Origin of the sequence: uncultured Sphingosinicella sp. (assembly GCF_963974575.1) — a bacterium.
GTDB lineage: Bacteria > Pseudomonadota > Alphaproteobacteria > Sphingomonadales > Sphingomonadaceae > Sphingosinicella.
Genome location: NZ_CAXBBQ010000005.1, coordinates 169,843 through 227,513, shown reverse-complemented (window position 1 = coordinate 227,513; position 57,671 = coordinate 169,843). Strand labels below are relative to the sequence as shown.

At 63.9% G+C, this 57,671-nt stretch carries 48 protein-coding genes, 1 tRNA gene and 1 pseudogene (2 of these 50 only partly in view); 21 read left to right on the top strand and 29 right to left on the bottom strand.

Going from position 1 to position 57,671, the window contains the following annotated elements:
* A protein-coding gene (locus AAC014_RS11320) for an alpha/beta hydrolase (protein WP_339708503.1) crosses the window boundary here: on the top strand, nt 1-319 show its end. 329 nt of this gene lie to the left of the window's left edge; 319 of the gene's 648 nt are visible here — the last part of the coding sequence; the start codon falls outside the window, past its left edge; its stop codon occupies nt 317-319.
* 23 nt (nt 320-342) lie between these two features.
* Here AAC014_RS11320 and AAC014_RS11315 read toward each other — a convergent pair whose 3' ends face one another.
* Together AAC014_RS11315 and AAC014_RS11310 are read right to left on the bottom strand one after the other, a co-directional pair.
* Entirely contained in the window at nt 343-1,428 is a 1,086-nt protein-coding gene (locus tag AAC014_RS11315; protein WP_339708501.1) for a branched-chain amino acid aminotransferase, read from the bottom strand.
* 105 nt (nt 1,429-1,533) lie between these two features.
* Nucleotides 1,534-2,619 (bottom strand): anhydro-N-acetylmuramic acid kinase, encoded by a 1,086-nt coding sequence (locus tag AAC014_RS11310; RefSeq protein ID WP_339708499.1) that lies wholly within the window; start codon nt 2,617-2,619, stop codon nt 1,534-1,536.
* A gap of 32 nt (nt 2,620-2,651) precedes the next feature.
* Here AAC014_RS11310 and tyrS point away from each other — a divergent pair, with 32 nt between their 5' ends.
* Nucleotides 2,652-3,875, top strand: a complete 1,224-nt coding sequence (gene tyrS / locus AAC014_RS11305) for a tyrosine--tRNA ligase (RefSeq protein ID WP_339708497.1) — start codon at nt 2,652-2,654, stop codon at nt 3,873-3,875.
* 10 nt (nt 3,876-3,885) lie between these two features.
* On the opposite strand, the gene AAC014_RS11300 is transcribed toward tyrS, so the two are convergent.
* Genes AAC014_RS11300 through recG form a run of 3 tightly spaced genes read right to left on the bottom strand, consistent with a single transcriptional unit; the run spans nt 3,886 to nt 6,895 of the window.
* A complete protein-coding gene (locus AAC014_RS11300; protein WP_339708495.1) occupies nt 3,886-4,284 on the bottom strand; it encodes a GFA family protein in 399 nt (132 codons plus the stop codon).
* Nucleotides 4,285-4,300: 16 nt separating this feature from the next.
* A complete protein-coding gene (locus AAC014_RS11295; protein ID WP_339708493.1) occupies nt 4,301-4,807 on the bottom strand; it encodes a hypothetical protein in 507 nt (168 codons plus the stop codon).
* A gap of 24 nt (nt 4,808-4,831) precedes the next feature.
* A complete protein-coding gene (gene recG, locus AAC014_RS11290) occupies nt 4,832-6,895 on the bottom strand; it encodes an ATP-dependent DNA helicase RecG (protein ID WP_339708491.1) in 2,064 nt (687 codons plus the stop codon).
* A gap of 86 nt (nt 6,896-6,981) precedes the next feature.
* Between recG and AAC014_RS11285 the strand changes: the two genes are divergently transcribed.
* Together AAC014_RS11285 and mfd are read left to right on the top strand one after the other, a co-directional pair.
* The gene (locus tag AAC014_RS11285) at nt 6,982-7,254 is read left to right on the top strand and encodes a succinate dehydrogenase assembly factor 2 (protein ID WP_339708489.1); all 273 of its coding nucleotides are present in this window, start codon (nt 6,982-6,984) and stop codon (nt 7,252-7,254) included.
* Nucleotides 7,251-10,715, top strand: a complete 3,465-nt coding sequence (gene mfd, locus AAC014_RS11280) for a transcription-repair coupling factor (protein ID WP_339708486.1) — start codon at nt 7,251-7,253, stop codon at nt 10,713-10,715. The genes AAC014_RS11285 and mfd overlap by 4 nt, the downstream gene beginning before the upstream one ends.
* A 37-nt stretch (nt 10,716-10,752) precedes the next feature.
* On the opposite strand, the gene AAC014_RS11275 is transcribed toward mfd, so the two are convergent.
* Entirely contained in the window at nt 10,753-12,564 is a 1,812-nt protein-coding gene (locus AAC014_RS11275; protein WP_339708483.1) for a DUF885 domain-containing protein, read from the bottom strand.
* Nucleotides 12,565-12,759: 195 nt separating this feature from the next.
* On the opposite strand from AAC014_RS11275, the gene AAC014_RS11270 reads away from it, so the two are divergent.
* Nucleotides 12,760-13,140 carry a VOC family protein gene (locus AAC014_RS11270; protein ID WP_339708480.1) on the top strand — a complete coding sequence of 127 codons (381 nt, stop codon included), beginning with the start codon at nt 12,760-12,762 and terminating at the stop codon, nt 13,138-13,140.
* A gap of 113 nt (nt 13,141-13,253) precedes the next feature.
* Nucleotides 13,254-14,273, top strand: a complete 1,020-nt coding sequence (locus AAC014_RS11265; protein ID WP_339708477.1) for a chloride channel protein — start codon at nt 13,254-13,256, stop codon at nt 14,271-14,273.
* Nucleotides 14,274-14,305: 32 nt separating this feature from the next.
* Here the strand turns inward: AAC014_RS11265 and AAC014_RS11260 are convergent, their stop codons facing one another.
* The 3 genes from AAC014_RS11260 to AAC014_RS11250 form a co-directional block, all read right to left on the bottom strand.
* Nucleotides 14,306-14,947, bottom strand: coding sequence for a DsbA family oxidoreductase (locus AAC014_RS11260; protein ID WP_339708474.1), 642 nt, complete (start codon nt 14,945-14,947; stop codon nt 14,306-14,308).
* Between the two features lie 26 nt (nt 14,948-14,973).
* Nucleotides 14,974-16,332 carry a diguanylate cyclase gene (locus tag AAC014_RS11255; protein WP_339708471.1) on the bottom strand — a complete coding sequence of 453 codons (1,359 nt, stop codon included), beginning with the start codon at nt 16,330-16,332 and terminating at the stop codon, nt 14,974-14,976.
* A gap of 66 nt (nt 16,333-16,398) precedes the next feature.
* Nucleotides 16,399-18,483: a bifunctional diguanylate cyclase/phosphodiesterase gene (locus AAC014_RS11250; RefSeq protein ID WP_339708468.1), complete on the bottom strand. Its 2,085-nt coding sequence runs from the start codon at nt 18,481-18,483 to the stop codon at nt 16,399-16,401.
* 116 nt (nt 18,484-18,599) lie between these two features.
* Between AAC014_RS11250 and moaA the strand changes: the two genes are divergently transcribed.
* The 3 genes from moaA to AAC014_RS11235 all read left to right on the top strand — a co-directional run bounded on the left by moaA (nt 18,600) and on the right by AAC014_RS11235 (nt 20,563).
* Nucleotides 18,600-19,631, top strand: a complete 1,032-nt coding sequence (moaA, locus tag AAC014_RS11245) for a GTP 3',8-cyclase MoaA (protein WP_339708465.1) — start codon at nt 18,600-18,602, stop codon at nt 19,629-19,631.
* Complete coding sequence (locus AAC014_RS11240; protein ID WP_339708462.1) at nt 19,628-20,410, top strand: NAD kinase; 783 nt, start codon at nt 19,628-19,630, stop codon at nt 20,408-20,410. Before moaA ends, AAC014_RS11240 begins: the two co-directional genes overlap by 4 nt.
* Before the next feature lie 78 nt (nt 20,411-20,488).
* Nucleotides 20,489-20,563: transfer RNA gene (locus AAC014_RS11235), tRNA-Asn, on the top strand.
* Here the strand turns inward: AAC014_RS11235 and AAC014_RS11230 are convergent.
* The 13 genes from AAC014_RS11230 to AAC014_RS11170 form a co-directional block, all read right to left on the bottom strand.
* Nucleotides 20,547-22,235 carry a recombinase family protein gene (locus tag AAC014_RS11230; RefSeq protein WP_339708711.1) on the bottom strand — a complete coding sequence of 563 codons (1,689 nt, stop codon included), beginning with the start codon at nt 22,233-22,235 and terminating at the stop codon, nt 20,547-20,549. The genes AAC014_RS11235 and AAC014_RS11230 overlap by 17 nt on opposite strands.
* A 274-nt stretch (nt 22,236-22,509) precedes the next feature.
* Nucleotides 22,510-22,728, bottom strand: coding sequence for a DUF2274 domain-containing protein (locus tag AAC014_RS11225; RefSeq protein WP_339708459.1), 219 nt, complete (start codon nt 22,726-22,728; stop codon nt 22,510-22,512).
* Entirely contained in the window at nt 22,725-23,930 is a 1,206-nt protein-coding gene (locus AAC014_RS11220; RefSeq protein ID WP_339708456.1) for a TrbI/VirB10 family protein, read from the bottom strand. The genes AAC014_RS11225 and AAC014_RS11220 overlap by 4 nt, the downstream gene beginning before the upstream one ends.
* Nucleotides 23,927-24,733, bottom strand: a complete 807-nt coding sequence (trbG, locus tag AAC014_RS11215; protein WP_339708709.1) for a P-type conjugative transfer protein TrbG — start codon at nt 24,731-24,733, stop codon at nt 23,927-23,929. The genes AAC014_RS11220 and trbG overlap by 4 nt, the downstream gene beginning before the upstream one ends.
* A 131-nt stretch (nt 24,734-24,864) precedes the next feature.
* On the bottom strand, nt 24,865-25,647 hold the full coding sequence (gene trbF / locus AAC014_RS11210) for a conjugal transfer protein TrbF (RefSeq protein WP_339708453.1): 783 nt from the start codon (nt 25,645-25,647) through the stop codon (nt 24,865-24,867).
* A 3-nt stretch (nt 25,648-25,650) separates the two neighbouring features.
* Nucleotides 25,651-26,940, bottom strand: a complete 1,290-nt coding sequence (gene trbL / locus AAC014_RS11205) for a P-type conjugative transfer protein TrbL (RefSeq protein WP_339708707.1) — start codon at nt 26,938-26,940, stop codon at nt 25,651-25,653.
* A 127-nt stretch (nt 26,941-27,067) separates the two neighbouring features.
* Entirely contained in the window at nt 27,068-27,793 is a 726-nt protein-coding gene (gene trbJ / locus AAC014_RS11200; RefSeq protein WP_339708450.1) for a P-type conjugative transfer protein TrbJ, read from the bottom strand.
* The gene (trbE, locus tag AAC014_RS11195; RefSeq protein ID WP_339708447.1) at nt 27,790-30,255 is read right to left on the bottom strand and encodes a conjugal transfer protein TrbE; all 2,466 of its coding nucleotides are present in this window, start codon (nt 30,253-30,255) and stop codon (nt 27,790-27,792) included. Before trbE ends, trbJ begins: the two co-directional genes overlap by 4 nt.
* Nucleotides 30,249-30,524 (bottom strand): VirB3 family type IV secretion system protein, encoded by a 276-nt coding sequence (locus AAC014_RS11190; protein ID WP_339708444.1) that lies wholly within the window; start codon nt 30,522-30,524, stop codon nt 30,249-30,251. Before AAC014_RS11190 ends, trbE begins: the two co-directional genes overlap by 7 nt.
* Nucleotides 30,521-30,850 carry a TrbC/VirB2 family protein gene (locus AAC014_RS11185; RefSeq protein ID WP_339708442.1) on the bottom strand — a complete coding sequence of 110 codons (330 nt, stop codon included), beginning with the start codon at nt 30,848-30,850 and terminating at the stop codon, nt 30,521-30,523. Before AAC014_RS11185 ends, AAC014_RS11190 begins: the two co-directional genes overlap by 4 nt.
* A complete protein-coding gene (trbB, locus tag AAC014_RS11180; protein WP_339708440.1) occupies nt 30,850-31,827 on the bottom strand; it encodes a P-type conjugative transfer ATPase TrbB in 978 nt (325 codons plus the stop codon). Before trbB ends, AAC014_RS11185 begins: the two co-directional genes overlap by 1 nt.
* On the bottom strand, nt 31,824-32,246 hold the full coding sequence (locus AAC014_RS11175) for a CopG family transcriptional regulator (RefSeq protein WP_339708437.1): 423 nt from the start codon (nt 32,244-32,246) through the stop codon (nt 31,824-31,826). The genes trbB and AAC014_RS11175 overlap by 4 nt, the downstream gene beginning before the upstream one ends.
* A gap of 4 nt (nt 32,247-32,250) precedes the next feature.
* Nucleotides 32,251-34,281: a conjugal transfer protein TraG gene (locus AAC014_RS11170; RefSeq protein ID WP_339708434.1), complete on the bottom strand. Its 2,031-nt coding sequence runs from the start codon at nt 34,279-34,281 to the stop codon at nt 32,251-32,253.
* A 370-nt stretch (nt 34,282-34,651) separates the two neighbouring features.
* Between AAC014_RS11170 and AAC014_RS11165 the strand changes: the two genes are divergently transcribed.
* A complete protein-coding gene (locus tag AAC014_RS11165) occupies nt 34,652-37,270 on the top strand; it encodes a zincin-like metallopeptidase domain-containing protein (RefSeq protein ID WP_339708431.1) in 2,619 nt (872 codons plus the stop codon).
* Nucleotides 37,271-38,463: 1,193 nt separating this feature from the next.
* Here the strand turns inward: AAC014_RS11165 and AAC014_RS11160 are convergent.
* The gene (locus tag AAC014_RS11160) at nt 38,464-38,763 is read right to left on the bottom strand and encodes a cupin domain-containing protein (protein ID WP_339708705.1); all 300 of its coding nucleotides are present in this window, start codon (nt 38,761-38,763) and stop codon (nt 38,464-38,466) included.
* Nucleotides 38,764-39,322: 559 nt separating this feature from the next.
* On the opposite strand from AAC014_RS11160, the gene AAC014_RS11155 reads away from it, so the two are divergent.
* The 3 genes from AAC014_RS11155 to AAC014_RS11145 all read left to right on the top strand — a co-directional run bounded on the left by AAC014_RS11155 (nt 39,323) and on the right by AAC014_RS11145 (nt 41,468).
* Complete coding sequence (locus AAC014_RS11155) at nt 39,323-40,243, top strand: HEPN domain-containing protein (protein WP_300533776.1); 921 nt, start codon at nt 39,323-39,325, stop codon at nt 40,241-40,243.
* Nucleotides 40,244-40,467: 224 nt separating this feature from the next.
* Nucleotides 40,468-40,956 carry a hypothetical protein gene (locus tag AAC014_RS11150; protein WP_339708421.1) on the top strand — a complete coding sequence of 163 codons (489 nt, stop codon included), beginning with the start codon at nt 40,468-40,470 and terminating at the stop codon, nt 40,954-40,956.
* Nucleotides 40,953-41,468, top strand: coding sequence for a sigma-70 family RNA polymerase sigma factor (locus AAC014_RS11145; protein ID WP_339708418.1), 516 nt, complete (start codon nt 40,953-40,955; stop codon nt 41,466-41,468). The genes AAC014_RS11150 and AAC014_RS11145 overlap by 4 nt, the downstream gene beginning before the upstream one ends.
* A gap of 153 nt (nt 41,469-41,621) precedes the next feature.
* On the opposite strand, the gene ctaD is transcribed toward AAC014_RS11145, so the two are convergent.
* The 5 genes from ctaD to AAC014_RS11120 form a co-directional block, all read right to left on the bottom strand.
* Nucleotides 41,622-43,253, bottom strand: a complete 1,632-nt coding sequence (gene ctaD, locus AAC014_RS11140) for a cytochrome c oxidase subunit I (protein WP_339708703.1) — start codon at nt 43,251-43,253, stop codon at nt 41,622-41,624.
* Between the two features lie 281 nt (nt 43,254-43,534).
* A complete protein-coding gene (locus AAC014_RS11135; RefSeq protein ID WP_339708415.1) occupies nt 43,535-43,966 on the bottom strand; it encodes a hypothetical protein in 432 nt (143 codons plus the stop codon).
* Between the two features lie 122 nt (nt 43,967-44,088).
* Nucleotides 44,089-44,364: a hypothetical protein gene (locus AAC014_RS11130; RefSeq protein WP_339708412.1), complete on the bottom strand. Its 276-nt coding sequence runs from the start codon at nt 44,362-44,364 to the stop codon at nt 44,089-44,091.
* A gap of 20 nt (nt 44,365-44,384) precedes the next feature.
* Nucleotides 44,385-44,774 carry a SirB2 family protein gene (locus tag AAC014_RS11125; RefSeq protein WP_339708409.1) on the bottom strand — a complete coding sequence of 130 codons (390 nt, stop codon included), beginning with the start codon at nt 44,772-44,774 and terminating at the stop codon, nt 44,385-44,387.
* 9 nt (nt 44,775-44,783) lie between these two features.
* Complete coding sequence (locus tag AAC014_RS11120; RefSeq protein ID WP_339708407.1) at nt 44,784-47,075, bottom strand: nitric-oxide reductase large subunit; 2,292 nt, start codon at nt 47,073-47,075, stop codon at nt 44,784-44,786.
* 159 nt (nt 47,076-47,234) lie between these two features.
* Here AAC014_RS11120 and AAC014_RS11115 point away from each other — a divergent pair, with 159 nt between their 5' ends.
* Both AAC014_RS11115 and AAC014_RS11110 read left to right on the top strand, forming a co-directional pair.
* On the top strand, nt 47,235-48,467 hold the full coding sequence (locus AAC014_RS11115) for an NnrS family protein (RefSeq protein WP_339708404.1): 1,233 nt from the start codon (nt 47,235-47,237) through the stop codon (nt 48,465-48,467).
* A 982-nt stretch (nt 48,468-49,449) separates the two neighbouring features.
* Nucleotides 49,450-50,013: a hypothetical protein gene (locus tag AAC014_RS11110; protein ID WP_339708401.1), complete on the top strand. Its 564-nt coding sequence runs from the start codon at nt 49,450-49,452 to the stop codon at nt 50,011-50,013.
* Nucleotides 50,014-50,526: 513 nt separating this feature from the next.
* Here the strand turns inward: AAC014_RS11110 and AAC014_RS11105 are convergent.
* Nucleotides 50,527-50,829: a rod shape-determining protein gene (locus tag AAC014_RS11105; protein ID WP_339708398.1), complete on the bottom strand. Its 303-nt coding sequence runs from the start codon at nt 50,827-50,829 to the stop codon at nt 50,527-50,529.
* Between the two features lie 1,313 nt (nt 50,830-52,142).
* Here AAC014_RS11105 and AAC014_RS11100 point away from each other — a divergent pair.
* The 6 genes and pseudogenes from AAC014_RS11100 to AAC014_RS11075 form a co-directional block, all read left to right on the top strand.
* A complete protein-coding gene (locus AAC014_RS11100; protein ID WP_339708395.1) occupies nt 52,143-53,939 on the top strand; it encodes an assimilatory sulfite reductase (NADPH) flavoprotein subunit in 1,797 nt (598 codons plus the stop codon).
* 11 nt (nt 53,940-53,950) lie between these two features.
* Complete coding sequence (locus tag AAC014_RS11095; protein ID WP_339708392.1) at nt 53,951-55,669, top strand: NADPH-dependent assimilatory sulfite reductase hemoprotein subunit; 1,719 nt, start codon at nt 53,951-53,953, stop codon at nt 55,667-55,669.
* Nucleotides 55,662-56,834, top strand: coding sequence for a cystathionine gamma-synthase (gene metB, locus AAC014_RS11090; RefSeq protein WP_339708389.1), 1,173 nt, complete (start codon nt 55,662-55,664; stop codon nt 56,832-56,834). The genes AAC014_RS11095 and metB overlap by 8 nt, the downstream gene beginning before the upstream one ends.
* 37 nt (nt 56,835-56,871) lie before the next feature.
* Nucleotides 56,872-57,118: pseudogene (locus tag AAC014_RS11085) on the top strand (hypothetical protein).
* A gap of 29 nt (nt 57,119-57,147) precedes the next feature.
* Nucleotides 57,148-57,642 carry a redoxin domain-containing protein gene (locus tag AAC014_RS11080; RefSeq protein WP_339708386.1) on the top strand — a complete coding sequence of 165 codons (495 nt, stop codon included), beginning with the start codon at nt 57,148-57,150 and terminating at the stop codon, nt 57,640-57,642.
* Nucleotides 57,632-57,671 carry the beginning of a hypothetical protein gene (locus AAC014_RS11075; protein ID WP_339708384.1) on the top strand. The gene runs 290 nt beyond the window's last position, so only the first 40 of its 330 coding nucleotides appear in the window; it begins with the start codon at nt 57,632-57,634; its stop codon lies off the right edge, out of view. The genes AAC014_RS11080 and AAC014_RS11075 overlap by 11 nt, the downstream gene beginning before the upstream one ends.

Sequence of the window (57,671 nt, the reverse complement as noted above, 5' to 3'; positions counted from 1 at the left end):
CGCGTGGATCGGGATGCAGCTGCTGATGCGCCGCCCGGAGATCAAGGGCTTCATTTCGGTGGCGCCGCCCGCGAACATGTACGACTTCGGCTTCCTGGCGCCCTGCCCGTCTTCAGGCCTCATCGTGCAGGGTCTTGCCGACGAGGTGGTCGCGCACGGCGCGGTTCAGAAGCTCGTCGACAAGCTGAAGACGCAGAAGCACATCACGATCACATATGAGACCGTTCCCGGCGCGAACCACTTCTTCGCGAACGAGATGAACGAGCTGATGGGCGTGATTGACGCCTACCTCGACATGCGGCTCGCGACCGACCGTTAAGGTCGGCCGCAAGCTGCAAGGTTTTAGCCGACCTTGCGGATCCAGCCACGCTCGTCGTTCGACTCGCCGCGCTGGATGCCGACGAGCGCCGCGCGCAGCTTCTGCGTGACCGGGCCGGTCGTCGTGCCATCGCCGATGGTAAATTCGCCGCCGCGATAGCGCACCGTGCCGATGGCAGCGACGACAGCCGCGGTACCGCACGCGAACACTTCGCGCAGACGGCCGCTTTCCGCGTCCGCTTTCCACTCATCGAAGCTGTACGGCTTTTCCTCCACCTTCACGCCGTCGGCGCGCGCGAGCTCGATGAGCGAGGCGCGGGTGATACCGGGGAGGATCGTGCCGAGTGGCGGCGTGATGATGCTGCCGTCGTCCATCACGAAGAAGACGTTCATGCCGCCCAACTCCTCGACCCAACGGCGTTCGGCCGCATCGAGGAACACCACCTGATCGCAGCCCTGACGGGTCGCCTCCGCCTGCGCGATGAGGCTGCCCGCATAGTTGCCGCCGCACTTCGCGGCGCCGGTGCCGCCCGTCGCCGCGCGCGTGTAGTTGTCGGACACCCAGATCGTGACCGGCTTGCCGCCGCCCTTGAAATAGGGACCGACCGGGCTTGCGATCACACAGAAGATGTAGTGCGCGGCGGGCTTCACGCCGAGGAACACCTCGTCCGCAAACATGAACGGGCGGAGGTAGAGGCTCCCCTCCCCGTCCGGAATCCAGTCGCGATCGGCGGCGACGAGCTTTTCGACCGCCTCGACAAAGAGCTCTTCGGGAATCCGCGGCATCGCCATGCGGTCCGCCGACTCGTTGAAGCGGCGCGCGTTCTCTTCGGGACGGAACATCGTGATCTCGCCGCCGCGACCGCGATACGCCTTCATGCCTTCGAAGATTTCCTGCGCGTAGTGCAGCACGGCCGCCGCCGGATCGAGCGAGAACGGCGTGCGCGGGCGCACCTCGGCGTTGTGCCAGCCTTTCCCTTCGGTCCATTCGATCGTCACCATGTGATCGGTGAAGAGCTTTCCGAATCCGGGGTCTTCAATCAGTTTCGCACGCTCCGCAGCGGGGACCGGCGTCGCGGGGGTGACGCAGAATTCTAGACCGGATGTCATCATTCTCTCCTTAAAACTTGTTCGGGCCGCGGTCCCAGCGACGACTCGCGCGCTTTGTTAGAAAATTGCGCGGCCCTTTGGCAAGCCATCCGCCGTACAGGAATGTCAGGACCGGAAAATGACACCGCCCACGGTGGGCGACGGCACGCCCGTGGTGCCGGGGAAACTGATCGGCAGATCGCGGAGACGCCGCACCGCCATATAGGCGAAGCCCTCCGCCTCCATCGCATCGCCCCGCCAGCCGACGGCTTCGACGGGATCGGCGGGAATGCCGGCGCGCGTGGCGAGCATCCGCATCAGCGTGGCGTTGTGCCGCCCGCCGCCGGTGACGAGCAGCCGCGCCGGAGGTACAGGAAGATGGGCGAGCGCCAGCCGGACGGTTTCCGCCGTGAACGCGGTGAGGGTCGCCGCTCCGTCCTCGAACGACAAGCCGCTGACGGCATTCAGCGAGAAATCGTGACGATCGAGCGACTTTGGCGGCGGAACGGCGAACCAGTCGAGGTTCGTCATGCGCGCCAGCACCTCCTCGTGGACGAGGCCCGACGCCGCGATGGCACCGCCCGCATCATGGCTGAGCCCTTGCGCGGCAAGCACCCAGTCATCGATGAGCGCGTTGGCAGGGCCGGTATCGAATGCGATCATCTGATCGTCGTCGCCAAGGAAGGTGACATTTCCGACGCCGCCGAGATTGAGAACGGCGATCGGCCCGCCAAGCGCCGAGGCGAGCGCTCGGTGATAGACGGGGAGCAGCGGCGCCCCCTGCCCGCCAGCCGCGACGTCCGCCGAGCGAAGGTCGGCAACCACCGGGATGCCGAGCGCACGGGCGAGCGCGGCACCGTCGCCGATCTGCCATGTCCAGCCGCGTTCCGGCCGATGCGCAATGGTTTGGCCGTGGAAGCCGACGACGTCAGCGGAGGCGCCATCCAGCAGCGCGCGCACCGCTTCGGCGTGCAGCGCGGTGATCTCCGCCGCTGCGGCGTCGATCAACGGATCCGCGCCGGGCGCATCCATGCCAAGCGCACGTTCGATAGAGGTACGGAGCTTTTTGCGCGTGTCTTCACCGTAGGGAACGCTGAGGAAACCGAGCGGACGGACGTGCCCCTCGCCGTCCGTTTCGATGAGCGCGGCGTCGATTCCGTCCATCGACGTGCCAGACATCAGGCCGACCGCGCGATAAAGCCCGCTACTCATACGCTCACCCTCATGCTATGCGCCCGGCCGCTATGACCCAATTCAAGTCCGATCTCCTACGCCTGCTCGATGCGCGCGGCTATATCCATCAGCAGACCGACGCGGCGGCGCTCGATGCGCTTGCGATGAAGCAGGTCGTGCCCGGCTATATCGGCTTCGATCCGACCGCGCCCTCGCTGCATGTCGGCAGTCTTGTGCAGATCATGCTGCTGCGCCGTCTTCAGCAGACCGGCCACAAGCCGATCGTGCTGATGGGCGGCGGCACCGGCAAGATCGGAGACCCGAGCTTCAAGGACGAAGCCCGGCGGCTGATGACGACCGAGACGATCGCGAGCAACGTCGCCTCGATCAAGCGCATCTTCGAGAAGTTCCTGACCTTCGGCGACGGCCCCACCGACGCCGTGATGGTCGACAATGCCGAGTGGCTCGACAAGCTGGAGTACATCCCGTTCCTGCGCGACATCGGCCAGCACTTTTCGGTGAACCGGATGCTGAGCTTCGATTCGGTGAAGCTGCGCCTTGAGCGCGAGCAGTCGCTGAGCTTCCTCGAGTTCAACTACATGATCCTGCAGGCCTACGACTTCCTCGAACTCTCGCGCCGCGCCGCCTGCCGCCTGCAGATGGGCGGATCGGACCAGTGGGGCAACATCGTGAACGGCGTCGAACTCGCACGCCGCGTGGACGGCGCGGAGGTGTTCGGCGTGACGACGCCGCTCATCACCACCGCCGACGGCGGCAAGATGGGCAAGACGATGGCGGGGGCCGTGTGGCTCAACGAGGAGTCGCTTCCCGCCTACGATTACTGGCAATTCTGGCGGAACACGCATGATGCCGATGTGGGGCGCTTCCTGAAGCTGTTCACCGATCTGCCGCTGGATGAGATCGCGCGACTGGAAGCGCTGGAAGGTGCTGAGATCAACGCCGCCAAGGAAACGCTCGCGAACGCGGCGACGGCGATGTGCCGGGGCGAGGACGCCGCGCAGGGCGCAGCGGAAACCGCGCGTGCGACATTTACCGAAGGCGGCGCGGGCGAGGATTTGCCGCACATCGCCGCGGCGGGCGCGATCCCGCTCGTCGATGCGCTCGTCGACCTCGGCCTTTCCGCTTCCAAGGGCGAAGCGCGGCGCCTGATCACGCAGGGCGGTGCGCGCGTGAACGGCGAAGCCGTGACGGATGCCGCCGCGATGGTTTCAGGCGCCGGCGCTGTGCGCGTGTCGGCGGGGAAGAAGCGGCACGGCGTGGTGAACTTCGGGTAAGACCACCCGTTCAGTGCGGCTGGGGCGGCACCGTGGTGAACTGCGGGGCACTATCGGCGATGTCGTAGTAATCGCCCTTTTCGGCCGTGTGGACGTGCACGGCAAGGCGCGTGTTCGTCGGCGTATCGAAGGAACCCATCGCGATCCCTGTCCAGTCGCGGCCGATCGGATCCCAGAACAGCGATGACCCGCAGGTTGCGCAGAAGCCGCGGCGTACCTTTTCGGAGGACGGAAACCAGCGGACGTTTTCCGCGCCGCTGATGGTAAGTGCGGAGCGGGGCACATCGGTCGACACGAAAAAGTGGCCCGACTGTTTCCGGCATTGCGTGCAATGACAGCCATCCGGCCCGGGCAGATCACCCTCCACCGTGAAGCTCACCGCACCGCAGAGACAAGACCCCGTGTGCACCTTCGAAACCTCCGACTTATCGCTCCCGCTGCGCGCGCGGACGCCAGTTATGAACGTCCTCGCCGATCTCTGCGCGGGTTTCGGGACTGAGAGATCTGCCGAGCGTCTTGACCCGCAAACGGCCGGACGCTTCGGCGCTGCGGTCCCCCCCGGTCGTGGCGGCGAGCGCCCAGAAATAGGCGTCGTCGACGTTTCGGCTGACGCCCTGACCATGCGCGAAGGCATCCGAGAGCGCAATCTGCGCCGGGCCGTAGCCGCGGCTGGCGGCGCGGTGAAACCATCCGGCAGCGACAGCCGAGCTTGCCCGAACGCCTTGCCCCTTTGCGTACATGACGCCGAGCATCGTTTCAGCAATCGCCGAGCCATGCTCGGCAAGGCGTTGGAAGCCGCGCCGCGCCGTACGGTAATCGCCCGTTTGATAGGCCGACATCGCGCCTTCAAGCCGCGCAGACGCCCAGTCGATCCCAGCGACGGATGGCGTCGCCAGTGCGAGCAGCAGCGCGATAGTAAGCTGTGTCTTCATCTCTCCTGGCGCTGTCGCAAACAGCTAGCCGGAACGCAAGAGGCCGACGGCGGCATCACGTCCGAAGAGATAGAGAAGAATGCGGGCCGCCTCGCCGCGCGGGCCGGAAAGTCCGCCTTCGTGCTCGACGAGCAGGCGGGCGTCGTCGCGCGCCGCTTCGACGAGCGCGCCGACCTGTTCGGGCGTGGCGATGCGGAACTCCGGGTCGCCGGACTGGCGGACGCCGAGAAGCTCGCCGCCGCCGCGCAGCTTCAGGTCTTCCTCGGCGATTTCGAAGCCGTCATTCGACCGGCGAATGAGCGCGAGGCGGCTGCGCGCGGTTTCCGAGATGTTGGGCGCGCGGACGAGTAGGCACACGGAGCGCGCGGCACCGCGCCCTACACGGCCCCGCAGCTGGTGAAGCTGTGCGAGACCGAAGCGTTCGGCCTGCTCGATGACCATCAGGCTCGCCTCGGGCACATCGACGCCGACCTCGACCACGGTGGTCGCGACAAGAAGCTGGATGCGACCGGCCTGGAAATCCGCCATCACCGCATCCTTCTCCGGCCCCTTCATGCGGCCGTGGACGAGGCCCACGATGGATCCGAAGCGTTCCTTCAGCATCGCGTAGCGCGCATCGGCGGCGGCGAGATCGCCAGCGGCCTCGCTTTCCTCCACCAAGGGGCAGACCCAATACGCGCGGCCGCCATCGGCGAGCAGTCGGCCGACGCCTTCGACAACCTCCTCCAGCCGCTCCTGACTGATGACACGCGTTTCCACAGGCGTGCGTCCGGGGGGCATCTCGTCGAGCTTCGAAATGTCCATCTCGCCATATTGCGTGAGCGTGAGGGTGCGTGGGATCGGCGTTGCGGTCATGACCAGCATGTGCGCGGTCTTCTCCGCCTTGTCCGCCAGCATCAGGCGCTGCGCGACGCCGAAGCGGTGTTGCTCGTCGACGACGACGAGGCCGAGGTTTTTGTAGTCCACCGCCTCCTGAAAGATCGCGTGGGTGCCGACGAGGATCTGGATTTCCCCCGCCGCGAGGTCGGCGAGGATGGCCTTCCTCTGCGCGCCCTTTTCTCGCCCGGTGAGAATTTCGGCGCGGACGCCGATGCCGTCCAAGAGCGTGGCGATGTTCGCCATGTGCTGGCGGGCGAGAATTTCCGTCGGGGCGAGCATCGCCGCCTGCGCGCCCGCCTCCACCGCGCCGAGCATCGCGGCGAGCGCGACCAGCGTCTTGCCCGAGCCGACATCGCCCTGCAGCAGCCGCAGCATCGGCGCGGACTGCGCAAGATCGCCGGTAATCTCGGCAACCGCGCGCTGCTGGGCGCCTGTGGGGCGATACGGGAGCGCGCGGAGCATGGCATCGATGAGGCGGCCATCACCCCGGAGCGGCAACGCACCCTTGCGGCGCGATGCTTGCCGCATCAGGAGGAGTGCGAGCTGGTTCGCGAAAAGTTCGTCGTAGGCAAGCCGGTCGCGCACGGTGCGATCGTTGGCATGGGCGGCGGCAAGCGCTTCGTGCCAGCGCGGCCAGCCGCGCTGGCGCACGAGCGAACCGCCCGCCCACTCGGGAAGCTCGGGCACGCGCTCCAGCGCGTGCTCGACGAGCGTGCGGAGGCGGCGGTTGGTGAGACCTTCGGTGAGGCCGTAGACGGCTTCGCGCTCGGGAATATCCCCTGCCTTTTCAAGCACCACGACATGATCGGGATGGACGATCTGGAGATTCTGCCCGAAGCGGTCGAGACGGCCACTGACGACGCGGCGCTCGCCGATGGGCAGGAGCTGGCGCGCATAGCCGCCGCGATCGGTGAAGAACACGATATCGAGCAGGTTTCCGTCCCCATCGCGGGCCCGCACACGCAACGGCGACTTCGGCCCGCGCGTTTCGTGACCCACGACATCAACGCTGAGCGTGACGACCTTTCCTTCCAGGCCGTCGTGCAGGGAATCGACGCGCAGGCGCTCGATCTCGCCCGTCGGCAGATGAAACAGGAGATCGATGACGCGCGCGATCTCCAGCCGCTCGAGCTGACGCTGAAGCGCCGGGCCTACGCCTTTCAGCGCGGCGATTTCCGCGAACAGGGGGTTGAGGATATCGGGCCGCATGGTATCTCGCTTCGCGAACTGACTAACCCCATGCAGCGGGAGGCGCAAATGCGCTTTCCGTCTCATTGCTATTGGCGAAAGCGCAGATGACCAACCCCCTCGACGCGCGCCGGCGGCGGCTCCACTTCCGCGCATGGCACCGCGGCACCAAGGAAGCCGACATCATGATCGGCAGCTTCACCGACCGCTATCTCGCGGGCTGGGGCGAGGCCGAGATCGCGTGGATGGAAGCGTTCCTCGAAGAGGACGACGTGGAGATCATGGCGTGGGCGATCGGCACGGCCGAGGCGCCGGAGCGGTGGCATGGGCCGCTGCTCGACGCTTTGACGCGGCTCGATTTCATGGTGGCGCCGGAGTGAAGAACTACGTCGAGACGATCGCAAAGGTGGGGGCGCCGCTGACGCTCGCAAGCGCACCCGCCGGTTTCCAGCCGTGGCTGCTCGCGGACCTCGCGCGTGCCGCGTTCGCGAAGGGCGCGCGCGCAGTGTTCGTCGCGCCCGACGACCTTGCCGCGCATCAACTTCTTGATGCCGCGCACTTCTTCGCGCCCGAGGTGGAGACGCTGTACGTTCCGGCGTGGGACTCGCTGCCCTACGACCGCGCTTCGCCCTCGCTGCGCGTGGCGGCGGAGCGGGTCGCAGGGCTTGCTGGGCTGCTGAGGCCGGTGACGACGCCGCAGCTTGTCGCGACGACGGTGAACGCGCTCATCCAGCGGACGCTGGCGCCCGAGCGGCTGAGCCGGCTCTCGGCCCGCATCGCACCGGGCGAACGCATCGACCGTGACGCGCTCTCCGAAATGCTCGTGGCCAACGGCTATGTGCGTACCGATACGGTGATGGACGCAGGCGAGTTCGCTGTACGCGGCGGCATCCTGGACTTGTTCCCGGCAGGCAGCGAGCACGCGCTGCGGCTGGACTTCTTCGGTGACGAGATCGAGACGCTGCGGCTGTTCGACCCCGCCAGCCAGATGACGACCGGCACCAACGCGGGCTTCGACCTGCTGCCGGTTTCCGAGGCGCTGCTTTCGGCGGACAGCATCCAGCGCTTCCGGCGTGGCTACGTCGATCGCTTTGGCGCAACCGCAACCAGCGATCCACTCTATCAGGCGGTGAGCGACGGGCGGCGGCTCGCGGGCATGGAGAACTGGCTACCCCTGTTCGAGGACGGGCTCGGCGCGGTGTTCGACTATCTGGGCGCGGCCGACATCATCGTGCGCGACGAGGGCACGAGCCTTGCCGCCGAGCAGCGCTTCGCCGCCATCGCCGATTATCACGGCAACCGCGTTTCCGCGATGACGCGCGAGCCAGGCAGCTACCGGCCGCTGCCGCCCGAGGCGCTGTACCTGACGAAGGCAGAGTGGGACGCGCGGCAGATGCACCTCGCCACGCACTTCGCGCGGCCCGACGAGGATGCCGTGCTCGACCTCGGCGTGACGGCGGCGCGGGACTTCGCGCCGGAGCGCGCGGCGCAGGCGAACATCTACGAGGCCGTCGGCACACATGTCGCCGCGCTGCACAAGAGCGGCCACCGCGTGGTGCTGGCGAGCTACACCGAAGGTTCGCGCGACCGGCTGCACACGCTGCTTGCCGACCACGGCTTCGGGCCGCTGCATATCGTGGAGAACTGGCAGGAGGCACTGGGTGCCGCCAAGAGCGGCGGCGCTGCGATGGCGGTGCTGCCGATCGACCACGGCTTCACGACAGGCGATGTCGCGCTCGTTTCCGAGCAGGACATGTTCGGCGACCGGATGGTGCGGCGCGTGAAACGGGCGCGCAAGGCCGATGCCTTCATGGACCAGATTTCCATGATGACGCCGGGCGACCTCGTGGTTCACGCGGACCACGGCATCGGGCGCTACGAGGGGCTGACCACGATCGAGGTGGGCCGGAGCCCGCATGACTGCGTGCACCTTTCGTACGCGGGCGGCGACAAGCTGTATGTGCCGGTGGAGAACATGGACGTTCTCTCGCGCTATGGCTCCGACTCCGAGGGCGTGGCGCTCGACAAGCTTGGGGGCGCGAGTTGGCAGGCCCGCAAGGCGCGGATGAAGGAGCGGATTCGGGAGATTGCGAACGAACTACTCAAAGTAGCCGCGGAGAGAGCGACTCGGCCGGGGAAGGTTTTCGAGGCGGAGGCGTCTACTTTCGGGGCGTTCGTGGACCGCTTCCCTTATGCCGAGACCGACGATCAGCTGCGCGCGGTGGACGACGTGGTCGCGGACCTTGCGGCGGGCAAGCCGATGGACCGGCTGATCGTGGGCGATGTCGGCTTCGGCAAGACCGAGGTGGCGCTGCGCGCGGCGTTCGTGGGCGCGATGGCGGGGAACCAGGTGGCGGTGGTCTGCCCGACAACGCTGCTCGCGCGGCAGCACGCGCAGAACTTCCGCGAGCGTTTCGATGGACTGCCGGTGAAGATCGGGCATCTTTCGCGGCTGGTTCCGGCGGGCGAGGCCGCGCAGACACGCGCGGGACTTGCCGACGGCAGCGTCGATATCGTGGTCGGAACGCACGCACTTTTATCGAAGAATATCAATTTCAAGCGACTCGGCCTTGTCATCGTGGATGAAGAGCAGCGCTTCGGCGTGATCCACAAGGAACGGCTGAAACAGCTGAAGTCCGACGTGCACGTGCTGACACTGACCGCGACGCCGATCCCGCGCACGCTGCAGATGGCGATGTCGGGGCTACGCGACATGTCGATCATCGCAACGCCGCCGGTCGACCGGCTGGCGGTGCGCACCTATGTGATGCCGTGGGACGAGGTGGTGGTGCGCGAAGCGCTGCTGCGCGAGCATTATCGCGGTGGCCAGAGCTTCTTCGTGACGCCGCGCATCGCCGATATCCCCGAGATCGAGGACTTCCTGCGCACGCACGTTCCCGAAGTGAAGTTCATCGTCGCGCACGGGCAGATGGGGGCGACCGAGGTCGAGGAGCGCATGTCCGCCTTCTACGACAAGCGCTACGACGTGCTGGTGTCCACGACGATCATCGAATCCGGGCTCGACATTCCGAGCGCCAATACGCTGGTGGTGCACCGCGCCGACATGTTCGGACTCGCCCAGCTCTACCAGATCCGGGGCCGCGTGGGCCGATCGAAGACGCGCGCCTATGCGTATCTGACGACACCCGCGAACCACGTGATCACCGAGACGGCCACGAAGCGGCTGCAGGTGCTTTCCAACCTCGACACATTGGGCGCGGGCTTCCAGCTCGCCGCGCAGGATTTGGACATTCGGGGCGCGGGCAATCTGCTCGGCGACGAGCAATCCGGGCATATCCGCGAGATCGGCTTCGAACTGTATCAGGACATGCTTGAGGAGGCGATGCTGGCAGCGCGCGCCGACGCGGCGGGCCTCGACCGGCCGCGCGAGGCGTTCAGCCCGCAGATCGCGGTGGATGCGCCGATCCTCATCCCCGAAAGCTATGTGGCCGACCTCAACCTTCGCATGGCGCTCTATCGGCGGCTCAACGACATCGACGAGGTGGCCGGCGTGGAGCCGTTTGCCGCCGAGATGATCGACCGCTTCGGCAAGTTGCCAAATGAGGTCAGCAATCTGCTGAAAGTCATTGAAATCAAACTGCACTGCAAAGCCGCCAACATCGAGAAGCTGGAGGCCGGACCCAAGGGCGCGCTGATCGCCTTCCACGCCGGCAGCTTCCCGAAACCCGGCAAGCTGATCGAGTTCGTGCAGAAGAACGCGCAGGTGGCGAGGCTACGCCCCGACCACAAGCTGTTCATCGGCCGCGACTGGCCGAACCCGGCATCGCGGCTGCAGGGTGGGCTTAACGTGGCGCGCGCGATGGGGAAGCTCGCCGGATAGCGTCCCCGATCAGCGCGTCACGTTTCCGCACGATGCGCTAGCGGCGCTTCGCGGCGATGTACTGATCGACCTGTTCCTCGAGCACGTTCAGCGGCAGGGCGCCTTCGCTGAGGACGGCTTCGTGAAATTCGCGAATGTCGAAGCGCTGCCCGAGCGCGCGCTCGGCGCGGGCGCGGAGTTCCGCGATCTTGAGCTGGCCGACCATGTAGCTCGACGCCTGCCCCGGCCAGTTGAAATAGCGATCGACCTCGCGCGCGATGTCGGTATCCGATACCGAACTGTTGGCGCGAAAATAGGCGATCGCCTGATCGCGCGTCCAGCGCTTCGAATGGATACCGGTGTCGAGCACCAGACGGATCGCCCGCCACACCTGAAGCGAGAGCATGCCGAACCGTTCGTAAGGGCCTTTGTACGCGCCCATCTCGTCCGCCAGCCTTTCCGAATAAAGGCCCCAGCCCTCCATATAGGCGCCGTAGCCGCCAAACATGCGGAACTTCGGAATGCCCGTCAGTTCCTGCTGACGCGCGATCTGGAAGTGGTGGCCGGGCGCGCCTTCATGCACGGAGATTCCGGCGACCTGCACCTTCTGCGTCTGGTTCATGTCAACGAGATTGACGTAGTAGATGCCAGGCCGTGAGCCGTCTGCCGAGGGCTGGTTGTAAAACGCGGTCGGCGCGGTCGCTTCGCGCCATTTTTCCACCGCACGCACCTCCAGCGCGGCCTTGGGCAGCACACTAAAGTAGCGCGGTGCGACGTCCATCACCGACGCGATCACTGCCCGCGCATCCTTCAGATAGGTTTCGCGGCCCGCATCGGTATTGGGATATTTGAATTCGGGATCGGTGCGGATGTGATCGAAGAACTGATTGAGCGTGCCATCGAACCCAACCTCGCGTTTGATCGCCTCCATCTCCTGCCGGATCGCCGCAACCTGCTTCAGCCCCAGCGCGTGAATCTGATCCGCCGTGAGGTTCGTCGTCGTCGCGCTTTCAAGCTGGTCTGCGTAATAGGCATCGCCGCCGGGCAGGCTCCAGACCCCGAAATTGCCTTTCGACAGGGGCGCGACCTCGTCGATCGCAGCGATCAGCACGTCGTAGCCGGTGCGGAGCGGGCCCGTCAGCGCCGCGCTTGCATCGGCAAGAAGCTTCTCCTTCACCGCAGGCGGGGCACCCAGAGCGCCGACCTTCTTGCGGAAATCGGCCATCAGCGTTGAATCCGGACCGCTGTCGAACGGCGCTCCGACGAGGACTTTGCCGGCGTCGGCGCGTGCGGGCGCGAAATTCACCGTGTTGGGAACAACGCCCTGCGCGGCCTGCGCCCGCATGGTTGCCGCAACCTCCCGCATCACGCGCTCGGTATCGCGCAGGCGGGCGATATAGGCCTCCGCATCAGCCACGGTATCGACCTTGTGGTTGTTGATGAGAAGCACCGGGATGTCGCCCGCCGGACTGCCGTTGGTCGTGACCGGGAAGCGCAGTTTTCGAAACGCGAAAGCCTTGCGGCTCCGCTGAACATCATATTCGAAGAGGCGGAAACTTATTTGCGCGCGCTTGCTGAGCTGCTCGGGCCGGAAGCGCGCGCGCATCTCCTTGAGCTGGCGCTCCGCAAGCGCTTGCTCGCGTACCGCAGCGGCATCCGTGTAGTCATTGAGCCGGTCGTTGTCGGTCTTGAGTCCGAGCTGCGTCAAGGTTTCGGGCTGGAGGCTCACGCGCTCGTCAAACGCCTGGTCGAGGAACTGGAGCAGCGCCGCATCCTGGACATTTTCAGGCGCTGTCTGCGCGATCGCCGGAACAGGGGCAAAAGCGAGCGGCGTGGCGCAGGCCAGCAGCAGAGCAAGAGTGAAGCGCATGAATTTCTCCTGTCGAATGCCGGATTTTCGCGTACCGAACTGAACGCGGCCCGCTTTTCACAGTTTGGGGGGGGCCGTGTCGAGCACAACCTGAATTCCGACTGCCGGTAGTGATATCTTGATGCGCCACGGACCCCATGCGATCAGTTCGCCCGAAGCCGCATTCCCCTGCGGCATTCGAGGAGGAGAGAAGAGGTGTTCAGTCACATCATGGTCGGCGCGGACGACACGGCCGCCGCCAAGACATTCTACGACGCGACGCTCGGCGCACTCGGCGTTCCGCCGGGCACAATGGATGACAAGGGACGCATTTTCTACGTGACGCAGAGCGGCATCTTCGCCGTGACGCAACCGATCGACGGCGGACCTGCGAGCTGCGCCAATGGCGGGACGATCGGCTTCGCCGCAAAAACGCTGGCTGAGGCCGACGCCTGGCACGCCGCGGGCGTGGCGAACGGCGGCACGACCTGCGAAGATCCGCCCGGCGTGCGCGAAGGCAGCTTCGGCAAGCTTTACCTTGCCTATCTGCGCGATCCCTCCGGCAACAAGCTCTGCGCTCTGCACCGGATGAGCTGAACCAACGCGGGCTGCCCGCCGACGCGCGGGCGGCCCTTTTCTTGCCCCGGCGCTGCATTTGCCGTTAGACGGCAATCCATCCTGCACACTGTCTCCGGGGAAACACGTTCACTTTGGAAGCGCTGCGAAAGCTGAGGATCATGGTGCGGGCGGCGGTGATGAAGCTGATCCTGACCGTCGCGGCGCTCCTCGTCGGGGGCTCGGTCGGCCGTGAAGGCCCGACCGTGCAGATCTCCGCAGCGATCATGGCCGGGTATCACCGCCTGCTTCAGGTGCCGCTGCGCGCTTCCGTCATCATCGCCGGGGGCGCGGCGGGTGTCGCCGCCGCGTTCAACACGCCGCTTGCCGGTCTCACCTTCGCGATCGAGGAACTCGCCGACGCCTATGAGCAGCGCATGGCGCTGCTGGCGATGACCACGATCCTGATCGCAGGCATGGTCAGCCTCGGCCTTGCCGGGGACTATGTCTATTTCGGCTTCGTCCGGCAGACCATGCATTTCAGCGGCGCGCTTCGCGTCGCCCCCATCGCCGGCATCGTCGGCGGGCTGACCGGGGGGCTGTTCGCGCGCATGATGCTCGACATCGACCGATACAAGGACCGCTGGATACCGGCGATGCGGGACCAGCCAGTGCGCTGGGCGCTGCTTTGCGGCACCGTCGTCGCGCTCACCGGCGTCTCGACAGGACTGACCTGGGGCACGGGATACGAAGCCGCGCACGGCATCATCGAAGGCACGGAGACGCCCTATTGGTATGGCCCGTCCAAGCTGATCGCGACGCTGGCAACCGCCGTTGCAGGCATACCGGGCGGCATTTTTGCCCCGTCCCTGTCGGCCGGCGCAGGACTCGGCGCCATCCTGAAAGCGATTTTCCCCGACGAGCCGGGCGGAGCGGTGGTGCTGCTCGGCATGGTCGCCTATTTCACGGGCGTCGTTCGGGCTCCCCTGACCGCCGTTATCATCATCGTCGAGGCGACCGCGAGCCGGGGCCTCATTCTTCCGCTGTTCACGGCGGCGCTGATCGCGCACGGCACGTCACGCCTCGTTTGCAAGGAACGCTTGTATCACGGGCTCGCCCAGCCCTGGCACGCCAAGCTTGCCGCGGAAACGAAAAAGGCCGGCAAGGACGCCTGATTTCCGTGTCGGCGGGCGATCCGCCGACGCAATCAATCGCCAGGGCCTGTCCCGGCGGCCGCCACGCGTTCCGCCGCCTGCCGCAGCGCTTCGATCGGCTGGGCGCCGACCACGGCGACCGTGTTGGCGAAGATATGCGTGGGCACGCCGCTGACGCCCATCGAACGGGCCCGGTCCGCTTGCGCATCGATGATGTCCCGGTCGGCATCGCCGGCGAGAAGCCCTTCAAGAATGGCGCGGTCCATGCCCGCCGCGGCGCCGATATCCGCGAGGACAGCCGCATCCCCGATATCGCGGCCTTCGCTGAAATAGGCGCGGAACAAGCCTTCGGCGACAGCGTCCGCTCGCCCCTGCCCGCCCGCCCAGCGCACGAGGCGGTGCGCATCGCGGGTATCGGGCACGCGCTCTACGCGGCTGTAATCGATATCGAGGCCGACGCCCTTCGCAGCGGCAGTGACACCCGCTCCCAGTTCCTTCGCACGCGCGTCGCTGCCGAACTTCTGACGGACGAACGCCGCGCGGTCGACACCGCCTTCGGGCATGTCCGGATGGAGCAGATAGGGGTGCCAGCGGCACGCGATGTCCGCCTCGTTCGCGAAGGTATCGAGATGGCGCTTGCCGATCCAGCACCACGGGCAGACGAAATCCGAAATGACATCAATGGTAATCGCCATGAAAAGCCTCCCGCATGGGAGCCGGATCAGGCGGCGACCGCGACCTTCCGCGCCTTCAGCGACGCAACAAGGCTACGCGCGTCGGCATCGCCATCCCAGCAGGCGAGAGTGTAGCCGATCCTGAGCGCAGTGGAAGCACCGCCCGGCAGATCGATCTTCTGTAACCGCAAAACGTTCGCAAGGCGGCGGATCGCGACATTCGCGCTTGCATAGCGCGTGTCCGGGAACTGTACGAGGATGCGGCTGCCCGACAGGCGCGTCGCCATATCCTCGCCGCGGATGCACCGGCGGACCGTGTCGCCGACGCGGCGCATCACGATGTCGCCCGCGAGATAGCCGTGCGTGGCATTGATCTCGTCGAGGTTCTCAATCGTGAGCCCGGCCACGGCCACGGGAAGCGAAAGCTCGGTGCAGTCGCGCAAGGTCGACTGCAGGTGGGCCATGCCGAAGCCGTGGCCCGCAAATCCGGTGAGCCCGTCGCGAATGACCATCTCGACATGCTGCGCATAGCGCGCGGCAAGCGCGGCGCGCAGCGCCTCGAGCCGCTTGAACGAGGTGAGGTGCACGGAGAGCTGCTCGCTCGACAGGCAGGTCGGCGCGACATCGGTGACGCCCGCATTGAACACCATATCGAGGTCAAGCTTCTCGACGTCCGGCGTCGCGAGCAGCGCGGGGAGATTGTAGAGCGCGGGCACGCGGCGCATTCGGTCCACGAAATCGATGGCGCTCTTGGGATCGACCGCCGAGCAGAGCAGCACGGCATCGAGACCACCGCGATAAAGCAGCGCACGCGCCGCCTCGGGATCGTCGCAAATCGTCGCCTCGGTGCAGGACCGCACGGCGCGGTTGAACTGTTCGGCGCAGTGTGCGCTCTGATCGAACTGAATGAGCAGGACGGATGCCCGGCGGCTTGCGATCACCGGCTCGGCAGGCGCGAGGAACAGTCCGTCGCCGCTCGTGAAACCGCGCGCGGTCGCCTGGCGACGGGCAAGCTCGCGGCGCATCGTGGAGAGGCGCAGCAGTATGGCGATGCGGCTTGCGACCTGTTTGGGATGCATTGGCCGGTGAATGATGTCGTCGAAGCCTGCATGCTGGAGATCGCGGTGAAGCGCGGCGGTGCCGTCTTCAGTGAGCGCGACGAGCATCATGCCTTCGCGCTGCGCCCACCGCTCGGCGCTGCGCGCGAAGGTGGTGACGGCGGCGATGCCGATTTCCGCGCCCGCAAGCACGATGACAAGCTGGTAGCGCCCGCTCGACGCGAGCGGGATCGCTTCCATCCACGAGGTGGCCTGCACCTGGGTGAACTTGTCGGCCGCGATCTTCGCGACGCCCGCTTTCGCGTGCGCTTCATCCTTGCCGACAACGAGTACGCGATTGGCCTGCACGAACCAGCCTGCCCCCTGTTAGAGCGTTAACACAGAGCTTTCTAAGCGACGGCAGTTAAGGATTGGTCAAGCGGCGCGGGCGCGCTGCCAGTTTTCCACGAACCCCGGAAGGTCGCCGAGCGCGAGCGGCGGGCTGCACAGATAGCCTTGATACCAGTTGCAGCCTTCGCGCACGAGCGTTTCGAGCTGGCTCTCGGTTTCGACCCCCTCCGCGACGACGACCATGCCGAGCGAACGCGCCATATCGACGACGCCGCGCACAATAACGCGGTCGCGCGTCGAGCCCGAGAGATCGGTGACGAGCTTCTTGTCGACCTTGAGGATATCGAGCGGCAGCGACTTCAGGTAGGCAAGCGACGAGTAGCCGGTGCCGAAATCATCGATGGCGACGCTGATGCCCCGGTGCCTGAGCTTCGAGAGAATTTCCGATGCGTGCTCCAGATCCTCGACGAGGCCGCCCTCGGTGACCTCAAGCGTCAGCCGCGACGGGGGGAAGTGACTGTCTGCAAGCGATTCCGCGACAATGCGCTCGAAATCGGCCGCGCGCATGTCCGCCGCCGTGACGTTGATCGAGAGCCTGAGATCGCGCAGATGCTCGGGCCACGCCGCCGCTTCGCCGCACGCCTGACGCATGATCTGTTCGCCGAGCCGGGTGCCGAACTCGGCGCGCTCGGCGATGGCGAACAGGGTTTCGGCGGGAAGCACGCCGTAGAGCGGATGCTCCCAGCGCACCAGCGCCTCGACGCCGACGATGCGGTTGGTGACGATATCGACCTGCGGCTGATAGAGCAGGCTGAGGCCGCGCCGCTCCGCCGCCGCGCGCAGATCCGCCTCCAGACTGGCGAAGCGCGCCGGGTTGCCGTGCTCGTCGGAAAGGAAGACCTGGAAGCTGTTGGGATCGAGTTCCTTGGCGCTGGAGAGCGCAGCGCTCGCGCGCTGGAACAGCTCGTCCGCGGTCGTCACCTCCTCGTCGCTCGCTGCGATGCCGAGACGGCACGACAGGTGGATGACGCGCCCACCGACGATGAACGGCTTTTCGAAGCCCTTGCCGATGCGCTGGCTGAAGAACACGGCCTGATTGAGCGTGATCGGTCCCGCAAAAGCGACAGCGAACTCGGCACCGCCCAGACGCGCGGGAAGCTCGCTTTCGGCGGTCTGGTCGTTGAGCAGGCGGCGCAGGCGGCGGCCCACGGCCTGCAGCAGCGAATCCGCAACCGCGCGGCCATAGGCGGCGTTGACCTGATCGAAGCGGCTGATCGCGAACATCACGACGATGCACGCGGGGTTGTGCCCGGCGCGCGTGTTCAGCTTTTCATCCACCCACACACGGGCGTGGCGGAGGTTCGCAAGGCCGGTCAGCGTGTCGAAATGCGCGGACAGCCGACGCTCGATGAGCGTTGAATCCAAATCCTCGACCGTGGCGGTGAGCCCGATCACACTGCCCGCAGCGTCGCGCGTCGGCCTGATGTGGTGAACATAGGTATGCGGCCGACCATCGAGAATGAGGCGATGCTCGACCTCGCCGGGGATGCCCGCCTGCCAGATGCGGCGAACGGCACGACGCGCCTGCGCCCGCGCCCGCCGATCGAGCCGCAGGAACGCATCGTCGAGCGAAAGCCGGTCGGTGTGGGGCGGATCGCCGATGAGCACGGCGAGCGGCGGGCCGATACGGACGAAATCGTCGCCAACGCTCCATTCCCAGCGCGCCGTGCCGCCGATCGAGGCCTGCGCGGAGGCCACGGCCGCCTCGGCGCTCGTCTTCTGCATCCGCCGGATCGAGCGCTCGACGAAGCGCAGCGACTGGCCAAGCTCCGACCCGCCGAACGGGCTGATCAAATAATGCGTGGCGCCCGCCGTATAGACATCGCCGAGCGAGGCTGCATCGCTGCGCGACAAGAGCACGAGAAGACCGCCGCGCCGCTCCTGCACCGCCTGCGAAAGCTGCTCAACCTGCTGGAGGCCGCGTTGCAGCGCGCCGCGCGCGTCGACAATGGCAATCAGCGCTTCCGACGCGGCATAGCGACGGGCTGCATCGTCGGGCCGGAGGCTGACGATAACCGGACGTCCTGTCGCCTCAATGGCATCCTGCGCTTCGCGCCGGTAGCGGAATGAGGCGAGAAAGACGGGCGCAGAAAGCGATGAGCCGTGCATTTCACCTCGTGTGGAACTCGCAGCGCCTGTAACACTATCACGGCGCCCTGCAAAGGCCAGCGCCGCGCACCATCACGGCAAACCTTGCCGCCCGCCCCCGGCACGACTAACTCTGGATGACGATGCAGGACGAAAGCGTAGAGACGGCCGGGCAAAGCCCGCTGATCGACCCCTTCGGGCGGGCGGTGACGTACCTGCGCGTCTCCGTGACCGATCGCTGCGATTTTCGGTGCACCTACTGCATGGCGGAAACCATGCAGTTCCTACCGAAGTCCGAAGTGCTGAGCCTGGAAGAGATCGACCGCATCGCATCCGCCTTCATCCGGCGCGGCGTGCGCAAGGTGCGGCTGACGGGCGGCGAGCCGCTGGTGCGACGCGGTATCGTGAGCCTTGTCGACTCGCTCGCGCGGCATCTGGGGCGGGGTCTCGACGAGCTGACGCTCACCACCAACGGCAACCAGCTTGCAAAGCACGCCGAAGCGCTCGCTGCCGCAGGCGTCCGCCGCGTGAACGTGAGCCTCGACACGCTCGACGCTGACCGCTTCCGGCGCATCACGCGCTGGGGCGAGCTGCCACGCGTGCTGGACGGCATCGCCGCCGCAAAGGCCGCCGGGCTCGCGATCAAGATCAACACGGTGGCGCTGCGCGGCATCAACGAGGACGAACTCGGCGACATGGCAGCCTGGTGCGGCCGCGAGGGGCACGACCTCGCCTTCATCGAAACGATGCCGATGGGCGAGATCGACGAAGACCGCACCGACCACTACCTGCCGCTTTCCATCGTGCGCGCGGAGCTTGCGAAGCGCTTCACGTTCCGACCAACCGATTATGTGACGGGCGGCCCCGCGCGCTATGTCGAGGTCGCGGAGACGGGCCGCAGGATCGGCTTCATCACCCCCCTCACCCACAATTTCTGCGAAAGCTGCAACCGCGTACGGCTGACCGCGACGGGGCGGCTCTACATGTGCCTGGGGCAGGAAGACAGCGCAGACCTGCGCGCTGCCGTGCGCCGCTCGCCCTGCGACGCGGACCTTGACGCCGCGATCGCCGAGGCCATCACGCGCAAGCCCAAGGGCCACGATTTCGTCATCGGACGGGGCGGCCCCCGCGCCGCCGTCCCCCGCCACATGAGCGTGACCGGCGGATGAACGACAAGCTGCCCGGCAAGGTGGCGCTCGCCATCTCGCCCACCCCCGCCGCCCGCGAGGCCGCAGCGGCGATCCTGCCGCTCTACGACTGGGCGAGCGAGGCGGAGGCCGACATCATTCTCGCGCTCGGCGGCGACGGCTTCATGCTGCAGACGCTCCACGCCGTGCTCCATCGGCGACGCCCCGCAAGCGTCTTCGGCATGAACCGCGGCACGGTCGGTTTCCTGATGAACGAATACAGCCCGGACGGCATCGCCGAACGCATCGCCAACGCGCGCGCCTTCAAGCTGCACCCGCTGCAAATGGATGCGCGCACGATCAGCGGCGACCGCATCGTTTCCCCCGCGATCAACGAAGTCTCGCTGCTGCGCGAGACGCGGCAGGCCGCCAAGATCGAGATCGCCATCGACGGGCGCGTGCGCATGTCCGAACTCACCTGCGACGGCGTGCTGGTGGCGACGCCTGCGGGCTCCACCGCCTATAACCTCTCGGCGAACGGCCCGATCCTGCCGCTCCAGTCCGACCTCCTCGCGCTGACCCCGATCAGCCCCTTCCGCCCCCGCCGCTGGCGCGGCGCGCTGATCCCCGATGCGTCGGTGGTGGAATTCAGGATGCTGGAGGCCGGAAAGCGCCCGGTGAGCGCGGTTGCCGACCAGCTTGAGGTGCGCGATGTTGACGTCGTGCGTATCAGCACCGACCGCTCGATCACGCTCGAGCTGCTGTTCGACCCCGAATACGCACTCGACGACCGCATCACGATGGAACAGTTCCTGACCTGAAGCACGCACCGCACGGGGCGTGCATTCAGGGCTTGGCAGCCGAAACCGGCACTGTTATACGCCGCGCCCTGACCATGTTCCCCGGTAGCTCAGCGGTAGAGCATCCGACTGTTAATCGGACGGCCGCCTGTTCGAATCAGGCCCGGGGAGCCAACCTTTCCTGACATTTCGCAACGCGACCGACCCTCCTCTGAGAGGCGCGCTGAACGTTTTCCTGCATTGCATTGATACGAAAACGGTTCAGTGCGTCGAGCGTGAGCGCATCGAGTGCCGTGCCCCGCCGCTTGCCGTCACGATCGGCCGCGAGGTTGATGATGCCTGCGAGGTCGCCGTGAAGGTCGACCACAAGCCCGGTTCTGTCTTCGTTCGGGGTGAGGATGATCCTGTCGATAAGGGATCGCAGCGCGTCCGCTGCCTCGGTTCTGCGGTCGCTGCATCCAAGCAGTCGCGTCAGTTCGGTCACCTCGGTCCGATAACGTTCGGACATCGATGGGTGCATCAACACCGGCGCCCGCGGCGTTTCGCTCAAAAGCCGATCAAGCTCCTTGCGACGCGCGAAGTTCGCATTGAACTCGTTCTTCATGTCCTCGCTCGTGTAGCCATCTCCGACGGCCTTCACGATCCTGTCCCGACGTCCCTGCAGGCGGTCCCGTTCGGCCTGCCAGGCGTTGATCGTCGCATTTCGTTCGGAGCGCAGCCGGTTCACATGCTCCATGTACTCGCGGCAGAACTCGGCACAGAGTTCGGGACGCATCAGGTGCTGTTTAAGCGCCGTGAGCACTGCACCTTCGAGCACGTCCTGCCTGATCCGCAGCGAGTTGCGGCAGGTCCCTTTGTTCTGGGATGTCGAACATCCATAGTGATTACGTGCCGACTTGCTGAATCCGCCGCCGCACTCGCCGCATTTCAGAAGGAACGATAGCAGGTTCCGGGGCCGCCGCTTGTCCTGAAGGGTGAAGGACGAATGCTGCATGCGCTCCTGCCGCGCCTTTGCCCTGTTCCAGAGAGCCTCGTCCACAATGCGAAGTTCGGGCACGTCGTGGACGACCCATTCCTCCGGCGGGTTTTCCCGCGACAGCCGCACACCCGTATCAGGATCCTTGACCTTGCGCGTGCGGTTCCAGATCCGGCGCCCGTTGTAGAGCTCATTGTTGAGAATGCCGGTTCCGCGTTTCGCATTGCCGTTGAGCGTCGACTGCGTCCAGCCTGCACCGGACGGGTTCGCGATACCCTCGCGATTGAGCATCGCCGCAATCCGGCGAGGACTGACGCCGTCAGCATATTCCTTGAAGATACGCTGAACCACCACGGCTTGGGCGGCATCGATCTCAAACTCGCCGACGGATTTGATGCGGTAGCCGTAGGGCAGTCCGCCACCCGACTTTCCGCTCTCAACGCGCCCGCGCTGACCCCTGCGCGTCTTGATCGCCAGATCCTTCAGAAACAGGGCATTCATTGTGCCTTTAAGGCCAATGTGAAGCTCGCTGATCTCGCCTTCCGACAGCGTGTGCATGTCGACTTCGGCGAACAGCAATCGCTTGCGGATGGTGGCGACATCGGCCTGGTCGCGGGATAGGCGATCGAGCGCCTCGGCCACGACAACGTCGAATTTTCCCGCCTGCGCGTCGATGAGCAGCATCTGAAGTCCGGGGCGCATCATGTTGGCGCCGCTCATGCCATGGTCGGTGTAAATGCGCGCTTCGGCTACATCCCAGCCGTTTCTCAGCGCAAACTCCCTGCCTCCCCGCACCTGATCCTCGATCGATGCATCGCTTTGCAAATCACTTGAGTACCTTGCGTAAATTGCTGCTCTTTTCATGGTCATCTTCACCTGGTCTGCCGGGTTGAACACCGTGTTCGAGCAGCTGGCCGTAGTCGCGTTCGGCCGCTACTCGCGCCATATGACGTACCAAAGCGCAAAGACCCTCGTGCGGCGGTGTCGATTTCACCTTTCTGCCGCCAATTTTCCTACGAGGGTGACGCGTTCGCACCACGATGCTCCGATGCTTTCCCACAGTCCAGACAGTAAAAAAGTAATATAAAGAACAAATATCTCGAATATTTTCGAAAAATTTTTCGATATTTTCCCAACAATAAAATCACTTAGCGCCCAGTTTCTTCCTTCTCCTTGAAAATTCGCGATCTCCTTCGAGAAAAGCCTCGAGGATTGCGGGAACGAGAGACGAAACGGACTCTTCATTGCCGTAAAAATCTTTGTAAAAACCGGCATATTCACGCAGCTTTTCATCGAGATCCGGCATAATCGTGATCGCAAGTTTGACCGGCGTCCTGTCCGGGAGCTTCGGAAGCCTGATCATCGCTCCCCTCCTTCCCATGGCGAAAGGATCAGATCCTCGTGCACGAGGACGCGAAGTGGCCAGCCGGGTCGCACGGTCAGCGTTGGCTGGATACCGAGCGCTTTCGCCACAACCTGATCGCCGGCGCGCGCCGTACCCTGCTGTGCGGACTCGCGGAGCGCCTCAACAAGATCGTCTTCACCCTCAATGCTGAGCTCGGCGCCAACCCCGAGCAGGCTGGAGAGCAGAACGCCTTTGAGGAGCGTGCCTCCGTGCCGGTCGATGCTGTCGCTGATGCCTGCGTAGCCGGCAGTATCCGTGGCGGGCATGTTGCCGAGCGCGACAGAAGCACCGCCCGGCATGATCAGTCTTTCCCAGACGACACGCGCGCGGCTCTGTCCGAAAGCGACCGAATTATCGTAGCGTCCGACAAGCCGCGCGCCCTGCGGAATGAGAAGAACGCGTCCAGTCGCTGTATCGTAGACACCTTCGGTCACCTGCGCTGTGACGAGACCGGGAAGGTCGGAGTTCAAACCGGTGAGCAGGCTTGCGGCAATGACGCTGCCGGCGCTCAGCGTATAAGGCGATCCGGGCGGCACAAGAGCTTGCGGAAGCGCGCGCCCGTTTGTCTTCGCCCGCGCGTCGGCACGACCTTCGATACCGGGGCTGCCCGGATCCCCGGGCTCGGCGGGCGCCGGTCCGGATAAAGCGTCGCCCCCCACCGCTATTCCGGTGCCCGATCTTCCGGACTGTTCAAGCCGTACCATGACACCCGAAGCCCGCGCCGCCTGCAACTCGGCCGCACGTCGCTCTGCTTCGGCGGCAGCAGCGTCTGAAGCCGGGGCTAACGGGGCTTCGGACTCCAGCCCCGCCGACCGGCGATGCGCCAGAATGGGCCTGCCAAGGTCACCGGGAAGCGGCGGCCCGAGCACGGGGATCTCCGCATAATCCTTCGGTGCACCAGCGAGAACATCGGCGACGCGCTCGTGCCGCGGGCGCAAAGGAAGATCGACCGGATCGCTGCGCGCCGGCTGTGCCGGTTCGAGCCCGAACCAGAGCGCCGCCAGGACAAGTGAGGCCCCCACACCGACGAGGCCGATGATGACCCCGCGCCTGAACCGGACGACACGTGGCGGCCGCCCGCGCAGTACGAGCGTTTCAGGGTCAAGCTTGGGCGACTGCGGCGCGACTTCGCTTGCCGCTTCTACCGTGTCCGGCGTCATGACGGCCTCCGTCGCTTGCCGGTCTGGCCGTCGCGCGCGATCCGCACGATGGTCTGGGGCTTTTCGCCAAGCCGCAGTTCAGCGACGTCGAACAGGCGATCGACGATATAATAGCGGCCTGCCATCCGGTAGTTGACGAGCATGGCGCTGCCTTTCGCGTCGAGCACGAAGAGTGGCGGTGCCTCGCTCACCGCAATGGCCGGCGCGAACGCAATGAAGGTCTGGCGACCATCGTCGAAGACCTGCTGCGGGCGCCAGACGGGTCTGTCGCCGCTGATCGTATAGCCGAACGACAGATCCTCGAGCATGAGACCGGGCGCTGCGGGCGTCCGCGCCGCGGCGGCGGCTTCGGCACGGCGGAGTGCCAGCAGCGCATCCTCGGGATAGGTCCATGAAAGCGCGGTCATCGCGCTCGCCGCTGTGCTTGAGAGCAGAAGATGATAGGCGCGCCGGTCGGTCGTGATGACAACATTGGTGGAGAGACCCGGCGCAAGCGGCTTGACGAGGATATGCGTGCGCCTCGTCTCCCCCGCGCCGCTCGCCGTATCGCCGACCGTCCAGCGCACGGTATCGCCGGCAGCGACGGCGATAAGGGTCTCGCCGGGCTCGAGCATGATATCGGTCACCCGTTCGGGCGCTGCAAAAACCCGATAAAGTGCGCCTGCGCTGTACGGGTAGACCTGAACGGCATTCAGATAGTTGTGGCTGCCCGGTTCCCGCAGTGCGGCGCGGTTTGCGGCATCCACATTGTCTGCCGGGCGTATCGCCGAGACTCCCGATCGCGCCGCCATCGGGACATGCATCGCGGGCACGCTGGAGCCGGCGATGCCGGCCGGTATCTGAAGCGATGACGCATCGGCACGTGCTACCGGCGCTGCTGTACCAGTACCGACGGCAATGCCGACCAGCAAAAGGGATTTGGGATATGATCGGTTCATGGTTCTGACCTCGTTTCTGTGGGCATGAGGAAATCGCCCTTCGCTTCCGCAGGCATTTCCGCGGTGACGGGCTGTTCAGGCGGCCCCGCGCTTTCAGGCTCCAGCTCGCGGTTCCAGTCGATGGCAGTGACGTAGAGTCCAAGCGGGTTTTTGCGGAGGACATCTACGGAGCGCGGGGGCCGGACGTCGAAGGTCAGGATCGCATTCCAGCGCTCGGTTCGTGCAAGGCTGCCATGCTGATAATGGCGCTCGGTCCATTGCAGCTGAAACGAGCGCGCCGAGGCGCGCAGCGCGCTCGTCACCTGCACCGAGATACTGCGGTTTCCGATCTCCGCGAAAGGATCGTTTTCGCGTGCGTACTCATCGAGAAAGCGCGCGCCGCGGCCATCCGCAAAATCGTAGGCGGCGAGCCACGCCTCGCGCATCAGTACCGGATCAAGCGCCACGCTGCGGACGTTCTTGATAAACCGCGCAAGATGCCATGCGATCTGTGGGTCGCCGGGCGTATAATCCTGCGTCACCGGTACGGCCGCGAGTGCCTGACCGAGCCGGTCGACTTCAACCACGTAGGGCACGACGCGAGACTGCTGCGATTGCCAAATGAGCGCAGCGGCGAGTCCCGCTGTGAGCGCGAGGTTGCCGAGCGCCATCAGGCGCCAGTTTCGTGCCTGAACGCGCGCTGTTCCGATACGCTCATCCCAGAGCTGACTGGCACGCTGGTAGGGCGTTTCCGGTTCGGGCGTCTGTCCGTAACGCTGCAGGCTTCGTTTGAAGATCATCATTCAATCCCTTTCGCTGATGTCGGGCGCTGCGCCCGCGCCGCCGCGGTCTCCATCGCGGAGCGCATGGACCACGGCATGGCGGCGCTGGCGCTGGATCTGCCGGGCATGGAGCGCCTGCGCCCAGGCGGGAGCGGATTCGCCGGAGGCGTTTGCACCTCTTGTGGGCGCCATCCCGGCCCGCCACGCAGCCTTGCGCCCGCGCTCGGCGGCGGCACCGATCCCGAGCGCCTCGCCGGCGCGCCGGACGGCACCGGCCTTTGCCGCCCAAGCAACTCCGCCCAGACCGCTTCGCATCGTGGTCGTGCCCGAGGTTTCCTGACCGAGCTGGTAAGCGGTCGAGGCTGCGGCGCCCATCGTTGTCGCTGCCCGGATCGCGCCGAGTGTTCCGCCTGCGAGCCCGCGGGCCGCTGCAAGTCCGGCTGCGCCGCCCATGGCAAGTCCGCCCGCGGCGAGCGCTGCCGTACCGAATGCCGTGCCGGCGCCAAGCTGCGGTGCGCCCGCGAGAAGCCCCGAGGCAATGCCGGGGCCGAAGACGCCAAGGCCGAAAAGCGCGAGACTGGCGAGCACGAGGCTCATCGCTGCGCCGATATCGGGCTCCGCGCCGGCAAGCGCACCAACAAAGTCGCCGAAGAAGCCTGAGCCGATGCCGACGATGACGGCGAGTACCATCACCTTGACGCCCGAGGCCACGACATTGCCGAGCACGCGCTCGGCGAGGAAGCCGGTGCGGTTCCAGAGCGCAAACGGCACGAGCACGAAGCCCGCGAGCGCGGTCAGCTTGAATTCGAGGATCGTGATGAAAAGCTGGACCGCGAGAACGAAGAACGCGGCGATGACGATCACCCACGCGATCAGCAGTACGGTGATGACGAGCACATTGTCGAAAAAGCTCGCAAAACCCAGCATTTTGCTCGCCTGATCAAGAAGCGGCCAGGCCGCCTCGAACCCTGTGCCGGCGAGACGTCCGGGCTTCAGGAGGTCGTCTGCGCTGATCGTGCCGCCGCCGGCGACAAGCCCGAGCCCTGCAAACGATCGGAAGACGATATCGGCGAGCACGGAAAAGTTGTTCAGAATGAGCGCGAAAGCCCCGACGTAGAGGATTTTCTTCACGAGCTTCGCGATGACATCGTCCTCGCCGCCGAGCGCCCAGAACAGTCCGGCGAGCGTGATGTCGATGCCGATCAGGATCGTGGTGAGGAACGCCACGTCGCCGCCCAGCAGGCCGAAGCCGCTGTCGATGTAGCGGATGAAGACATCCAGAAACCGGTCGATGACGCCGAGGTCGTCCATGTGTTCGCTCACGCTTCCTCAAAGCTTTGCCGCGGATGCCCCCGGGGCCTGGAGGCGACAGTCCATACGGGGACATCCGCGGCGAGACGGCGGCAGCCGGGAGGGGTGGAGCTGCGCCCGTCTCAACTCATTCGTAGGCCTTGCCTGATCCCAGAAAGGCGCGTGTCGCGGCGCGCGCGTCGCTTTCCGCCTGCGCGCGACGTGCGAGCTCGGCGCTTTCGCTCCGGAACTGCGCGGCGAGCATCTGCTGCGTTTGCAGTTGCTGTTTCGCGGCGAGCGCGAGCAGCTGGTTCGTTGATTGCTGCGCCTGCAGGCTGCCCTCGGCGTCCTGGCTTCGCGCTATGATTGCGGCGAGCGTCCCGGCATCCGCCTCGACATCGGCTGCGATGCGGTTCTGCACGTCCATCGTATGACGAAACGCTGCCATGCTCGCTTCAAGTCGACCGCGCGCGGCGCGCACATGCGCGTCGCTGCCCGCCGCCGCATCGAAGGCGTCCGGGAACAGCTCCCGAAACTGCGCGTCGAAGTCCGCGATCTCGAAGCCGATCCCGCTCGCGCGCTTCATCAGCGTATCGATTTCGGCAAGACGCCGGGCGAGTGCATCGACCTCGGGAAAGGCCGTACGCGAGAGATTCTTCGCCATGTTCGTCAGCATCAGCGCTTCGTTCTGCAGCGACCGGATCTGGTTGTTGATCTGGGCGAGCGTCCGCGCGGCCACGAGGAGGTTCTGTGCATAGTTGGCACTGTCGAACACCGGGATCGCAAGCGCCGGCCCGGGGAGCGTCAGCGTCGATATGCCGAGCGCGCACCAGAGGGCACCGCGCAATAGCCATGCGTGCGAACGGGTTTTCATGGTCGGTCTCCCTGCTTTTCGGGGGTAGAAAGGGCGCCTGGAAAATCGGCGAGCAGCGCGGCGGCCCAGTCGAGACCGGCGCTTTCAAGGAGGTGAGCTGCAAAGCCATCCGGGCCATGCGCGGCGAGAATCGCGTCGATGCGCGCCTGCCCGGCCGCGTCGGAGGTTCCGCAGAACGTGCGCGCGACGGGTCCGAGCCCGAGTTCGAACAGACGGTTGCCGCGCGCCGACTGCAGATAATATTGCCGCTTCGGCTCCGCGCGCGCGATGATCTCGAGCTGCCGGCCGCTGAGTCCGAAGCGTGCATAGCCCTCGCGGCTCTGCGGCTCCAGCGCGCGATCATTCGGCAGGAAAATACGCTGCGGGCAGCTTTCGATGATTGCAGGCGCAATGGCGCTGCCAGCGATATCGGCAAGGCTTTGCGTCGCGAACACGACCGCGACGTTCTTCTTGCGCAGTGTCTTCAGCCATTCGCGAAGCCGCGCTGCGAACAGCGGATGGTCGAGAAAGACCCAGGCCTCGTCGAGGATGAGGAGTGTCGGGCGGCCATCGAACCGCGTTTCGAGGCGATGAAACAGATACGCGAGCACTGGCGCTGCCGCACCCGGCGTACCCATGAGCGCCTCGGTTTCGAAGCATTGAAGATCGGCGATGGCGAGCGCGTCGTCAGATGCGTCGAGAAGCGCGCCGTAAGGCCCTTCGAGCGTGAACGACGCGAGCGCCGCGCGAACATCCTCCGATTGCAGAAGCAGTCCAAGCCCGGTCAGCGTCCGCTCGGCAGGCGGCGCGCCAGCAAGGCTGGCGAGCGCCGACCAGACCGTCTCCCGGATCTCCGGGGTCAGGATCAGCTTTTCGTGCGCCAGAAGACCGCAGATCCAGTCGTCCGCCCAGGCACGCTCGGCGGGCACGTCGATATGCCTCAGGGGCTGAAAGGCTAGCACGGCCTCGTTCGCCACAAGGCCAAGATCCGCGTATCCACCGCTGCACGCGAGTGTTGCCGCGCGTGCTGAACGCCCCTTGTCGAACAGGAAGACCTGCGCGCCGTCGTACCGGCGGAACTGCATCGCGAGCAGCGAGAGAAGCACCGATTTCCCCGCGCCCGTCGGGCCGACGACCATCATGTGCCCGACATCGCCGACGTGCGTCGACAGGCGGAACGGCGTCGATCCACGCGTTTCGGCGTGGAATACCGGCGGGCCGTCAAGGTGGCCATTCTGCTCAGGGCCTGCCCAGATCGCAGCGAGCGGCATCAGATGCGCAAGGTTGAGCGTATGGATGAGCGGCTGGCGGACGTTCGCGTAAACGTGACCGGGAAGCGAGGAGAGCCAGGCCTCGACGGCATTCACCTCCTCGCGAATGGCCGCGAAACCGAGACCGTTCACGATGCGCAGGACCGCGCGGACCTTTTCGTCTGCGCGCGCTCGGTCCCGATCTGCGACCGTGATCGTCGTCGTCAGATAGCCGAATGCCACGCTGTCTTCGCCGAGCGCCTGAAGCGCAAGGTCGGCATCCTCGACCTTGTTGCCGGCGTCGCTGTCGAGGAGTTGCGCGGGCTGGTTGTACATGATCTCGCGGAGCAGCGCCGTGATCGACTTGCGCTTGTTGAACCATTGCCGGCGGAGCCGCGTCAGCACACGCGCCGCGTCCGCCTTGTCGAGCGCAATGAAGCGCGTCACCCATCGGTACGCAAAATCGGCTCCGTTCAGCGCATCGAGAAGTCCCGGACGGCTGACCCCCGGAAATCCGGTCAGCGTCAGTGTGCGCATATGAAGATCGCCGAGCCTTGGCTCGAGCCCGCCGACGAGCGGCGTGTCGACGAGCAGCCCGTCGAGATACATGGGAACGTCGGGCACATTGATGGGATGCGGGCGCGCGGATATCGCGCTGTGCAGGTATGTGAGCGTTTCGGCGTCGCCGAGCGCGCGCACTTCGGGCATGAAGCCCGCGAAGAGATCGAGCGCCCGGTCGGTCTCGGCGATGAATTCGCGAAGCGCATGCCGCCAGTCGCGGCCCTTCTGCGCTGCGTCGCCACTGCCGCGTTCGAGCAGCACCCTCCCCGCCGTATCGACCTGATCGGCCGGGTGCAGATAGACGAGCGTCAGGTAATACCGGCTTTCAAAATGCTGCCCGGCAGCCTCGAACGCGGCGCGGCGTTCCTCGTCGAGGAGCCACGAGGCAGCGTCGGGGAAACGGCTTGAAGGATAGCCAGGCGCTTCCTGGCGCGCGGCCTCGAAGAAGAGCGCCCAGCCTGAGCCGAAGCGCCTCAGCGCATTGTTGGCGCGCGCGCAGACGGAGACGAGTGCCGCCTCGCCCGCGCTTTCAAGATCGGGACCGCGGAACGCGAGCGTGCGCTGGAAGCTCCCGTCCTTGTTGAGGACGACGCCTGGCGCGGCAAGCGCTGCCCATGGCAGATGGTCGGCGAGCCGGTCGGTGCGGCGGCGGTATTCGTGGAGCGCTAGCACGACCAGTATCCCTTCTGGCGTATGTGGCGCGCAAGGACGGTCGCGAAGTCGGAGTCGCGCCGCGCGGCGAACACGCCAAGCGTATGACCGAGCGCCCAGAGCGCGAGCCCCGCGATCCATTGCTGAAGCCCCAGCCCCAGCGCGGCGGCGGCAGTGCCGTTCACGATTGCGATCGTGCGCGGCACTCCGCCAAGCAGGATCGGCTCGACAAGCGCGCGGTGCAGGGGCACCTCGAAGCCTTCGGGCGGGGCGCCGATGTGCGCGCTCATCCGACAAGTGCCCCGCCACCGAAGCTGAAGAACGAGAGGAAGAACGAGCTCGCGGCAAACGCGATCGACAGGCCGAAGACGATCTGGATAAGCCGCCGGAAGCCGCCTGCGGATTCGCCGAACGCCAGCGTGAGGCCGGTTACGATGATGATGATCACCGCGACGATCTTGGCGACGGGACCCTGCACCGATTCGAGCACCTGCTGCAGGGGCTCTTCCCACGGCATGCCGGAACCTGCCGCATGGGCGCTGGTCGCCATGCCCACCACAAGTGCACAAACTGCCGCGTGCACGAGGGCGGAACGGCGCGAGAAATTACGGGTCATCATTTGTCTCCTTGCTCGGGATGAATGGGTGTGACCGACCAGACGCCGGCGGCATCGAGGCCCTCGACGCCGAGAATGCTGCTCACGCGCCGGCCGGGACCGCGCCCCGAAATGAACACGACCATGTCGAGCGCATCGGCGATGAGCCGGCGCGGCGCGTTCACGACGCTCTCTTCGACAAGCTGTTCGAGCCGGTAGAGCGCTGCCAGCGCACTGTTGGCATGGACGGTCGCAATGCCGCCGGGGTGGCCGGTATTCCAGGCCTTCAGCATGTCGAGCGCCTCTCCGCCCCGCACCTCGCCGATCACGATCCGGTCGGGCCGCAGGCGCAGCGTCGAGCGGACGAGGTCGGCCATGCTGACGCTGCCCGGTCGGGTTCTGAGGGAAATGCTGTCGCGCGCTGCGCACTGCAGTTCGCGCGTGTCCTCGATGAGGATGATGCGCTCGTCGATACCCGCCATTTCGGCGAGCAGCGCATTTGCAAGCGTCGTCTTTCCCGACGAGGTCCCGCCCGCGATCAGGATGTTACGGCGCCCCGCGACGGCGAGCGCCAGAACGCGCGCAGCCTCGGCCGTCAGAACATTCGCCTCAACATAATCGAGAAGCGTGAAGATGCGCGCCGCCGGCTTGCGGATCGAGAAACAGGGTGCGGTCGATACGGGCGGCAGCACGCCCTCGAACCGTTCCCCTGCCCCGCCCCTGTCCGTCGGCAGCTCCGCCGAGACGATGGGCGCCCCCGCATGCGCCGGGGTCCGCGTACCGCTGGCGACGAGGCGGATGATGCGTTCGACGTCGGCTGCGCCCATTCGCACGCCGGTATCGATGCACCCCTCGCCCGCAATGTCGAGGCGGAGTGCGCCGTCGGGATTAACCATGATCTCGAGGACGCGCGCATCGCCGAGCGCGGCGCCGATCGCCGGTCCCATCGCCGTTTGCAGCATGGTGCGGCGCCGTTCGAGGGCGATCGCGGGACTCATGCCGGGATCTCCGTATCGCTCTCTTCTTCCCCAGCTTCTTCGAAGGCGAACGCGGATTTTCCGGCGGCAAGCTGCCGCCCCAGTTGTCCGATGAAGGCTTCGAACTGCTGATGGCCGAGTGCCAGCACAGCCGGACCCGGGTCCGGCGCACCGGCCGAAAGGATGAGCTGATGCCGTACAAACAGGCCGAACGCCTCGATCAGCACGCCGAGATCGCGCTGCAGATGCCCGATGTTCCGCGACAACCGGTCGAAGCGCGGCTTGATCAGCGCATCGATCTCGCGCTGTGCGCGCCGCGCCATGTAGGCGGCAATGGCCTCGGTCGCGATCTTCGATTTGTTTGTCCCCGGCGCCGCCGCCATGGCCGTCAGCGCGTCGCCGATCTCGCGCTCCAGATAGAGGTTGTGCCGCGTCTTCATCGCGTCAGATCCCCGGGACGAGGTCGCGACCGCGACCCTGATTCATCGCATGCGCGCGCTGCACGCCCTGTTGCTGGACCCTTCCGGTGGCGCGCGCCTGATCCATGGCCAGCTTGTCTGCGGCCGCATCGGCGTCGCCGCCATCATGGGCAGGCTCGGGCGCTGGCTGCACCGCCTTCATCTTTCGCAGCTTCTGCCCCGGCACCCGCTGGCGCTGCAGTCCCCCGTCTCTGGTTTCGGACGCGTCGGAAGAGGCTTTCGGGCGCTTCACGAGCGGCCTGGGACCATATCCTTCCCAGTCGTGCGCGCGCAGAACCGGCCGATCTGCATAAACGTCGCCTTCGAGCTTCGGCGCCGGCAGCAGGCGCTGCGTAAAATTGGAATCGGCGTAGTGGCGCAGCTTGTTCGCACGGATCGGCGCGAGCCCCGACACCATGACGATCGCATCGGAGGGCGGCAGTTGCATGATCTCGCCCGTGGTCAGCAGTGGCCGCGCGGTTTCCTGGCGGCTGACCATGACATGCGCGAGCCACGGCGCGAGACGGTGGCCGGCATAGTTGCGCATTGCCCGCTGCTCGGTGGCCGTGCCGAGGGCGTCCGAGATCCGCTTCGCGGTGCGCTCGTCGTTGGTCGCGAATGTGATGCGGACATGGCAGTTGTCGAGGATAGCGTTGCTCTCGCCGTAAGCTCTGGCGATCTGGTTGAGCGACTGCGCGATCAGGAAAGCACGGATTCCGTACCCCGCCATGAACGCGAGCGCGGATTCGAAGAAGTCGAGACGGCCGAGCGCCGGAAACTCGTCAAGCATCAGAAGCAGGCGGTGACGGCGCCCGTCCTTCGCGCCCTTGAGATCCTCGGTCAGCCGCCGTCCGATCTGGTTCAGAACAAGCCGGACGAGCGGTTTTGTCCGGGAAATGTCGGCAGGCGGGATGACAAAATAGAGCGAGAGCGGACGCTCAGCCTCTACAAGATCGGCAATGCGCCAGTCGCAGCGTGACGTGACCATCGCAACCGTGGGATCGCGGTAGAGCCCGAGGAACGACATCGCAGTCGACAGGACCCCCGAGCGCTCGTTCTCGCTCTTGTTGAGGAGTTCACGTGCCGCGGATGCGACCACCGGATGGACCCGGGGCGCCTCGGCCGTGCCGAGGTGGTTGGTCGCCATCATCCGCCCGAGCGTCGAGACGAAGCTCCTCTCAGGGTCGGAGAGCAGCGCCGCGACGCGGGCCAGCGTTTTCTCCTCCTCGGCGTAAAGGACATGCAGAATCGCACCGACGAGCAGGCTGTGGCTGGTCTTCTCCCAGTGATTGCGGCGTTCAAGCGCGCCTTCAGGATCGACAAGCACGTCGGCGATATTCTGGACGTCGCGCACTTCCTGGCTACCGCGCCGTACCTCGAGCAGCGGATTGTAGAATGCCGAACGGACATCGGTCGGGTTGAAGAGCAGGCAGTGGGAAAACAGCCGTCGCCAGCCGGCGGTCAGCGCCCAGTTCTCACCCTTGATATCGTGGATGACGGCCGATCCGGTCCAACTGAGCAACGTGGGGACGACGAGGCCCACGCCCTTGCCCGACCGCGTCGGCGCGAACGCCATGACATGCTCCGGGCCATCGTGGCGGAGGTAATGCCGTTTGAAGCCGCCGAGAAACACCCCGGAGTATTCAAACAGCCCTGCGCGCGCGATTTCCCGTCGTCCCGCCCAGCGCGCTGAACCATAGGTCGTGACCCGGCGCTGCTGGCGGGCGCGCCACAGCGAGCCACCGATAGCCGCTGCGCAGCCCAGAAATCCACTTCCGCCGGCAATCAGGCCGGCTTCGTCGAAGATTTCTGGCGCGTACGCCTCATAGTGGAACCACCACAAAAAGATCGACCAGGGATCGTAGACGGGTGTGCCAAAGAGGGTGAACCATGCCTGCCCGAGGGCGCCCTGATAGCCCAGCATCGCCGCCGCCCACTGTGTCGCCGCCCACACGCCCAGCATCATGACGGCAAGAACCGCCAGCATCTGGCCAATGAGAAGTTTTGTGGGCGTCATCCCGCACCTCCCGACGGGCAAAAGCCGCGTCTTCACGAGTCGGGATGATCAGATCTGTGGGCAGCCCGGGACAGTACAGTTTTGATGCATATTAGTGCTTATTGACGCAAACTGAAATTTTCGACGCCAGCAGGGGCAGCTTTCGACCGCAATGTTCGACGTTCCGGTTTGTCTCCTTTCGGACGCGCAATGGGGATAGCGGCCATCCCGAACTTTGGATCGGCTTATTAACTTCGCGCTCAATAATCGGTCAGTCGATCCAAATACATGGGTTCCCAAGGGCGGTCATGCGACAGAGCAGTGACAGATGTTCCAGATTTGCTAAATCTAGTCGTAAAATATTCCGGATTTACGAAAGGCGAGCACCAGAGTGGCGCGAACCGACTATAGTGGCAAGCGCGGAAGCAATGCCGGCGACGAATATCACGAGCTCTGGGCCGCACGCCGCGCACTAGAACTGATCACACCGGGGACCGATCTCGTTGAACTCACGGTCGAGGGCGTTCGTGCCGATGATGCCGAGGGTCTGGATGAAGCCTTGTGGGATGGGGTTGATGCCGCTTTCTATTACGGTCCGGATGTCGACACGATCGAAGGCGTTGACCTCGTCCAGTTCAAATATTCAGGAAGCGATCCCGATACGCCTTGGACCGTAGCGCGGCTCGCTTATGCGAAAAACAAGGCGAAGACCAACGCGCTGATCGCCCGCCTTGCCAGCGCCTGGAAGGGGATGCGCAAACAGCGGCGCGAGCTTGATGCTGCGGACAAGATTGTCGTGAAGCTCGCCAGCAACCAGCCACTTGCGCAAGAAGTGCTGGATGCGTTGGTCGCAGCACCCGGCGATGCGATGCGAACCAAGCTGCAAAAGGCGAGTGGCCTGACACTCGCCGAGTTTGCCGCTTTTGCTCCCGCCCTGGACTTCAGCGATTGTGGCAACCAGTCGCGGTTCGCGCATGAGGAGCGGGTCATTCAGACGCTCTCCGGCCTCGCAGATGGCGACGTACGGGCCGAGTTTGCGGTATTGCGCGAGTTTATCCGCAAGCGGATGCGGCCCGAAGGCAGCCGGGAGACAATTACCGCAGAAAGCGTGTTCGGCATCTTCGGCCATGCTGACAAGCGCATCTTCTATCCTTGTCCGACCGAGATAGCCCGCGTCTCCGAGTTGGTTCCCCGCGCCGCGGCCGGCGCGATTGAAACGCTGTTCGCCCAAGGCACGCAGAAAATCTGTTTGGCGGGTGCGGGCGGTGAGGGCAAGACGACGGTCTTGCAGGATCTCGCGCAGCGCCTGCCAACGGGCTCCGAGCTGATCGTCTATGACTGTTATGGCGGCGGCACCTATCTCAATTCCAACAGCTACCGGCATCGCGCCGAAGATGCATTCTTGCAGCTTGCCAATGACACAGCCGCTCGGCTGCTATTGCCGCCTTTATTCTCCGAAACGGGTGTCGATCATCCGCGCCGCTTTGCACGGAAGCTGGATGCGACGGCCGCTGCCTTGGCTTCGAGGCATCCCGATGCGTTGCTGGTCATTGCTGTAGACGCCGCGGACAACGCAGTTACCGCAGCATCGCAGTGCGTACCGCCCGAGCGCGCCTTTGTGCATGATCTCGCGCGGCTGGGCGGGGTGCCGGCAAATGTCCGGTTGATGTTCAGCGCGCGGACTGGCCGCCTCGCCGATCTCGAACTTCCAGATGATGTTGTCCCGGTCCCGTTGGGACCATTCGGGCCAGAAGAATCCATCCGCTTTGCAGAAGCCAGGCTGGGGCCGCAAGCCGAGGACTGGCATGAGGAGTTCCATTTCCATTCGGGCGGCAATCCGCGGGTGCAGCGCTATGCCATCGAATTTGCCGGTGAAGTAGCCGACGCCGCGCTCGACTATCTCAAGCCGAACGGCAAAAATCTCGAGCTGATCTTCACAACTCGCTTTGAGGAAGCGCGGACCAAGTCTGGCAGCACTGCCGAGCTGACCCGCTTCTGCGCGGCATTGATCGTGCTGCCAAGGCCAGTGCCGATCGGCCAGCTTGCTGGCGTACTCGGCGCTGAACCGGCACATATCCGTGACCTCATAGCGGACCTCGCGCCCGGCTTGGTTCTCGCGGACGAGCTGGTGAGCTTTGCCGACGAGGATTTCGAGTATTTCCTTCGTGAAGCCGGTGCATCGGCGATGTCTGCAATGGGCGCGCGCGCCGCCGATCATTTGATGGCCCGGCGGATGGCTGATCCCTATGCCGCTAGCCATGTCGCCAATCTGGCTTTGCTCGCGGGTCGGCGCGAGGACGTCATTGCCCTAGTTCGTGAGCCGGTAGCCGACTATCCGATTGCCGATCCGGCTGCACGCGGGGAAGTCCATCGCCGAAGATTGCGCGCGGCAATGCATGGTGACAGCAACAAGACCGTTCGCGACGAAGCCGGTGGCGAGGACCGGGAAGAGACGTTCCGTTTCTTGAAAACCTACACCGTTTTCAACGTGGCGCAGATCGACGGATTGCCCGAACGGTTCCATAGCGTACCGGAAACCGCGCCGGCGGTTGAACGCATCGAGTGCGCGGAGGCTTTCTTTGCCAGCATCCCCGCAACCGTGAACCACGGCGGTGACCGTGCCTTTTATATGCCGTCAGCCGACCGCATCCAACTTCCGCCTTTTGCGGCCTTCCACGACGCCCATAGTTATTATACCACCCGAGGCCACGAAACCGTGCACTGGACTCGTCACGCGAGCCGCCTGGACCGCAGCTTTGGCCGCGAAAAATGGGGCGATGAAGGCTATGCCCGCGAGGAACTTGTCGCCGAATTGGGAGCAGCTTTCCTCTCCGCCGACCTTGGCCTCGCCATCGAACCTCGCCATGATCATGCCAGCTATCTGGCAAGCTGGATAAAGGTCTTGCAGAACGATACGCACGCCATCGTTCAGGCCGCCGCCCACGCCGAACGTGCGGTTGCCTATCTGCATCAACTGGCGAAATCCGAGGAAGCGCGGGCGGCGGCATAACGGCGGCGGATGGAGAAGCCCCCCGTTAGCGACCGGGCCACTCGGACCGAGGGAGCCGTTGAGGATCGCCGGGGGGTCCGGTCAGGCCGTTTTTTCTTCCGCTCTCACCTGCTTTTATCGAACAGCGCTGAGACGAGCTGCGGACCTTATTTGGCTATCCGACGTTAACGATACTCGCGCGCGCCCCAGCCCTTCGCGCGCCATGTCGTCGGTCGCTTTAACAGGACCGGCGACATGTGGCGGGGCGGCCAGCGTTATAGCGGCGGCCTTTTGTGCGTAGAATTCAGCAAGTTGGTCATGGATGTGTCTGATGGCGGGACTTATCGCGCCTCGTGCCATGGCGCGGCTATCGGCCTCGCGCCTTCGATAATACTCAAGGGTTGCTTCCATGGTAGCTGCTCCTGCTTGAACTCAAGCGGCAGCTTATTCGGCTGTCAGACGATCCCAGCTCGCAAATACACGGAGTCGACAAGACATGATAGCCCAGTGCCGGCTTTTCGCCAAACATCACCGCCCCCCTCTGCGTACCCTAGGCATACAGTCAGTCTTGCCAAACTGTTCACTTCATATTCTCCTCCGTTCATGCCTCGACTCGACCCCAGCCAACTTGCATCACTCCTGTTGACCGCCCCTCTCGGCGCCCGCATTGGGATAGCAACGCACAGCGACGCGGCCCGTCAAGACGCTGCGCGAGCGCTGGCCGAGAGTGTGGTGCGGCGCATGGAAGCTGCGCAGGAGGTCGACCGAAACCAGTTGCGGTTGCCCATCTAGCGTATCTCAAGTTCCTGGCACGCCTGATCTACGAGGCTGGGGGGAGGCGATGGACGAGAACATCGCGCCCAATGACCGGCTGATCCCCGGCATTGCCGAACCGATGGTTCGGCAAATCCCGCTGAACCTTCAGGATGTCTCACGCGAAAATCATATCCCCGCATTTCGTCGCTGCCTCGCCAACGAGAAAGGAGAGTCGGACACCCTCCAGGCAATCCGGGTAGCAGGCATGGCCGACGGCGTCGGAGTGGCCGCGGTTCCTGTCGGCGATGACAGCCGCCCCGCTTGCAAAACGCGCGCCCTGCTTTTTATTTCTGCGGTGGTCGCGGGACTATCCAGAGCGCCAACGCAAATGCTCATGAAGCGTTGTTGCGCGCGATGCTGTCCTCGCCTCGCCATCGACCGTCTTTCTTTAGACAAGCTTACTCTGTCGTGCGACCATCGAAATGTTCATGATCGGCATTCGCGTCGGCGCATGTCTTGTGAACCGTACCGTCGACATGCTCGGCCGGCCCATAGATCGTATAAAGCCGAAGCGGTTCGTCACCGGTGCTTATCACGTTATGCCTGGCTCCCTGGGGGACGATGATGCCATCGTCCGCCTTGACCTTGTGGCACGCGCCATCGATCCAGATTTCCCCTTCGCCCCCTTCGACGCGGAAGAACTGGTCACGATCATCGTGGACCTCTTCCCCAATCTCATCGCCCGGCTGAATGGCCATAAGCACAAGCTGGAGATTGCGGCCCGTGTAAAGCACGCGCCGGAAATCGTCGTTCTCTTCCGTTAGCTTTTCGATATTGTCAACGAAGCCCCTCATTCCAGTATGCTCCTGTCCAACGGCCACCCGCTGAAGCCAGCTTATCGGATTTGTCCTGTCCATGCCATCAGGCTTGAATCCATTTCCATGTCGTCCAGTTTGATCTCCGCCAAGTGCATCCTGACGCCGCCTGCGTCTCGGTTGCGGTCAGACAATGAGGATGCCGCGGAGTGCACTCGGAGCGCTGCGATGTTTGGCTAGCGATCCGAAGGGTAGCGCGCGCCGTCGGCGGCAGAGGGGTATGACCGCCAGCAATGCCTCGCTGACAGTGCGTCGAACTCGCGAAAGAGGTGCAGCTGGACGCCAACAGCCCGGCCTCCGCCGCAAAAATGGCCCTCTAATCGATGGACACAGGCAGCGCTTGACTGTGGACCTCTTCAAGAAGGCCGCAGCCACCGCCACGTGCTCGGGACTTTATCGATAGCGCTTGCCAAAACATTGAGAATGGCGAAGAATCCCAGCCATGCGCACCGACGTTGATCATCTTCCTGCCGCGAAGCAGCGCGAGCTTGAGCGCATCGTTGAGATCATTTTCGAGGAGTTTCGTGAGGCCACCGAGAACGCGGTCGGACGGCGCAAGGGCGCGCGCATCCTTAAAATCATTCTGTTCGGTAGCCATGCGCGCGGCGATTGGGTCGATGCGCCGCTGTCGGCGAACCAGTACAAGTCCGACTACGACATCCTCATCATCGTCAGCCAGAAGGAGCTGACCGACCGCGCCGCCTATTGGGCGAAGGCCGAGGAACGGCTGATCCGGGCCTATACGATCGAGAAGACGCTGCGCACGCCGGTCAATTTCATCGTCCACTCGCTGCATGAGGTGAACGACGGTCTGGCGCATGGCCGCGTTTTTTTCATGGAAGTCGCCAAGGACGGTGTCGCGCTTTATGAAGCCGATGGACGAGAACTAGCGACACCTAAGCCCAAGACGCCCGAACAGGCACTCGGGACGGCTAGGGAATATTTTGAAGAGTATTATCCCGGCGCCGTTGTTTGGCTGAACACATCGAGAGAGTTGGCGAAACAAAAACGCCCCAAAGAAGCAGCCTTTCTGCTGCATCAAGCTACAGAACGGCTATATTCGTGCCTGTTACTCACAGTGACATACTACACGCCCTACAACCACAATATCGCCTTCCTACGGTCGCTCGCGGAAGGTCTGGACCGACGCCTGTTCGGGATTTGGCCCGAAGATAACCGCCGCGACCGCGCTATGTTTCAGAAACTGAAGGAAGCCTACACCAAGGCCCGCTACTCCAAGCATTACAAGATCAGTGATGAAGAGCTGACTTGGCTCGGCGCGCGTGTCGAAGAGCTTGGGCGCGTTGTTCATCAGGTTTGCTCGGAACGCATCGCCGAATTGGAAGCGGCCGCAAAGAAATAAGCACCGGCCCTACCCCGGCAACTTGCCGAACAGCCCGGATTCTGGCATATTCCCTGCCACGGGATGGAATGACTGGCGGCCATCTCCGGGATAACCCTGCCAGGCATCATGCAGGCTCGGCCAATATGGTCGGGCAGTTGCTGTAAGCCGCATCGGCGGCACGCAGCGGACACCGCTTGCACATCCGCGCATGAACGCGCGGACCGCTGGTGTGCGAGCTGCATATGACTCCCCCTATCGACGTTTACGCGCGCGAGGTCGTGATGGCGCGCGTCGGCCATCTCATCCGCCGCAAGCAGAGCGAGGTCGAACGGATCGCGCGCATCGTGCGCGGCTGCTTCGACCCCGAACAGGTGCAGGCGCCAGAGCCGGGCCAGATCAAGCGGATCATCCTGATTGGCCCCTATGCGCGGCGCTCCTGGTACGAAGACCGGCACACGCTTGCCTTTTCCGACTACGAACTCTGGATCGTCGTCAACCACCCGCTGTTCACCGACGACCGCTGCTGGCGCCGCGCTCGCGCCGCCATTGACCGCGAACTCGGCGATCGCTGCGCGGTCGATCTTCAAATCTACGCCAAGTCGGACATTCGCACCGCCCGGGCCGAACGGGATACGTTCATCCTCGACCGTGTCGAGGCAGGCATCACGCTGTACCGCGCCTCGCGCGATGAACCGCTCTTTGCGCGTGAACGCCGGGGAGCACGGCCATGACGCGCGATTCGACCGCCGCGTTCGCGGCCTTCTATCGGGCCGAGCAAGCGCGACTGTTGCGTTACTTCAGGACGAGGGTCGGGCGCGATGATGCGCCCGATCTTGTGCAGGAGACGTTCGCGCGCCTGCTGCGCAGCGGGGCTTTCGAGCGGATGGACAATCCACAGGCCTACCTCACCCGCTCCGCCCGCAATCTGCTGATCGATCGCGCGCGCCGGGACAAGCAGTCGCAAGCCGTCATCTTTCCCTTCGACGAAGGCTGTGATGCCCCCGTCTGCCCTGAGCAGACGTGGCGAATCGAGGAGGCCGACTTGCGGCGGGCTTATGGACGCGCGCTCCGCGCCATGTCGCGCAGAACCCGGCGCGTTTTCATGATGCACCGGATGAGGCGCATGACCTACACGGAGATTGCGAAACAGCTCGGCATCGGCGACAAGGGCGTGCAACATCACATGACTTTGGCGTTGGCGCGGATTCGCCGAGCATTGACAGGCTGGAGTGTGGCTGGGTAGTCACACTTTGGCAGGGGCCTTTCCGGGGGCAGTTTGGTTTTCAAACTCCTCGCAATGCCTTGTTTTCATAGAGAAAATGAGCCGGAATGCGATTCCGGCTCCGCCTTCGGGTTCCGCTAGCGCTTCGGCGAGAACGTCGCACCGGCAGGCGTTTCAATCGATAAGCGGTAGCGTTTCGAACTGGTGGTAGGGTGGAGGACTCGACAGTGTCCATTCCAGCGTTGTCGCGCCTTCACCCCACGGATTGCTGGCGGCTTTGGGTCCGCGCAGGGACGACCACAGAATGTTGGCGAAGAAGAAAACCATGCCGAGGGCCATGATGACGTAGCCGAGCGACGCGATGTGGTTCCAGTATGCGAACGCATCCGGATAATCCGGGTAGCGGCGCGGCATGCCGTCCTGGCCGAGGAAATGCATCGGGAAGAACAGCACGTTCACGCCGATGAAGAAGACCCAGAAGTGCAGCTTACCGAGTGTTTCAGAATACATCCGTCCCGTCATCTTCGGCCACCAGTAGTAGAATGCCGCGAACAGCGCGAAGACCGCGCCCAGCGACAGCACGTAGTGGAAATGCGCGATCACATAATACGTATCCTGCAGCAGGTCGTCGACGCCGCCGTTGGCAAGCACCACGCCGGTGACGCCGCCGATGGTAAACATGATGATGAAGCCGATCGCCCAGAGAAGTGGCGTTCTGAACGTCAACGAGCCGCCCCACATAGTAGCGATCCACGAGAAGACCTTGATGCCGGTGGGCACCGCGATGATCATCGAAGCAAGCGAAAAATAGAGCTTGGTGTTGATTGAAAGACCGACGGTGAACATGTGGTGCGCCCATACGATGAAGCCGATGAGGCCGATCGCGACCATCGCATAGGCCATGCCGAGGTAACCAAACACCGGCTTGCGGCTAAACGTCGCCGTGACCTGGCTGATGATGCCGAAGCCGGGAAGGATCATAATGTAGACTTCCGGGTGCCCGAAGAACCAGAACAGGTGCTGATAGAGTATGGGATCACCGCCGCCCGTCGGATCGAAGAACGTTGTGCCGAAGTTACGGTCTGTAAGCAGCATGGTGATCGCGCCCGCAAGCACCGGGAGCGCGAACAGCAGCATGAAGGCTGTCACCAGCATCGACCAGCAAAACAACGGCATCTTGTGCAGCGTCATGCCCGGCGCGCGCATGTTGAGGATGGTCGTGATGAAGTTGATCGCACCGAGGATCGACGAGATGCCCGCAAGATGCATTGAGAGGATCACCATGTCGACGGCAGGGCCCGGTGAGCCGGTGGTGGAAAGCGGCGCGTAGAGCGTCCAACCCGTCCCCGCTCCGTTGCCGGCGCCGCCCGGCACGAACGCCGAGCCGATAAACAGCAGGAAGGCGGGCACCAGCAGCCAGAACGAGATGTTGTTCATGCGCGGGAACGCCATGTCCGGCGCTCCGATCATGATCGGCACGAACCAGTTGCCGAACCCGCCGATCATCGCAGGCATGATCGCGAAGAAGATCATGATGAGGCCGTGCGCGGTGACGAGCACGTTCCACAGGTGGAGCGCCGCGGAATAATCCTCACCGCCTGCCCACAGCGGCAGATACTGGATGCCCGGCGCGGCGAGCTCGAGGCGCATCATACCCGAAAGGGCGGCGCCGAACGCACCAGCGACGATCGCGAAGATCAGATACAGCGTGCCTATGTCCTTATGATTGGTCGACAGGAACCAGCGCGTAAGGAAGGCTGGCTTCTCGCCATGTCCGCGCGCTTCGCCTGCGAGATCACGCGGCATGTTCACCCCTGCGGTATCGACCATCATCACCTCCACGGTCAGCCGGATGACAACTGCGCGTGCGAACAAAACCGTCCGCCCATATGGGCAAGTCGGCCAGCTTCATTTCAGTTTCGCGGATCGTCTTCCGGCTGCGGCGTAACACCCGCACCGCGCCCGACAAAGATCATCTTTTCGCTGGTATACAGCAAACATTTTGCAGGCTTCATGGAGGACATTTTCAGCTGGACTGGCAGCAGCAGCTGCGGAGGTTCGATTGCACCATGCGTTTCGAACCTGCGTTATGCCGAGATCGCGGCGGCAGCGCGCAGCCCACCGCGAATTCGGTCCATGACGCCTGCATCCGCCTTGGCCGAATGGACGACATAGGCGGAACAGGAGTATTCCAGATTGCCCGGATAGCGCGCAAGGCGTCGCTCCTCAAGACAGGGCCGGTGAAACCCCGGCGGAAATACCGCTGCCGCCGGTCGCCAGAATACAATCAAGCGCCAGCCGGCCGTGCAGATCGAGAGCACAGCGTTGGGCTGATCGGGAAAGGCCGCCTGGTAGCTCGCGGCAAAATCATCGCCCCAGTCGATCTGGACATGATCTTCGGGCGCAAGTGCCTGCGTGACGGGCGTGGTGCGCACCAGCACCAGCAGGTCTTGCCGGGTCACGCGAGGACCGTCGCGATTGTCGTCGTCGATGGCGGCGCGCGCGGCTATTACCAGCATTCTAGCGCTTTGACGAAGACGATGCGTCCGTCGCCGCAAGGACATGGGGGCGATAATCGTCGGGTTTGGCGGTGTTATCGATGCGGGCTCGGGAGCAACGTCGACCAACTTGCGTGCAAACGCTAGGTTGCCCCGGCGGGGAGAACCGGCAAGCAGGCTATACCGACAAATGTGATGGAACTCGTCGCGTTCAGGTTCATGACCCGCTGATGCTCCGGGCCTTCGCGCTTGTAGCCCTTGTAGCGGAAGGCGATGCCGGTCTCGTTGAAAGCGAGCAGCCGGGGGTTGGGTAGCCGGCGCTTGGTTCGTCCCAGCTTTTCGCGCGCATCGAACGGCTGCACCGCGTTCTGTTCGCGCTTTCGCTCGTTACGGTGCTTGGCGCCGTCGCGCGAAGCCACGTCTGTGGCCTTTGAATCAGTCAAACAAGAAAACCGAGCGGATGATGGGTTCTCGCAACCCAATAGATATACCCGAAGACCAGCGCGGCACCGGCGAGTGACAGCAGCCTGGTCCTTCGGTTTTGACCCCGGAGCGCGTAAGAACCGAGCAGGATATAGGGGGCGAGCAACAGCACCTTTACCGTCAGCCATCCGTCGGCGAACGGATACTGCCGGATGATCGTCGTCAGCATGAGTGCGGCGGTCAGCAGCACCGTATCCACGGTCCAGGAAAAATAACGAAAAGGGGCGGCCAGCGCCCAGCGTGCGCCGAACAGATTGAGCGCCAGCCCGCGCAGCAGCAGAAGCGCGCCGCTCGTCAGCACCGCGGTAATATGGACCTGCCGTATCTCGAGGTAGAACGCCTCCATCAATGGCGGTCAGGCGGCGCGGGCCGCGCGGGTCGCTTCCGCCTCGTCACTCGATGTCGGCACCTCATGGGGCTCGCGCCGAGGGCGCAGCCACAGGCTGGCGACGAACCAGGTGAGTACGAGCGCGCCGATGGAGAAAATCGTGTCGCCGGGCACGCGCATCCACACCAGCAGGTCGACAATCGGCCGCTGCATGAACTCGGCCGAGCGGGCATACCAATAGCCCTCGTTGATCGCAGCGAGGAGTTGCAGTGTGCCCATCGGCAGCAGCGTCAGCAGCGCCATGAGCGCGAGGCCGACGTTGAAGCACCAGAAGGCGATCTTCAGCGGCCGTTCGTCCCACCTGAGTTCCGGCTTCATGCCCCGCAGGCAAAACAGCACCAGGCCGATGCCGAGCATGCCGTAGACGCCGAACAACGCAGTATGGCCATGCAGCGGCGTCAGGTTGAGACCTTGCATATAGTAGAGCGATAGGGGCGGATTGATGAGGAAGCCGAACAGCCCTGCGCCGACCAGATTCCAGAACGACACCGCAAGGAAGAACATCACCGGCCACTTGTAACGCTGCATCCACGGCGTCGCGCTGGAGAGTTTCCAGTGCTCATAGGCCTCGAAGCCGATATAGGCGAGCGGCACCACTTCGAGCGCCGAAAAGCTTGCGCCGAGCGCCAGCACCGCCATCGACGTGCCGGCGAAGTAGAGATGGTGCAGCGTGCCAAGCACGCCGCCCGCCATGAAGATGATCGTCGCGAACAGTACGGCCACGGTCGCGATCCTGATCGGGATCAGCCCAAGGCGGGTGAACAGGAAGGCGATCACTGCGGTGGCGAAGACCTCGAAAAAGCCCTCCACCCACAAGTGCACCAACCACCAGCGCCAATATTCGACCATCGATAGCGAGGTGTGCTCATTCCACAGGAGCGCCGCGCCGAAAAACAGGCCGATCGCGACCGCGGAAAGGAAGAACAGCATGGTGATGTGTTTGGCTTCCGAGTTCTCGCGCAGCGCGGGCATCAATGCGCGGCCGACGAGGAATAGCCAAAGCATCAGGCCGACGAACAGGAACCATTGCCAGAAGCGCCCCATGTCCGCGTATTCCCAGCCCTGGTGACCGAACCAGAAGTTGTTCTCCAGTCCTAGCTTCTGCATGATCGCGAGCCATTGGCCGGCGAACGAGCCGACCACGATGATCAGCAGGCAGCCCCACAGGACATTGACTCCGAGTGCCTGGAATTTCGGCTCGTAGCCGGAGATCGCCGGGGCGATGTAGAGCCCGGTGCCAAGCCAGGCGACGGCGATCCACAGCACCGCGAGCTGCGTGTGCCAGGTGCGGGTGATCGAATAGGGCAGAATTTCGACCGCCTCATATCCATACACCAGCTGTCCCTCGACCTGGTAGTGCGCGGTCATCGCGCCGAACAGGATCTGTACGAGAAAAAGCGCCAGCAGCACCCAGAAATACTTGGCGGTCGCCTTCATCGACGGCGTCACCACCACCTTGCGCAACGGGTCGCTCGCGGGCAGGTCGTGCTCGCGCTCCCTACGACCGTGCGTGACCGCGTGATGCCAGCCGAGCAGGCCGATGCCCGCGAGCAGGAAGGTGACGCTGAAGGCGGACCAGATGAATGTGCTCGCCGGCGGCCGATTGCCGACCAGGGGCTCGTGCGGCCAGTTGTTTGTATAGGTGATCTCGTGTCCCGGCCGCTCGGTCGTGGCTGCCCAGGCGGTCCACCAGAAGAATGCGGACAACTTCTCGCGGTGCTCCGGATCGGGCACCGTGTTGTTTTTCATCGCGTAGTTCTCGCGCAGCTCCGCCATCGCCAGATCGTCGCCAAACAGGCTTTCGTAATGATCCGACACCTCCGCGATCGCCGCCGCCCGCTCGTCGCTGATCGTGATCGTGTCGGTGGCCGGATCGTAGGTGTTGGCGCGCATCTGCGTTCGCAGGCGCTGCTGAAGTGCCGACTGCTGCTCGGTATTCAGGCTGGCATAGTCGCCGTCCGCCCAGCCGCCCAGCAACGCCATCGATTCGCGGTGCAGCCAGTCGGCCGACCAGTCGGGCGCGACATAGCCGCCGTGGCCCCAGATCGAGCCGAGTTGCATACCGCCCATCGACTGCCAGACCTGTCGCCCGCGCTGGATGTCCGCGCGGGTGTAGACGGGCTGCCCGCTTTGCGTAACCACCCGCTCAGGAACCGGCGGATCCTTGAGGCTGATGTCGTAGCCGACCCAGAGCAGAACGCCGAAAGAGACGAGAAGAAGCGTAATCAACGCTGTCCAGAGCTTGCGGGTGCTTGTCATCGGGAGGCGACTCCTGTTGGGCTGCGAATTTTCCTCAATTCATTGCACCGGCGAGACTTTTCTCGCCTCTAACAACGCACTTGTAACGAGCATTGCTGGTGAATCAAAGAAAACAATGCCAAAAACATCGTCATGGTTTTCCGTTTGAAAGATACGGCGATGACTGAAAGCAATGAAATCATGACGCGAGGCGAACGAATGTTGGCGATGCGAAAGTCGCGCATGGCGGCAGCCCCGCCGTTTCTGAGGGGCGGCTTTCGGCCGTTCTTTTTTGGCGGACCGCTGTGGGCGGTAATTGCTTTGGCCTTGTGGCTTTTCGCGTTTCTTGGCGGCCTTGAACTGCCAAGCGCCTTCGACGCCTTGTCATGGCACCGGCACGAGATGCTGTTCGGCTTCGTCGGCGCGATTATCGCCGGCTTTCTGTTGACGGCAATTCCAAACTGGACCGGCCGGCTGCCCATCGCCGGTTGGCCGCTTGCAACATTGTTTGCCTCGTGGCTCGCCGGACGGCTCGCCCTGCTGTGGTCACAGACGGTCGGACTCGCCCTCGCGGCCGTGCTCGACGTCGGCTTCTACGTCGTCTTTGCGCTGATCGCGGGTCGCGAGGTGATCGCCGCCAAGAACCGCAACCTGCCGGTGGTCGCGATGGTCATGCTCTTCGGTCTCGCCGACGCGGCGGACTACGCGGCAGTCTCCGGGCTGATCCTCGACGGCGAAGCGGGTTTCCGCGCCGGTATCGCCCTGGTCGTGCTGATCATCTCATTGATCGGCGGTCGCATCATTCCCTCCTTCACCCGCAATTGGATGACGAAGCAAGGCATGGGAAATGGCCTCCCGACGCAGCCCGGCCGGTTCGACCAGGTCGTAATCGCACTGACAACGCTGGCGCTGCTTGGTTGGGTGCTTGCACCCAGTGCGATGGCCACAGGCGCCGCATTGTGCGCTGCCGGCGCGCTGCAACTTGTTCGCCTGGCGCGGTGGCGCGGATGGCGGACGCTGCCCGACCCAATAGTTCTGGTTCTCCACGGCGGCTATCTGTGGGTGCCGGTCGGCTTGCTCCTGCTCGGCTGGAGTATCCTCGACATCGCCGTTCCTCGAACTGCCGCGCTTCATGCGCTGACGGCCGGAGCGATGGCGACGATGATCCTTGCCGTCATGACCCGCGCAACGCTTGGCCACACCGGCCGCGCGCTGAAGGCCGATGCCGCCACGGTTTTCGTCTATGTCTTCGTTACCCTCGGTGCGCTGCTGCGCGTGGCCGCATCGCTCGGCTTTTTCGAGTCCAACATCGGCATGGCGGTCGCCGGCGCCTTCTGGGGCGGTGCCTTCATTCTGTTTCTTCTTGCCTACGGCACCAAGCTGTTCGCTCCGAGACTGGACGAGAAGCTGTGAGCGTGAGTTGATGCAAGAATAGTCTGGTCGTTATTCCGGCCGCAATTGCACGCGCGGCGATCTCAACAGGTCCCTTCGAGAAAAAAGTTCGAACTTCTCTCCGCCCTAAGAATGTCAATCGGCAGTTCAATCAACACACAGCGCTTCAAAGTGGCCGAAAATCGCTCTAGTTGAGTGTGGGCATTACTGGGCCGCCCGCTTTCAACAGCTTACGGGCAAACTCCCCGACGCTGTGGTCTAGGCTCTTCGCGCGGCGGAACGTCTGCTTCTCGAGCGCGCGAAATTCAGGTTCTGACGCATTAAACTTATAGCCTCCGCGGCAGCGGATCGCGATGCCTACAACGCGACGATTGGCTTCCACAAAGGAGTCCGACATTCTAACCTCCAGTCTGTGCCGGCGGCTGCAGGTCGGTTGAGCGGAACGAGCAGTCGGCGGCTTATATCAAGGACAGGAGTGGCCCCGGTCGTGCCAGCGAAGGCCGGCACCGGCCGGGGCTCAGGAGCCCGCGACGATGCTGCCGGGGTGAAGCTCACGAGAGCGTCGGGAAGAAAAACTGCTCATAACAAGAAGATCGTTATTCCAGCAGGGTTAGTCAAGATCAGGGCGATGGATTGACATCGATCCCATTTAGTCCATCTTGAGTGGTGATATGTCTAATGTCGTGTCCATTGGGCGCTTGACGCACCACGCAGGCCGCCAGCTCCGAGGCTAGCCTCCCCGAGCCCATTACAGGGCTCGGGGTCATCACCCTTCCCATAGGTCGATGGAGGCGGCGGCGAACGCCGCCGGGAGCATGCCCAAGAGCGATCGAGAAAACGTGGCGCCCGCGAAAGGCGAGGCGCATCGTAACAAGGCGCAGACTGCGGACGAGAGGGTCCTTGTGCCTTTTCACGACCCAGCGCGGATTAGCCTCACCTGCCCGGGATGAAGAGGACTCCGCTCCGCGGGCAGCGGCGTGAATCGTCGGGTTGAGTCCATCCAATGGAGAAGAAATTGTCGAGTGATACCGTGTGTCAGCCTGGCCTTTTGGTCGACTTGATCGACCGGGCGGCGCGGCGCGCGCACGATGTGCTGCGCCTGCCTTCGGGCATCCTGATCGCAAAGCGCATAGAGGACGATGGTCTAAGCAGGATAGAACGGCTGGAATTGTCGCCCCTGGTCGATGACCAGTTGCTTGCACTCGCCTTCCGGCGAGCGGGTCAGCTTGACGGAGCGAGCCTGAGAGAAGATTTGATCCAGGTCTTTGAGGCCAGCCTTTCGAGCTTTGCGGTTGAAGCCCAACGCCGCGCCGTTATGGCGGATCTGCCGGGTTCCGGCTTGCCGGTAGCCGCGGCAGTGCGTACCGTCGACGCGCTGATCGAAGCCGAAAATCAGTCCTGCATTCGCGACCAATCCGCCTTTTTCCGCGCCTATGCGGACCTCTATGCCGACCTGTGGTGCGATCCGCGGCTCGGCGCTCCGGTTTCGGTGCGGCGTATCATGGTAACAATGGTCACGCGACTCCATGAATTGGCCTGCGGCAGGGTATCGTTAGAGGGTAGATGAGCCATGCCCGATACCAGAACACAGTTTCTCTGGTGGCCCTTCACCCTTGATGAGGTCCTGGGATGGGTTGTCGTCTTGGCCATCGCCATGCTCTACGCTGTAACGTTCGCGCTCACCCGGCCTGCCAAGCGTCTTTGGTGGATGACGGCCGCCGTCACTCTCGCGCTCATAGCGGGATTGATCTGGAGCAGTCCTCGCGCATAGCGGAGGTAGCGGTTCTGGCATTGTCCATCTACCCGCTCATACGAGACTATCAGAACGAAGTTGGGTGCGGTCACTGCTGCAAGTTCCACTCCTGGTAGACCGACCCAGCGCGCTAATCTCACCAAAGCGCCCTCAGCGCCAGGTACCGAAGGGTTGAAGTGCGCTCGACCAGCCGCATCGCTCCTGAAATAGCCTGTGTCGGTTCGTGGCACCCAAGATACGACCTCAGCCGGGCAGCATTTCCTGAAGGCCACGCGAGACAATAACGGGGATCGTCGGCCACGACGACATCAGATCCGTTAGCCTCGGTCAATATCTTTGAAAGCAGCGGAACGATGAACTGCCGCTGTTGAGGACGATACCGCGATCCAAGATGTCGCGACGGAGCTCGGGTGGCGTCACGTTCAACGTATCGACGACGGCTTCGACGACCAGTGTAAAATGCTTCACCAGTACATCATCAAAGGCGTTGCGCCGTAGGGTCAGGACGATTGGCGGTCCCAATTCAACGCTGCGACCGCGGATTGTCATGTCGCAGTCCGTGCCAGATCCCATCACGGGCTCGGTCGCGAGCTCGTGTTTGAGATTTTCTACCGATTGCTCGCCGATCAAGAATTTATGAGGGGAAGCAGGAAATCGGTAATGGCCTGGTCAAGGGTCGCGCCACCGTCCCACACCGTCCGGCTGACGCACACGCCGCCCAAGGAGATCCGCCCCGCCTCGGTGTACCTGCCCCGCGCTCGACCGGCATGCAGACCATTGCCTCCATGATGAGAATCCCGCACCGATCGCCGCAACCACGGGATCGCTTACGAATTGAACAGCCTCCTGGTTCGTTTCGCGCGCAGCGGTCATGAGCGCGCGCCATTCGGTGTGCGCCGCATCGGCAGGAACATCGATCAGCGTCGACTTAGTCTTTGTCCGCCCGCGTCCTACGACGCACTTACCGGCGCGGCCTAGCAAGGCACGCGACGCATCAAGGTCCTGCAGGGCGCCCCGACGCAATGTCCGTCCTAGCCGAAGCTTCGAGGCGTACGGTCCGCCATCGGCGGCGCCTTGGCGCCCGCTGCGACCAATGCACCGTTATAAACATCGGCCTGAAAGCAGCAGATCGACGGCACGTCGCACGGAACACCGTCCTCGAACGATTTGGCGTAGGCGCTTTTTCTGCGCAGGTGTCAAATGCCGAGCGTGGCGCACCTCCCCAGGAAAACGAGCCTATCATGGGCTATGCAATGCCAACTCTGATTGCATTGTCTGCATTGGTTGGCAGGCAGGACACGGGCCCGGCCGGTCTCAGCCAGCAACGGGCAGGATATTATCGCAAGGGTGGACGGTGGTACGACTGGGAGATCCTTGGGATCATGCCTCCAAATATTGAACGGCGCCATAATAGTCCTACGGCCTCTCGTCGGACGAGCGGTCGCTCGGCCGATCCGCCTCGTCCAGGTGCAAGGTTGGCGCATTCTACAACTGCTCACGCATCAGGCGGACCGGGTAAACGTGCATCCCGAGATCGTAGGAAAGTTTTTCCCATGGGAAAGATGGCCTCGCGACAAGCTCGACGAGCAGTTGCGCGCGAAGCCGCTGGCGGCGTCTACAATGCAAAACACTGCGCATGCTTATCAGCGGACAAGCGCATGCTATTTCCGTTCAACCGCAAAACATTTGTGGCTTAGCACGGCTATGTTAGCGGGCCGTGGCAGGCGCGTGGTGCGGTATTCAATAGCGCATTCCGTCAGCAGGAATGTTCGTTCCAACAATATATTTGCGCTAAAATACCAATAATAGTCGTTTGCCTTATATACCATCGCTGCTCACACTGGCTTTTTTGCGAAAGTCGCTTCAAACGACGGCGTCTCGGGACGATCCGCCCGATCACACCGACGCCAGAAAGGGAAGCTGGAACGCCGAGGAACGAACGCATGGCAGCATCTGAGCTTTCAGGGAACCCTCTGACCCTGGAACAATGGCATCAGGTCGAAGGACTGACCCGGCTACTCGATCCGATGCAGGTGCGCTGGCTCAGTGGCTATTTCGCCGGCCTCGACGCCGCATTGTGGACGCCGCAACCGCAGCCGGTGTCGTCTGCCGCGTCGCGCGCGCTCACCATTCTCTATGGCACCGAAACCGGCAACGCCGCAGAACTGGCCCAAATGCTCGCAGCTGCCGTCCAGAACAAAGGGCTGAGCTGCATCCTCCATGACATGGCCAACTATAAAGTGCGTCAGCTGGCTCAGGAGCAGGATCTGCTGGTCATCGTCAGCACCTATGGCGAAGGCGATCCGCCACAACCGGCAACCGGCTTCTTCGAATTTGTCGAGGGCCGCAAAGCCCCGAAGCTCGAAGGGGTACGGTTCGCGGTGCTCGCGCTCGGCGATTCAACCTATGAATTTTATTGCCAGGCTGGAAAACGCATCGATCACCGCTTTGAGGAACTCGGTGCTGCGCGCCTTGTACCCAGGGTTGATTGCGATGTAGATTACGAAGAACCTGCCGAGGTCTGGATCGCGTCGATCGCGGACACTCTTGCGACAGAAATCGCGGTCCATCGCACACCAAGCGCACCCCTGCTCGGCGCTGCGACCGTCACGCCCGCGCTGGACTATGACAAGCGCAACCCTTTTCCGGCTGCGATCATCGAGAACATCTCGATCGTGGGCCGCGGTTCCACCAAGGAAACCCGACATATCGAATTCTCGCTGGCAGGCTCGCAGCTCACCTACGAACCGGGCGACGCGCTCGGTATCGCGACCCCGAACGATCCTACCGTCGTCGCCGAACTGCTGGACGTTCTCGGGCTCGCGCCCGAGGCCGATCTCGAGCTCAAAGGCAGCCACTGCACCCTCGGCGAGGCTTTGACGCATCGATTCGAGATCACGGCAGCAACGCCGCGCTTCCTCGACTATTGGACGCTCGTCAGCGGTGTCGAGTTGCTCAAACATTTGCAGGAAGAGGACCGCGCCGGCGAGCGCTCGGTGTTCCTGCGTACGCATCACCTCATCGACATCGTCCGCCGTTTTCCCGTTCGTGACATCATGCCACAAGGCTTCGTCTCCGCGCTCAGACCGCTCCAGCCACGGCTTTATTCCTTGGCGTCAAGCCTTAGCGCCGCGCCCGATGAAGCGCATCTCACTGTCGCGCCGCTTCGGTACACCCTTCACGGTGCACCGCGCAGCGGAGTCGCCTCCGGCCTCCTTGCAGACCGTGCGGATATCGACACCATTCTGCCTGTCTATATCCAGAGCAACCAGCATTTTCGCCTCCCGGCAACCGATGCCCCGATCCTGATGATCGGAGCCGGGACCGGGGTCGCGCCCTATCGGGCGTTCTTGCAGGATCGCGAGGCGAAGGCCGTTTCAGGCAGGAGCTGGCTGTTCTTCGGCGAGCGGAACTTTCGCACCGATTTTCTCTATCAAAGCGAGTGGCAGGATTGGCTCAAGGACGGCAGGCTGACGCGCATGGACGTCGCCTTCTCACGCGACCGCACCGACAAAGTCTATATCCAGCACCAGATGAAGGCGCAAAGCCGCGACATCTTCGCCTGGCTGGAAGAAGGCGCGCATGTCTACGTCTGCGGCGATGCCGCCAATCTCGCACCGGACGTCCACGAAGCCTTGATCAATATCGTGGCACGTGAAGCGCATACCGGACGCGAGGCAGCGGAGGACTATATCCGCTCTCTCCAAGCCGACCATCGCTACCAGCGCGATGTCTATTGAAGGGACCTGAAATGACCGACGCGACCGTCATCGACCGAACGCGCGACCTTTCGCAGCCACTCGAACGGCTTGGTCCGGACGAGAGCATGAAGGACCGCAGCGACTATCTGCGCGGTACCATTGCCGATGGCTTGCTCGACCAGATCACCGGTGCGGTTCCCTCAGCCGATGATGTGAAGCTGATGAAGTTTCACGGCATTTACCAGCAGGACGATCGCGACCTGCGCGACGAACGCCGGCGTCAGAAACTCGAACCGGCCTATCAGTTCATGATCCGGGTCCGACTGCCCGGCGGTGTCTGCACGCCCGCGCAATGGTTGAAGCTCGACGAGCTCGCACGTGCGCACGGCGGCGAAACGCTCCGCATCACCACCCGCCAGACCTTTCAGTTCCATTGGGTCCTGAAGGACAGCTTGCGCCCCGTCATCAAAGGATTGCACGACACGCTACTCGACACCATCGCGGCGTGCGGCGACGATAGCCGCGGCGTGATGTGTACGGTCGATCCGCAAAGCTCGCGCTTCCATGCCGAGGTCGCGGCCCTGGCAAAGCGCGTCAGCGACCATGTCATTCCCAAGACCCGGGCCTATCACGAGATCTGGTACGGCAGCGAGCGGGTCGCCACATCAGAGCCTGAAGAACCCTTTTACGGCCGCACTTACCTCCCCCGAAAATTCAAGATCGGCTTCGCATTGCCGCCCTCCAACGACATCGATGTCTATGCCCAGGATCTCGGGTTCATCGCGGTTGCCGACGAAGAGAGGATAGCCGGGTTCAACGTGGCAATCGGCGGCGGCATGGGCCGCACCGATCAAGCGCCCGAGACCTATCCGCGGCTCGCTACCGTCATCGGATTCGTGCCCGCCGACCGCGTCATCGCCTGTGCCGATGCAGTGATGGCCGTCCAGCGCGACTATGGCGACCGCAAGGACCGCCAGCGAGCGCGCTTCAAATATACGATCGACGACAAGGGCCTCGACTGGGTCAAGGCCGAGATCGAGCGGCGTATGGGCGTGCCGTTTGAAAGCGCGCGCGGCTTCAAGTTCACATCGAACGGCGACAACTATGGCTGGAACATAACCCCTGACGGTCGCCACCATTGTACACTCATCATCGAGAACGGACGCCTCAATCTCAAGCTGCTCGACGCGCTCAGGGATGTCGCCCGCGTCCATCGCGGGACTTTCCGGCTGACAGCCAACCAGAACCTCATCGTCGCCGGCGTCCGGGCAGAGGATCGGGCGGCGATCGATGCCATCCTGGCCGAGCACTTTCCGGACATCGATCAGTATTCGATCCTGCGGCGCAACGCGATCGCCTGCGTCGCCTTGCCGACCTGCGGCCTCGCGATGGCGGAAAGCGAGCGTTATCTGCCATCGCTGCTCGACAAGATCGAGGCGATCCTCGCCAAGCACGGCCTTTCCGACGAGCCGATCACCATCCGCATGAGTGGCTGCCCAAACGGCTGCTCGCGGCCCTATATCTCCGAGATCGGACTGACAGGGCGGGCACCAGGCAAGTATAATCTCTATCTTGGCGGCGGTTTCCATGGGGAACGCCTGAACCGCATGATTCGGGAGAATGTCGGAGAAGCGACAATCCTGGAGGTGCTGGCCGAAGTCCTCGCCCGCTATGCCCATGAGAGGCAGCCCGGCGAGCATTTCGGAGATTTCACCATCCGCGCCGGCATTGTCCGCCAAGTAACCGAAGGGCGCTTCTTCAATGACTGAATCCTTAGACGACCTCCGCCACCCGCAGACCATCACCGCCGCCCATGGCGTGGCCCGCGATACCGCATTCGGCGCCGTAGCGCCGCCGCTCTACCTCTCGAGTACCTACGAGTTCGCCGGATATGACGAACCGCGCATCTATGATTATGGGCGCGCCGGAAACCCGAACCGGGAATTGCTTGGCGATGCCCTTGCAAAGCTCGAAGGCGGGGCCGGCGCCGTCATCACGTCGAGCGGCATCTCTGCACTCGACCTGCTTATCGGCCGGCACCGCCCCGACGATCTGATCCTCGCGCCGCATGATTGCTATGGTGGCACCATGCGGCTTCTCAAGGCGCGCGCGGATCTCGGTCATTGCAGCGTGCGGTTCGTCGACCAATCCAACATAGGCGCGTTCGAAGCCGCGCTCGAGGAAGTGCCCGCGCTCGTCCTGATCGAGTCTCCAAGCAATCCTTTGATGCGCGTCGTCGATATCGCCGCACTCTCGCACAAGGCGCGGACAGCCGGAGCGGCGATCGCCGTCGACAATACCTTCCTGTCCCCCGCTATCCAGCGCCCGATCGAACTCGGTGCGGACTACGTGATCCATTCCACGACCAAATATCTCAATGGTCATTCGGACGTAATCGGCGGAGCGGTCGTGGCGGCCGACCCCGCGCAGGTCGAGCAATTGCGATACTGGGCGAATGTTGTCGGGAGTGCCGGCGCTCCGTTCGACGCCTGGCTGACATTGCGGGGCCTGCGCACGCTCTTCCCGCGCATGGAGCAGCAGCAGATCAATGCCATGTCGGTTGCGAACTTCCTCGAGAAGCATCCCGCCGTCGCGAAGGTTCACTATCCAGGCCTGCCCTCGCATCCGGGCCATGCCATTGCCTCGCGGCAGCAGCGCGGTTTTGGCGCGATGCTGAGCTTCGAACTGCACGGCGGCGTTCCCGCCGTTCGCCATTTCATCAGCGCGGTGCGGTTCTTCACGCTCGCGCAATCGCTCGGCGGCGTCGAAAGCCTTGTCGCCCATCCAGCGACGATGACCCACGCGGACATGGGCGAGGAGGCCCGCGCCACGGCCGGTATCAATGACAGCCTCTTGCGGCTTTCGATTGGTCTGGAGGCCGAACAGGATCTGCTCGCCGGCCTGGAGGCGGGCCTTGCGCCCTGCCGCCGCTGATGGCCGCCGGCTGCACGAAAAGGAACGAGCAGCAACGATGCCCGGATATGTATTTTTAGTCGATATCTTCGCCGTCATCCTCGCCGTCACCGGCTTTTCGATGGCGTTTCGCCAAGCGTTCGTCCGGCGCCTCATCGGTCGCCCCCCCACCGCCAGCCCCAACGGTCGTCGCGGCGAACAGCGATGAGGAGCCGATCACCTACATCCTGCGCATCGCCGGCGTCATGGTGATGATTTTCGGCATCGCGATCGGGGGAATGGTAACCCTGTTCAGCCTTGCCTAGCGATGGGCGCAGGCACGAAGGAGATCTCGATGGACGGTGCCGCCTCCTCGACCGCCCCGGACTGGCATGTGGCCCAATGGTTCAATGCCACCAGACCGCTTACCCTCCAGGACTTGCGCGGCAAGGTGGTCGTCCTTCACGCCTTCCAGATGCTGTGTCCGGGCTGCATCAGGAGCAGCATCCCGCAAGCTCAGCGCATCGCGCGCGCCTTCGATCCCGCCCACCTGGCTGTCATCGGCATCCATACGGTATTCGAGCATCACGACGTGATGACACCACTGGCCCTCACCGTCTTCATTCGGGAGTTTCAGCTGAGCTTCCCCATCGCTGTCGATCTTCCAGGTCCGTCGGGTCCGATCCCCCGGACCATGACCGCTTATGCTATGCAGGGGACGCCGACGCTGATCCTGATCGACCGCCGTGGCCGCCTGCGCAAACACGCGTTCGGGACGGAGGATGACATGCGCGTCGGGGCCGATATCGCCTTTCTGTTAGCAGAACGGGAGCTGTCCAATGACACATGACTGTAATGATCTGATCGATCCCGGCGAGC

Excerpts from the sequence above, each read along its gene's own strand:
- recG (WP_339708491.1), bottom strand. The coding sequence starts at position 6,895 with ATGCGGCCCGATATCCTCAACCCCCTGTTCGCGGAAATCGCCGCGCTG.
- trbB (WP_339708440.1), bottom strand. The coding sequence starts at position 31,827 with ATGAGTCCCGCGATCGCCCTCGAACGGCGCCGCACCATGCTGCAAACG.
- AAC014_RS11225 (WP_339708459.1), bottom strand. The coding sequence starts at position 22,728 with ATGATCAGGCTTCCGAAGCTCCCGGACAGGACGCCGGTCAAACTTGCG.
- AAC014_RS11100 (WP_339708395.1), top strand. The coding sequence starts at position 52,143 with ATGGCAGCATCTGAGCTTTCAGGGAACCCTCTGACCCTGGAACAATGG.
- AAC014_RS11275 (WP_339708483.1), bottom strand. The coding sequence starts at position 12,564 with ATGCGCTTCACTCTTGCTCTGCTGCTGGCCTGCGCCACGCCGCTCGCT.
- trbJ (WP_339708450.1), bottom strand. The coding sequence starts at position 27,793 with ATGAAAACCCGTTCGCACGCATGGCTATTGCGCGGTGCCCTCTGGTGC.
- AAC014_RS11110 (WP_339708401.1), top strand. The coding sequence starts at position 49,450 with ATGGAGAAGAAATTGTCGAGTGATACCGTGTGTCAGCCTGGCCTTTTG.
- AAC014_RS11250 (WP_339708468.1), bottom strand. The coding sequence starts at position 18,483 with ATGCACGGCTCATCGCTTTCTGCGCCCGTCTTTCTCGCCTCATTCCGC.
- AAC014_RS11155 (WP_300533776.1), top strand. The coding sequence starts at position 39,323 with ATGCGCACCGACGTTGATCATCTTCCTGCCGCGAAGCAGCGCGAGCTT.
- trbG (WP_339708709.1), bottom strand. The coding sequence starts at position 24,733 with ATGCATGTCCCGATGGCGGCGCGATCGGGAGTCTCGGCGATACGCCCG.
- AAC014_RS11295 (WP_339708493.1), bottom strand. The coding sequence starts at position 4,807 with ATGAAGACACAGCTTACTATCGCGCTGCTGCTCGCACTGGCGACGCCA.
- tyrS (WP_339708497.1), top strand. The coding sequence starts at position 2,652 with ATGACCCAATTCAAGTCCGATCTCCTACGCCTGCTCGATGCGCGCGGC.
- AAC014_RS11115 (WP_339708404.1), top strand. The coding sequence starts at position 47,235 with ATGACTGAAAGCAATGAAATCATGACGCGAGGCGAACGAATGTTGGCG.
- trbL (WP_339708707.1), bottom strand. The coding sequence starts at position 26,940 with ATGGACGACCTCGGCGTCATCGACCGGTTTCTGGATGTCTTCATCCGC.
- AAC014_RS11240 (WP_339708462.1), top strand. The coding sequence starts at position 19,628 with ATGAACGACAAGCTGCCCGGCAAGGTGGCGCTCGCCATCTCGCCCACC.
- AAC014_RS11150 (WP_339708421.1), top strand. The coding sequence starts at position 40,468 with ATGACTCCCCCTATCGACGTTTACGCGCGCGAGGTCGTGATGGCGCGC.
- AAC014_RS11260 (WP_339708474.1), bottom strand. The coding sequence starts at position 14,947 with ATGGCGATTACCATTGATGTCATTTCGGATTTCGTCTGCCCGTGGTGC.
- metB (WP_339708389.1), top strand. The coding sequence starts at position 55,662 with ATGACTGAATCCTTAGACGACCTCCGCCACCCGCAGACCATCACCGCC.
- AAC014_RS11315 (WP_339708501.1), bottom strand. The coding sequence starts at position 1,428 with ATGACATCCGGTCTAGAATTCTGCGTCACCCCCGCGACGCCGGTCCCC.
- AAC014_RS11145 (WP_339708418.1), top strand. The coding sequence starts at position 40,953 with ATGACGCGCGATTCGACCGCCGCGTTCGCGGCCTTCTATCGGGCCGAG.
- AAC014_RS11135 (WP_339708415.1), bottom strand. The coding sequence starts at position 43,966 with ATGCTGGTAATAGCCGCGCGCGCCGCCATCGACGACGACAATCGCGAC.
- AAC014_RS11095 (WP_339708392.1), top strand. The coding sequence starts at position 53,951 with ATGACCGACGCGACCGTCATCGACCGAACGCGCGACCTTTCGCAGCCA.
- AAC014_RS11175 (WP_339708437.1), bottom strand. The coding sequence starts at position 32,246 with ATGAAGACGCGGCACAACCTCTATCTGGAGCGCGAGATCGGCGACGCG.
- AAC014_RS11080 (WP_339708386.1), top strand. The coding sequence starts at position 57,148 with ATGGACGGTGCCGCCTCCTCGACCGCCCCGGACTGGCATGTGGCCCAA.
- ctaD (WP_339708703.1), bottom strand. The coding sequence starts at position 43,253 with ATGCCGCGTGATCTCGCAGGCGAAGCGCGCGGACATGGCGAGAAGCCA.
- AAC014_RS11230 (WP_339708711.1), bottom strand. The coding sequence starts at position 22,235 with ATGACCATGAAAAGAGCAGCAATTTACGCAAGGTACTCAAGTGATTTG.
- AAC014_RS11120 (WP_339708407.1), bottom strand. The coding sequence starts at position 47,075 with ATGACAAGCACCCGCAAGCTCTGGACAGCGTTGATTACGCTTCTTCTC.
- AAC014_RS11185 (WP_339708442.1), bottom strand. The coding sequence starts at position 30,850 with ATGACCCGTAATTTCTCGCGCCGTTCCGCCCTCGTGCACGCGGCAGTT.
- AAC014_RS11125 (WP_339708409.1), bottom strand. The coding sequence starts at position 44,774 with ATGGAGGCGTTCTACCTCGAGATACGGCAGGTCCATATTACCGCGGTG.
- AAC014_RS11190 (WP_339708444.1), bottom strand. The coding sequence starts at position 30,524 with ATGAGCGCGCACATCGGCGCCCCGCCCGAAGGCTTCGAGGTGCCCCTG.
- AAC014_RS11310 (WP_339708499.1), bottom strand. The coding sequence starts at position 2,619 with ATGAGTAGCGGGCTTTATCGCGCGGTCGGCCTGATGTCTGGCACGTCG.
- trbF (WP_339708453.1), bottom strand. The coding sequence starts at position 25,647 with ATGATCTTCAAACGAAGCCTGCAGCGTTACGGACAGACGCCCGAACCG.
- AAC014_RS11285 (WP_339708489.1), top strand. The coding sequence starts at position 6,982 with ATGACCAACCCCCTCGACGCGCGCCGGCGGCGGCTCCACTTCCGCGCA.
- moaA (WP_339708465.1), top strand. The coding sequence starts at position 18,600 with ATGACGATGCAGGACGAAAGCGTAGAGACGGCCGGGCAAAGCCCGCTG.
- AAC014_RS11160 (WP_339708705.1), bottom strand. The coding sequence starts at position 38,763 with ATGGCCATTCAGCCGGGCGATGAGATTGGGGAAGAGGTCCACGATGAT.
- AAC014_RS11170 (WP_339708434.1), bottom strand. The coding sequence starts at position 34,281 with ATGACGCCCACAAAACTTCTCATTGGCCAGATGCTGGCGGTTCTTGCC.
- AAC014_RS11220 (WP_339708456.1), bottom strand. The coding sequence starts at position 23,930 with ATGACGCCGGACACGGTAGAAGCGGCAAGCGAAGTCGCGCCGCAGTCG.